The sequence below is a fragment of the Flavobacterium chungbukense genome (assembly GCF_020805785.1).
Lineage (GTDB): Bacteria > Bacteroidota > Bacteroidia > Flavobacteriales > Flavobacteriaceae > Flavobacterium > Flavobacterium chungbukense.
This window is the reverse complement of the sequence record NZ_JAJGZV010000003.1, coordinates 1-57,671: the sequence shown is the minus strand read 5'-3', so window position 1 is coordinate 57,671 and position 57,671 is coordinate 1. Positions and strand designations below refer to the sequence as shown.

The 57,671-nt window shown below is 32.4% G+C and carries 50 protein-coding genes and 1 tRNA gene (1 of these 51 running past the window's edge); 26 read left to right on the top strand and 25 right to left on the bottom strand.

The genetic code is table 11. The features are described from left to right. Window positions 1–437 carry the beginning of a LacI family DNA-binding transcriptional regulator gene (locus LL966_RS10510; protein WP_229353014.1) on the bottom strand. The gene continues 595 nt to the left of window position 1, outside the view, so only the first 437 of its 1,032 coding nucleotides appear in the window; the start codon lies at window positions 435–437; its stop codon lies off the left edge, out of view. 235 nt (window positions 438–672) lie between these two features. Between LL966_RS10510 and LL966_RS10505 the strand changes: the two genes are divergently transcribed. The 4 genes from LL966_RS10505 to LL966_RS10490 all read left to right on the top strand — a co-directional run bounded on the left by LL966_RS10505 (window position 673) and on the right by LL966_RS10490 (window position 9,379). After that, window positions 673–3,654 (top strand): SusC/RagA family TonB-linked outer membrane protein, encoded by a 2,982-nt coding sequence (locus LL966_RS10505; protein ID WP_229353013.1) that lies wholly within the window; start codon window positions 673–675, stop codon window positions 3,652–3,654. Between the two features lie 35 nt (window positions 3,655–3,689). Continuing rightward, a complete protein-coding gene (locus LL966_RS10500) occupies window positions 3,690–5,294 on the top strand; it encodes a RagB/SusD family nutrient uptake outer membrane protein (RefSeq protein WP_229353012.1) in 1,605 nt (534 codons plus the stop codon). Window positions 5,295–5,313: 19 nt separating this feature from the next. Further along, the gene (locus LL966_RS10495; protein WP_229353011.1) at window positions 5,314–6,417 is read left to right on the top strand and encodes a SusE domain-containing protein; all 1,104 of its coding nucleotides are present in this window, start codon (window positions 5,314–5,316) and stop codon (window positions 6,415–6,417) included. Window positions 6,418–6,502: 85 nt separating this feature from the next. Then, a complete protein-coding gene (locus tag LL966_RS10490; protein ID WP_229353010.1) occupies window positions 6,503–9,379 on the top strand; it encodes an alpha-amylase family glycosyl hydrolase in 2,877 nt (958 codons plus the stop codon). Between the two features lie 103 nt (window positions 9,380–9,482). Here LL966_RS10490 and LL966_RS10485 read toward each other — a convergent pair whose 3' ends face one another. The 4 genes from LL966_RS10485 to LL966_RS10470 form a co-directional block, all read right to left on the bottom strand. Beyond that, window positions 9,483–9,710, bottom strand: a complete 228-nt coding sequence (locus LL966_RS10485) for a DUF6814 family protein (protein WP_229353008.1) — start codon at window positions 9,708–9,710, stop codon at window positions 9,483–9,485. Window positions 9,711–9,721: 11 nt separating this feature from the next. Beyond that, complete coding sequence (locus LL966_RS10480; protein ID WP_229353006.1) at window positions 9,722–11,215, bottom strand: MFS transporter; 1,494 nt, start codon at window positions 11,213–11,215, stop codon at window positions 9,722–9,724. 319 nt (window positions 11,216–11,534) lie between these two features. After that, window positions 11,535–11,822 carry a GIY-YIG nuclease family protein gene (locus LL966_RS10475; protein ID WP_229353004.1) on the bottom strand — a complete coding sequence of 96 codons (288 nt, stop codon included), beginning with the start codon at window positions 11,820–11,822 and terminating at the stop codon, window positions 11,535–11,537. A gap of 50 nt (window positions 11,823–11,872) precedes the next feature. Beyond that, window positions 11,873–11,945 (bottom strand) — tRNA-Phe (locus LL966_RS10470). A 103-nt stretch (window positions 11,946–12,048) separates the two neighbouring features. On the opposite strand from LL966_RS10470, the gene LL966_RS10465 reads away from it, so the two are divergent. From LL966_RS10465 to LL966_RS10435, 7 genes are all read left to right on the top strand, one after another. Then, window positions 12,049–12,783 carry a type III pantothenate kinase gene (locus LL966_RS10465; RefSeq protein ID WP_229353000.1) on the top strand — a complete coding sequence of 245 codons (735 nt, stop codon included), beginning with the start codon at window positions 12,049–12,051 and terminating at the stop codon, window positions 12,781–12,783. Next, window positions 12,776–14,005 carry a hypothetical protein gene (locus LL966_RS10460; RefSeq protein ID WP_229352999.1) on the top strand — a complete coding sequence of 410 codons (1,230 nt, stop codon included), beginning with the start codon at window positions 12,776–12,778 and terminating at the stop codon, window positions 14,003–14,005. The genes LL966_RS10465 and LL966_RS10460 overlap by 8 nt, the downstream gene beginning before the upstream one ends. A 50-nt stretch (window positions 14,006–14,055) precedes the next feature. Further along, complete coding sequence (gene lptC, locus LL966_RS10455) at window positions 14,056–14,616, top strand: LPS export ABC transporter periplasmic protein LptC (protein ID WP_229352997.1); 561 nt, start codon at window positions 14,056–14,058, stop codon at window positions 14,614–14,616. Window positions 14,617–14,619: 3 nt separating this feature from the next. Continuing rightward, a complete protein-coding gene (locus LL966_RS10450) occupies window positions 14,620–14,802 on the top strand; it encodes a hypothetical protein (protein ID WP_229352995.1) in 183 nt (60 codons plus the stop codon). A gap of 2 nt (window positions 14,803–14,804) precedes the next feature. Further along, window positions 14,805–16,061 (top strand): hemolysin family protein, encoded by a 1,257-nt coding sequence (locus tag LL966_RS10445; protein WP_229352994.1) that lies wholly within the window; start codon window positions 14,805–14,807, stop codon window positions 16,059–16,061. 107 nt (window positions 16,062–16,168) lie between these two features. Continuing rightward, window positions 16,169–18,268 (top strand): peptidylprolyl isomerase, encoded by a 2,100-nt coding sequence (locus LL966_RS10440; protein ID WP_229352992.1) that lies wholly within the window; start codon window positions 16,169–16,171, stop codon window positions 18,266–18,268. A 269-nt stretch (window positions 18,269–18,537) separates the two neighbouring features. Further along, on the top strand, window positions 18,538–18,981 hold the full coding sequence (locus LL966_RS10435; protein ID WP_229352991.1) for a hypothetical protein: 444 nt from the start codon (window positions 18,538–18,540) through the stop codon (window positions 18,979–18,981). Between the two features lie 5 nt (window positions 18,982–18,986). Here the strand turns inward: LL966_RS10435 and LL966_RS10430 are convergent, their stop codons facing one another. Next, window positions 18,987–19,898, bottom strand: coding sequence for a GYDIA family GHMP kinase (locus LL966_RS10430; protein WP_229352989.1), 912 nt, complete (start codon window positions 19,896–19,898; stop codon window positions 18,987–18,989). A 107-nt stretch (window positions 19,899–20,005) separates the two neighbouring features. Then, on the bottom strand, window positions 20,006–21,322 hold the full coding sequence (locus tag LL966_RS10425) for a hydroxymethylglutaryl-CoA reductase, degradative (RefSeq protein ID WP_229352987.1): 1,317 nt from the start codon (window positions 21,320–21,322) through the stop codon (window positions 20,006–20,008). 182 nt (window positions 21,323–21,504) lie between these two features. Here LL966_RS10425 and LL966_RS10420 point away from each other — a divergent pair, with 182 nt between their 5' ends. The 6 genes from LL966_RS10420 (at window position 21,505) to LL966_RS10395 (ending at window position 28,773) form a co-directional block, all read left to right on the top strand. Then, window positions 21,505–23,676 (top strand): S9 family peptidase, encoded by a 2,172-nt coding sequence (locus tag LL966_RS10420; RefSeq protein WP_229352985.1) that lies wholly within the window; start codon window positions 21,505–21,507, stop codon window positions 23,674–23,676. Window positions 23,677–23,713: 37 nt separating this feature from the next. Then, on the top strand, window positions 23,714–25,390 hold the full coding sequence (locus LL966_RS10415; protein WP_229352983.1) for a peptide MFS transporter: 1,677 nt from the start codon (window positions 23,714–23,716) through the stop codon (window positions 25,388–25,390). A 1-nt stretch (window position 25,391) separates the two neighbouring features. Next, on the top strand, window positions 25,392–26,876 hold the full coding sequence (locus LL966_RS10410; RefSeq protein ID WP_229352982.1) for a peptide MFS transporter: 1,485 nt from the start codon (window positions 25,392–25,394) through the stop codon (window positions 26,874–26,876). A gap of 46 nt (window positions 26,877–26,922) precedes the next feature. Next, window positions 26,923–27,390: a thioredoxin family protein gene (locus LL966_RS10405; RefSeq protein ID WP_229352980.1), complete on the top strand. Its 468-nt coding sequence runs from the start codon at window positions 26,923–26,925 to the stop codon at window positions 27,388–27,390. 211 nt (window positions 27,391–27,601) lie between these two features. Next, window positions 27,602–28,054: a thioredoxin family protein gene (locus LL966_RS10400; RefSeq protein ID WP_229352978.1), complete on the top strand. Its 453-nt coding sequence runs from the start codon at window positions 27,602–27,604 to the stop codon at window positions 28,052–28,054. Window positions 28,055–28,323: 269 nt separating this feature from the next. Next, on the top strand, window positions 28,324–28,773 hold the full coding sequence (locus LL966_RS10395) for a thioredoxin family protein (protein WP_229352977.1): 450 nt from the start codon (window positions 28,324–28,326) through the stop codon (window positions 28,771–28,773). A 5-nt stretch (window positions 28,774–28,778) separates the two neighbouring features. Here the strand turns inward: LL966_RS10395 and LL966_RS10390 are convergent, their stop codons facing one another. The 5 genes from LL966_RS10390 to surE form a co-directional block, all read right to left on the bottom strand. Next, window positions 28,779–30,812 (bottom strand): ComEC/Rec2 family competence protein, encoded by a 2,034-nt coding sequence (locus LL966_RS10390; protein ID WP_229352975.1) that lies wholly within the window; start codon window positions 30,810–30,812, stop codon window positions 28,779–28,781. 50 nt (window positions 30,813–30,862) lie between these two features. Further along, window positions 30,863–31,348, bottom strand: coding sequence for a C40 family peptidase (locus LL966_RS10385; RefSeq protein WP_229352974.1), 486 nt, complete (start codon window positions 31,346–31,348; stop codon window positions 30,863–30,865). A 16-nt stretch (window positions 31,349–31,364) separates the two neighbouring features. Beyond that, entirely contained in the window at window positions 31,365–32,480 is a 1,116-nt protein-coding gene (gene lpxB / locus LL966_RS10380; protein WP_229352973.1) for a lipid-A-disaccharide synthase, read from the bottom strand. A gap of 66 nt (window positions 32,481–32,546) precedes the next feature. Then, window positions 32,547–32,816: a hypothetical protein gene (locus tag LL966_RS10375; RefSeq protein ID WP_229352972.1), complete on the bottom strand. Its 270-nt coding sequence runs from the start codon at window positions 32,814–32,816 to the stop codon at window positions 32,547–32,549. Beyond that, a complete protein-coding gene (gene surE, locus LL966_RS10370; RefSeq protein ID WP_229352971.1) occupies window positions 32,809–33,588 on the bottom strand; it encodes a 5'/3'-nucleotidase SurE in 780 nt (259 codons plus the stop codon). The genes LL966_RS10375 and surE overlap by 8 nt, the downstream gene beginning before the upstream one ends. A 213-nt stretch (window positions 33,589–33,801) precedes the next feature. On the opposite strand from surE, the gene LL966_RS10365 reads away from it, so the two are divergent. Further along, window positions 33,802–35,985 (top strand): carboxy terminal-processing peptidase, encoded by a 2,184-nt coding sequence (locus LL966_RS10365; protein ID WP_229352970.1) that lies wholly within the window; start codon window positions 33,802–33,804, stop codon window positions 35,983–35,985. Window positions 35,986–36,075: 90 nt separating this feature from the next. Continuing rightward, a complete protein-coding gene (locus tag LL966_RS10360) occupies window positions 36,076–36,861 on the top strand; it encodes a DNA/RNA non-specific endonuclease (protein ID WP_229352969.1) in 786 nt (261 codons plus the stop codon). Here LL966_RS10360 and rpe read toward each other — a convergent pair. The 7 genes from rpe to LL966_RS10325 all read right to left on the bottom strand — a co-directional run bounded on the left by rpe (window position 36,838) and on the right by LL966_RS10325 (window position 46,534). Then, window positions 36,838–37,500 carry a ribulose-phosphate 3-epimerase gene (gene rpe, locus LL966_RS10355; RefSeq protein WP_229352968.1) on the bottom strand — a complete coding sequence of 221 codons (663 nt, stop codon included), beginning with the start codon at window positions 37,498–37,500 and terminating at the stop codon, window positions 36,838–36,840. The genes LL966_RS10360 and rpe overlap by 24 nt on opposite strands. A 412-nt stretch (window positions 37,501–37,912) precedes the next feature. Then, window positions 37,913–38,776: a sigma-70 family RNA polymerase sigma factor gene (locus tag LL966_RS10350; protein WP_007804760.1), complete on the bottom strand. Its 864-nt coding sequence runs from the start codon at window positions 38,774–38,776 to the stop codon at window positions 37,913–37,915. Window positions 38,777–38,919: 143 nt separating this feature from the next. Next, complete coding sequence (locus tag LL966_RS10345; RefSeq protein WP_229352964.1) at window positions 38,920–40,668, bottom strand: hypothetical protein; 1,749 nt, start codon at window positions 40,666–40,668, stop codon at window positions 38,920–38,922. Further along, entirely contained in the window at window positions 40,656–41,864 is a 1,209-nt protein-coding gene (locus LL966_RS10340) for a DUF4249 domain-containing protein (protein WP_229352962.1), read from the bottom strand. Before LL966_RS10340 ends, LL966_RS10345 begins: the two co-directional genes overlap by 13 nt. Window positions 41,865–41,867: 3 nt before the next feature. Beyond that, window positions 41,868–44,645 (bottom strand): TonB-dependent receptor, encoded by a 2,778-nt coding sequence (locus LL966_RS10335; RefSeq protein WP_229352960.1) that lies wholly within the window; start codon window positions 44,643–44,645, stop codon window positions 41,868–41,870. Between the two features lie 5 nt (window positions 44,646–44,650). Beyond that, a complete protein-coding gene (locus LL966_RS10330; RefSeq protein ID WP_229352958.1) occupies window positions 44,651–45,397 on the bottom strand; it encodes a hypothetical protein in 747 nt (248 codons plus the stop codon). Window positions 45,398–45,571: 174 nt separating this feature from the next. Next, window positions 45,572–46,534 carry a helix-turn-helix domain-containing protein gene (locus LL966_RS10325; RefSeq protein WP_229352956.1) on the bottom strand — a complete coding sequence of 321 codons (963 nt, stop codon included), beginning with the start codon at window positions 46,532–46,534 and terminating at the stop codon, window positions 45,572–45,574. 103 nt (window positions 46,535–46,637) lie between these two features. On the opposite strand from LL966_RS10325, the gene LL966_RS10320 reads away from it, so the two are divergent. Next, a complete protein-coding gene (locus LL966_RS10320; RefSeq protein WP_229352955.1) occupies window positions 46,638–47,723 on the top strand; it encodes a fatty acid desaturase family protein in 1,086 nt (361 codons plus the stop codon). Between the two features lie 73 nt (window positions 47,724–47,796). Here LL966_RS10320 and LL966_RS10315 read toward each other — a convergent pair whose 3' ends face one another. The 5 genes from LL966_RS10315 to LL966_RS10295 all read right to left on the bottom strand — a co-directional run bounded on the left by LL966_RS10315 (window position 47,797) and on the right by LL966_RS10295 (window position 52,704). Further along, on the bottom strand, window positions 47,797–49,932 hold the full coding sequence (locus tag LL966_RS10315; RefSeq protein WP_229352953.1) for a polyribonucleotide nucleotidyltransferase: 2,136 nt from the start codon (window positions 49,930–49,932) through the stop codon (window positions 47,797–47,799). Window positions 49,933–50,099: 167 nt separating this feature from the next. Continuing rightward, complete coding sequence (rpsO, locus tag LL966_RS10310) at window positions 50,100–50,366, bottom strand: 30S ribosomal protein S15 (RefSeq protein ID WP_007804772.1); 267 nt, start codon at window positions 50,364–50,366, stop codon at window positions 50,100–50,102. Window positions 50,367–50,531: 165 nt separating this feature from the next. Next, window positions 50,532–51,467, bottom strand: a complete 936-nt coding sequence (locus LL966_RS10305; protein ID WP_229352952.1) for an energy transducer TonB — start codon at window positions 51,465–51,467, stop codon at window positions 50,532–50,534. A 51-nt stretch (window positions 51,468–51,518) separates the two neighbouring features. Continuing rightward, entirely contained in the window at window positions 51,519–52,214 is a 696-nt protein-coding gene (locus LL966_RS10300; protein WP_229352950.1) for a toxin-antitoxin system YwqK family antitoxin, read from the bottom strand. 34 nt (window positions 52,215–52,248) lie between these two features. Then, window positions 52,249–52,704 (bottom strand): GAF domain-containing protein, encoded by a 456-nt coding sequence (locus LL966_RS10295; RefSeq protein ID WP_229352949.1) that lies wholly within the window; start codon window positions 52,702–52,704, stop codon window positions 52,249–52,251. Window positions 52,705–52,774: 70 nt separating this feature from the next. Between LL966_RS10295 and xrtF the strand changes: the two genes are divergently transcribed. The 6 genes from xrtF to LL966_RS10265 all read left to right on the top strand — a co-directional run bounded on the left by xrtF (window position 52,775) and on the right by LL966_RS10265 (window position 57,517). After that, window positions 52,775–53,311: an exosortase family protein XrtF gene (gene xrtF, locus LL966_RS10290; protein ID WP_229352947.1), complete on the top strand. Its 537-nt coding sequence runs from the start codon at window positions 52,775–52,777 to the stop codon at window positions 53,309–53,311. After that, window positions 53,301–53,747 (top strand): exosortase F system-associated membrane protein, encoded by a 447-nt coding sequence (locus LL966_RS10285; RefSeq protein ID WP_262909467.1) that lies wholly within the window; start codon window positions 53,301–53,303, stop codon window positions 53,745–53,747. The genes xrtF and LL966_RS10285 overlap by 11 nt, the downstream gene beginning before the upstream one ends. Before the next feature lie 47 nt (window positions 53,748–53,794). Next, window positions 53,795–54,193, top strand: coding sequence for an HYC_CC_PP family protein (locus LL966_RS10280; RefSeq protein ID WP_229352946.1), 399 nt, complete (start codon window positions 53,795–53,797; stop codon window positions 54,191–54,193). Between the two features lie 119 nt (window positions 54,194–54,312). Continuing rightward, the gene (locus LL966_RS10275; protein ID WP_229352945.1) at window positions 54,313–56,319 is read left to right on the top strand and encodes a TonB-dependent receptor plug domain-containing protein; all 2,007 of its coding nucleotides are present in this window, start codon (window positions 54,313–54,315) and stop codon (window positions 56,317–56,319) included. A gap of 43 nt (window positions 56,320–56,362) precedes the next feature. Beyond that, the gene (locus tag LL966_RS10270) at window positions 56,363–56,704 is read left to right on the top strand and encodes a heavy-metal-associated domain-containing protein (protein WP_229352943.1); all 342 of its coding nucleotides are present in this window, start codon (window positions 56,363–56,365) and stop codon (window positions 56,702–56,704) included. Between the two features lie 132 nt (window positions 56,705–56,836). Then, entirely contained in the window at window positions 56,837–57,517 is a 681-nt protein-coding gene (locus tag LL966_RS10265) for a DedA family protein (protein ID WP_229352941.1), read from the top strand. Window positions 57,518–57,582: 65 nt separating this feature from the next. Here the strand turns inward: LL966_RS10265 and LL966_RS22870 are convergent, their stop codons facing one another. Further along, a complete protein-coding gene (locus LL966_RS22870) occupies window positions 57,583–57,669 on the bottom strand; it encodes an IS3 family transposase (RefSeq protein ID WP_394799461.1) in 87 nt (28 codons plus the stop codon). Window positions 57,670–57,671 lie beyond the last annotated feature (2 nt).

The following is a 57,671-nucleotide window of genomic DNA, read 5'->3' as shown; positions in this document are numbered from 1 at the left end:
CCTTGATTGATAACTTCTGTAATGTGGTGAAAGTCACCTTTATACTGGGTTTCTTTAGAAAGAGACATGATAAAACCATCGATACTTCCGTTGGCCAGCATTTCCATATTCAGGACTTCTTTGTCAAAAGAATCATCCGATACGCAGATGACAACACTATAGCCATATTCATTTGCAACCTGCTCAATTCCGTTGATTACAGTTGAGAAAAAATAGTGTACAATTTCGGGGATAATGATACCAATACTTTTGGTTTTTCGGTTTTTTAAACTAAGCGCAATATTGTTTGGTTTATAGTTGTAAAACTTTGCAAAAGCCTGCACTTTTAATCGTGTTTCTTCTCCAATTTCAAGACTGTTTCTAAGTGATTTTGAGACAGTTGAAATAGAGACATCAAGCTCCTTTGCAATCTGTTTTAGGGTTATTTTACGTTTCATGGCGTGAATTGAAAAAAATCTAATTAATAATAAAGGTATCTGAAATTTTTATAATTGACAATTTTAACGCTAAAAGATTACAAAAAATAGAAAGTTTTCAACACTACCACGTTTTCGTAACTCAATAAAAATTGTCGTTCGTCGAGCATGTTAATAAATTCATAATTTTGAAATTCGAAGTAAAATTAAAAACTTAACTAACGTTCACAAACTCAAACTAATTTAAACAAAAAGTATGAAAACAATTTACAAAAAGTTGTTATTTTTATTCCTTCTGCTTCCGTTTACTGTGTTAGCTCAAAACACATTAAGTGGAACAGTAACTGATCTTGCCACAGGTCAGCCAATACCAGGAGTAAATGTAAATGTACAAGGTGCCCCAGGAGGTACATCTACTGATTTTGATGGTAAATTTCAATTGCCTAATCTAAAAAATGGAGACAAAATTTTGGTTTCATTTATTGGATACAAAACATCGACTATAGTATTCAATGGTCAAAAAAGCCTAACTGTATCTTTAGAAGAAGATACTAATCAATTGAAAGAAGTAGTTGTTCAGGTAGGTTATGGTACTGTTAAGAAAAAAGATGCAACTGGTTCGGTTTCTCAAATTTCTGCAAAAGAATTTAATAAAGGTATTAACGTAACTCCAGAAAGTTTAATTGGAGGACGTATTGCTGGTGTAAATGTTGTAGGTGGAGGAGCTCCAGGAGCAAAAGCAGATATTAGAATTCGTGGAGGATCTTCATTAAGTGCATCAAATGATCCATTGATTATTTTAGACGGACTTCCGTTGAGTAATGCTGTTCCAAGCGGTGCTACAAGTATTTTGTCTACTATTGATCCTAATGATATTGAGTCTTTTACAGTTCTTAAAGATGCTTCTGCGGCGGCAATTTATGGTTCTCGTGCAGCAAATGGTGTAATTGTAATTACGACTAAAAAAGGAACTAAAGGTGGTGTAAAAGTTAATTTCAGTTCTCAAGTTGGTGTTAACACTATTGCTAATACAGTTGATGTTTTAAGCGCAGATCAATTCCGAACTTTCGTAAATGAAAAAGGAACGGATGCTCAAAAAGCATTGATGGGTACTGCTAATACAAACTGGCAGAATGAAATTTTCAATACAGCTCTTACAACTAACAATAATATCTCTGTAAGCGGTGCTTTATTTAATAAATTACCAGTACGTTTATCTGTTGGAAATGTTAATAATCCTGGAATCTTAAGAAACACTTCTTTTGAAAGAACTACGACATCGATATCGTTAAATCCAGTTTTATTTGACAATCACTTAAAAATTGATATTAGCGGAAACTTGTCTTTTAGTAAAAATCAATTTCAAGATGAAGATGCTGTTATCGGATCAGCAATCAGTTTTGATCCTACACAGTCACCTTATCAAGCAGGTTCTCGTTACGGAGGTTATTTCGAATGGTTAGAGCCAAACGGAAATATCGCATTATTGCCTGCTAAAAATCCTGTAGCAAGATTAAATCAAGAAGATAAAAGATCTAAATCTACTAGAAAATGGGGTAATATTAGCTTAGACTACAAATTTCACTTCTTTGAAGATTTAAGAATCGTAGCTGAAGCTGGTATCGACAGATTTGACAGCAGCGGATACAACAGACAAAGTACTGAAAGTATTTTAGGATTTCAGCCAGTTCCTTTTTCTTCAGCAGGTTATGTAAACTTAGGAAACTATGATACTTATACTGATGATCTTCAAAATAAAAATTTAAATACCTATTTCGTTTATACTAAAAATTTAGGAAAACTGAAATTAGATGCTACTGCTGGTTATAACTATCAGTTGTTCCAGAAAGAAAAATACCAATCAGGAGCACTTACACAACCCGTTGAAACTAGAAATGAAGATGTTATCACTGATCCAGACATTAACTTACAATCGTACTTTGGTCGTTTGAACTTAGGTTGGGACAGTAAATATTTATTGACTTTAAACTATAGAAGAGACGGAACATCTCGTTTTTCTGAAGAAAACAGATGGGGTAACTTTATGGGAGGTGCTTTTGCATGGAATATTGCTGAAGAATCTTTCTTAAAAGATAACGAAACACTTTCTACTTTAAAATTAAGAGTTGGTTATGGTACAACTGGACAGCAGGATATTTCTGCTCAGTACGATTATTTGAGAAGGGTAACACTTGGAACTGTAAGTACTCAGTATGTATTTAATGGTGTTGTTTATAGAACTGCTAGACCAGAAGGTTACAACCAAAATATTAAATGGGAAGAGTTGGCAGAGATGAACGTTGGGGTTGATTTCGGATTCTTACAAGATAGAATTACAGGTTCTGTTAATTACTTTGATAAAAAATCAACAGATTTATTGGCAGACGTATTAGTACCGGATGGTGCTAACTTAAGAAACCAAGGATTTAATAATATTGGTAACTTGAGAACAAAAGGTCTTGAGTTCAGTTTACAATCTGATGTTGTTAAAAATGATAACTTAACTTGGAATGTTGCTGTTAATGCTACTTACTTAGATCAGAAAATTGAAAGCTTAGGACAAACTGTTGAAGGTTTTCAAGGTTATGAAGTGGGTGATAATATTAAAGGAGGAAATGGAAATAAAGTGTTGATTAATACTGTTGGATTCGCTCCAAATTCATTCTTCGTTTATGAGCAATTATACGATGCTAACAAAAAACCAATCGCTGGTGCTTACGTAGACAGAAATGGAGATGGTAAAATCGATGCGAATGATCGTTACAGATACAAAAAACCAACAGCAGATTATACTTTTGGACTTTTCTCTACTTTAAACTACAAAAAGTTTGATTTTACAATGAACTGGAGAGCAAGTTTAGGAAATTACATTTTTGATAACGTAAATTCTAACATGGGTTATTCTGATGCTGCTTTAAGAAGACAAACAGATTTATCTAACGTAAGTTCAGATTATTTAAATACTGGATTTACTTTCGAAGATAATGGAACACAGCGTTATTTATCTAACTATTATGTAAAAGATGCTTCTTTTATCAAATTAGACAACGTAACTCTTGGGTATACTTTAGATAAGTCTTTACTAAAAGATGTTTCTTTAAGATTCTCAGCAGGTGTTCAAAACGTTTTTGTACTTACAAAATATGATGGATTAGATCCGGAGAAATTCAACGGAATTGATGGTAACGTTTATCCTAGAGCAAGAACTTACTTGTTTGGAGTAAATGCAAGTTTCTAATAGTACATTGAAAAACAAATTTTAAAACATACAAAATGAAAATATCATTTAAATATATATCTTATTTTTTCCTATTTATTTTAGGAATTAGTATGACGTTTACCTCGTGTACTGACGATCTAAACGTGACACCAAAAGATGACGATGAATTTTTATCGGAAACTTTTTTCCAAGATCCAGCGTCTTACAAACAAGTTTTGGCCAAATTATATGCTGGTCTTTATGTTGGAGGTAATGATGGTGATGGGCAAGCAGATATTGCTGGTCTAAGCGGAGATTTTAGCAGTTACTTGCGTTTGCTTTTTGTAACTCAAGAATTACCTACAGATGAGGCAGTTATTGCTTGGGCAGATGGTACTTTACCAACATTAAATAGTCAAACTTGGTCTCCTGTAAATGAGTTTTTATACGGAACTTATTCTAGAGCATTTTATCATATTAGTTTGGCAAATGAGTTTTTAAGACAAACTACAGATGAGAAATTGACAGCAAGAGGTGTTGATGCAAGTCTAAAAACTGAAATCGCAACTTTTAGAGCAGAAGCACGTTTCTTAAGAGCTTTCTCTTATACGAATTTGATGGACTTGTTTGGTAATGTGCCAATTACAACAGAAGCTGATCCAGTAGGTTTCTTTTATCCAGTACAAAAATCAAGAGCAGAAGTTTTTGCTTTTGTAGAGTCTGAATTAAAAGATCTAGATAGCAGTCTTCCAAATGCAAGAGCAAATGAATATGGTAGAGTTGATAAAGTGGCAGCTAAGTTTTTGCTAGCACAAATTTATTTAAACTCTAAAGTATATACAGGTACAGAGAGATTTAATGAAACAGCGACTTTATGTTCTGAGATTATTAACTCTGGATATACATTTGCAAATGTTCCTTATCGTTATTTATTTTCTGCGGATAATGATAAAAATGGAGCGCAAACTGAATTTATTTTCCCAATTGTAAGTGATGGTGTTGCTATTAGAGCGACAGGTGGAGGAATGAGTTTTATTCTACATGCTGGTATTGGTGGAAGTATGGATGCTGCATCAAGAGGTATGGATGGTGGATGGCAGGGAATTAGAACTCGTAAAGAGTTTGTAGCACTTTTCCCTGACGCAACAGCTACTGGCGACAAAAGAGGAACATTCTATACAGACGGACAAGCTTTAGATATTACTAATGTATCAACATTTACAGATGGTTATGCTGTAACAAAATATATTAATAAAAAAGCAGACGGATCGGCAGCACAAAGAACTGATATTCCAGATACAGATTTTCCAATGTTTAGAGTTTCTGATGCTTACTTAATGTATGCTGAAGCAACGTTAAGAGGAGCATCAACAGGAAATGTGGGTACTGCACTAGGTTATGTAAATCAAATTAGAACAAGAGCTGGTGCACAAAATATTTCTACGGCACAAATGACACTTGATTTTATTTTAGATGAAAGAGGAAGAGAGTTATTTTGGGAATGCCACAGAAGAACAGATTTGATTCGTTTTGGAAAATTCTCAGGAGGATCTAAAATCTGGCAATGGAAAGGCGGAGTAATGAATGGTGCTTCTACAGAATCTTACAGAGATTTAATGCCAATTCCGTCTAAAACAATTCAGGCAAATCCAACTTTGAAACAAAATCCAGGATACTAACACCTAATAGAACTGTAAAATGAAAAATATATATAAAGTTTTAATCGCATTTATTGGTGTATTAGCGGTGTCATGTAATGCAGATGCTGTTGATGAAAGACCAATTCTTGATGCAGTTTCAACACCTGAAATTACTGCACCAACTACAGGACAAAACTATGTTTTAGATGTTGAAAAAGCAGCACAGGAAGTTGCTAAATTTAAATGGTCAGCTGCTGAGTATTCTACTACAGTTGCAGTTAAATACACTTTGTTAATTGATAAAAAAGGAGGTGATTTTAAAAATGCAAAAACACTTCAAACCACTACTAATAGTATTACAGAGGTTTCTGTATTAGCTAGAGAACTAAATCAGGTTGCGATTGATCTTGGCGGTACTCCAGAAGTTGCAGCGCAGTATGATGTTAAAATTACAGCTAATGTTTCAGGAGGAGTTGTTCAAGTTTCAAAAGGATTAATCTCGATTACTGTAACTCCATACGTTGGGAAAGTTCCTTACGATTTTGTAGAATGGTACTTAGTTGGAGATGCAACAGTTGCTGGTTGGGATAATAACAAAGGAAACCAGATATTATTCAGAAGTGCAACAAATTCTGATGAATATACCTTTACAGGATTCTTTAAGAAAGGGGCTTTTAAAACTATTCAAAATTTAGGAAGCTGGATACCAATGTTTGGTTACGGTTCAGAAACTGCTATGGCTTATAGAGGAACAGATGCTGATGCAGATCCACCAACATTTAACATTCCTGCAGATGGTTACTATAAATTTACGATGGATGTTGAAAAAAAGACTTACACATTGGCTCCGTACGCAGCTGGTGCTACAGCTCCAACGTATTCTACAGTAGGTATTATTGGTAGCGCAACTTCAAAAGGTTGGGATGCTTCAACACCAATGGTAAAATCTACTTTCAATGCACACGTTTGGACTTTGGGAGTAACATCTTTAAACGATGGAGAAATAAAATTCAGAGCAAATGATGCGTGGGATGTTTCATGGGGAGGAAAAACTCCTTTCTCAGGTGTTAGTACTGGTGACAACACTCCTGTGTCGAAATCAAAATATCTTATTTATTTCAATGATTTAGACGGAAGTTACTTAATGATTCCTAATCAATAAAAAACTTCAGTTAATAACTGAAAAAGGGCTATCTCGTGATAGCCCTTTTTTAATCAATCTAACTATTTAGCTAACCACTATTATTATGAAAAGAATTTTACTATTAACATTTTTATTGTTGTCGTTGATTGCTTCTGCCCAAGTGCAGACTGTCACGTACTCCATAAATCCGGCAACATTTGAAGACACTACACCAATAATGATTACAATAAATGGTAGTAGTGTTAATGAAACTTCATGGGGAATTAGCACAACTCATGCTTTATATCTTTGGTCATGGTCTTATGATGTAAACGATACCAATCAGGCAGATAGTCCTTCAAACGGATCTTGGACTGCATCAAACGAGGCAGCGAGATTTACGTATAATGCAGGAACAGATACATATACCAAAACTATTACGCCTTCTGTTTATTTTAATAGAAATGGAATAGGAGGAATTGGTTTTCTTGTTAAAACTAAAGATGGAACTGGCGATAAAAAATCACAAGATATTGTTGTCGAAGTAGGTTCTTTTCAAGCTTCTTTAACTTCGCCAGCAGAAAATAGTACTTCAATTATTGCCTCGGGTGCTAGTTTAAATATCACTGCGACAAATACAAACGGAGTGGCGAGTTATACTTTAAAAGCAAATGGAACCATAATCAATACCAATGCAAGTACTTCAAGTTATGCTTACAATCATACCAATATCACTGGAAATCAAAGTTATGAACTGACAATTACACAGGGAACTACTTCAATTGTGAAGAAGTTTTCAGTTGTGGTAAATCCGAATACCGTTTCTCAAGCTATGCCGGCTGGTTTAATAGATGGAATTAATTATAATACGGCAGACGCTACAAAAGCAACTTTGGTTTTAGATGCTCCGCTAAAAGATTTTGTTTACGTTGCAGGAAGTTTCAACAATTGGCAGCCAACATCGGCTTATGCCATGAAAAAAGATCCAACTTCAGGTAAATTTTGGTTAGAACTTACAGGATTAGTTTCAGGTGTAAATAATACATATCAATATTGGGTGGTAGATACAACACCATTGGCAAATTCGCCTTCAATGGTAAAAACAGCAGATCCTTATTCTACTTTGGTTTTATCGCCTTATGATGATAGTGGAATTCCTAGTTTAAAATATCCAAATATGCCAGCTTATCCAACTGGACAAAATTTTGAAGTTACGGTTTTAAAAACAGGAGAAACACCATACAATTGGCAGGTAACTAATTTTACTAAACCTGAAAAAGAAAAATTGGTAGTTTATGAAGTTTTGGTTCGTGATTTTGATGCGTCTAAAAGTTATCAAAGTTTGATTGATAGAATTGATTATTTTAAAAACCTTAAAATTAATGCGATCGAATTAATGCCTGTTATGGAATTTGAAGGCAATGAAAGCTGGGGTTATAATACCTCATTTCATATGGCTTTAGATAAATTCTACGGAACTTCAGATAAGCTAAAAGAGTTTATCGATTTATGCCATCAAAATGGAATAGCAGTTATTTTGGATGTGGCTTTAAACCATGCTTTTGGAAGAAATCCGATGGTAAGAATGTGGATGAACGATCCTGATGGTGATGGTTTTGGATCGCCAACGGCCGAAAATCCCTATTTTAATACAGTTGCAAAACACAGTTATAATGTAGGAGAAGATTTTAATCATCAGTCCGCAAAAACACAATATTATGTAGAACGTGTTGTTAAACAATGGATTCGGGAATATAAAATTGACGGTTTTCGCTGGGATTTGACTAAAGGATTTACACAAAATTGTACAGCGTCTGATAATTCATGTACAGATTCCTATCAGCAGGACAGAGTCGATATTCTGAAAAAATATGCAGATTATTCATGGAGTTTAGACCCAACACATTATACCATTTTTGAACACTTAGGTTCTGATGCCGAAGAAAAGCAATGGGCAGATTATAAAATTACAGAAACTCCAAGCAAAGGAATTATGATGTGGGGTAAAATGACCAATCAATATAATCAATTGTCTATGGGATATGCTGATGAAAGTAATATTTCGAGAATGACAAGTGCAAGCCGCGGTTTCGTAGCAAATAGATTAGTGGGATACGCTGAAAGTCATGACGAAGAACGTTTGATGTATAAAAATGTACAATACGGAGCTGTAAATGGTACTTATAATGTAAAAACATTAAATACAGCCTTATCTAGAATGTCGGCAATTGGCGCAGTTTCTTTATTGGTTCCGGGACCAAAAATGATCTGGCATTTTGGCGAATTAGGATGGGAAAGTTCGATTTTTACCTGTAATGACAATACAGTCAATACAGATTCAGATGCAATAGGTGGAGATTGTAAGTTAGATACTAAACCGCAACCGCAATGGGTAAATAATTGGCTGGGAAATTCAAATCGTAATAAGATTTACAACGATTGGGTAAAAATGATTACGCTAAAAACTGCAGAACCTGTGTTTTTAGGAACTGCTACAATGACAAATGCGAATTCTTTAAATGTAAATATTAAAATAACAAACGCGTCTTTAACTTCCACGCAATTAAAAGATGTCGTAATTCTTGCCAATTTTGATACTTCAGCACAAAATATAGCAACAGGTTTTCCATATTCAGGAACTTGGTATAATTTAATGGATAATACAACTATAAACGTTACAGATTTAAATGCTCCTATAAATCTGCCTCCAGGAGAATATAGAATATTTGGAAATAAAACCGCAAATCTTGCTATAGGCGAATTTGAAAAAGGAAGTTCCGTTAATTTATATCCAAATCCGGTTGCAGATTATTTTACATTAAATACAGCTTTTACAAAAGTTCAAATTTATTCTGTTTCTGGACAATTAGTTAAAAGCTTTGTTTCTAATGGAGATGCTGATTTTCAATTTAGCGTAAGCGAATTACAAACAGGAATATACATCGTAAAAGCTTCTGATGAAAATAATAAAACTCAGGTAATGAAGTTTATTAAAAGATAAACTAGAAATAGGTTAAAAATTAGGTTAGGTTAGTAATGAAAAAGGGCTGTCTGGAAACGGACAGCCTTTTTTTGGTTTTTAGGTTTGGGGTATTTTTTTTTGTTTATTTCTTTTTATCGCTGTATTCTCCAATTAGAGAATAATACCCAAATGTTCCCAATCCCATAGTGATTAGCGGAGTTAGTATAAAAAGGATAATGGCTCCAAATACTAAATCATCTTGCTGATCTGAAAGAAGTTTTGGCAAACCAAATTCAAACACACAGAAATAAGCAGCTGCCGCTGCTAAAGCAATCCATAAAGCCCCTAAAACTTGTTTGATCCCATTCATTTTTTTAAATTTTAAAGGTGATTAATTTTGTTTTTGTTGTCAATATATATCATTCCGATTACAAAACAGATTCCTGCAATTACTATAGGATACCATAATCCGTCAAGATAAAAATCAGTTTTTCCGTTTGCTTTGGCATGAGTTACAAAATAGGTGGAAATTGCAGGAAGCAATCCGCCAAAAATTCCGTTTCCAACATGATATGGAAGCGACATCGAAGTATATCTAATTTTAGTTGGAAACATTTCGACTAAAAACGCGGCAATTGGACCATATACCATAGTTACAAAGAGTACTTGAATAAAAACTAAGAAAATTAAAGTCCATTTATCACTTGAATTTATTGTTACAGAAATGCTGCTTTGCACTTCTTTTTTATTCATGTACGATTTTTTTTCAAACGCAGATGTGCCATCTGTATATTTTTTTTCGATAGTTACAATTGAGCTCCCATTATCTTTGTTTTCAGTAGTTTGTTTTTGAGATGCTGCAATTTCGGTTTTCCTGCTAATATTTGTTGTTTCGTACATTGCCTTATAAATCGGTCTGTACGATAATATAGCGATTAACATTCCGAACATCATAATATATTTACGCCCAATTTTATCGCTCAGCCATCCGAAAAAAATAAAAAATGGCGTTCCAATTAAAAGAGCAATTCCCAGTAATTCATCGACTTGCGAAGAATCAACATTCATTACTGTTTTCATGAAACTCATTGCATAAAATTGTCCAGTGTACCAAACAACGCCTTGTCCCATTGTGGCTCCAAATAGAGCTAATAAAACAAACTTTAAATTATATCTGTTTCCGAAACTCTCTTTTAAAGGGTTAGCACTTGTTGTTCCTTCTTTTTTAGCTTTTGCAAAAACTGGAGACTCGTCCATGTTTTTACGAATGAGATAAGACACGCCGACCATTACAACAGAAACCCAGAAAGGAACACGCCATCCCCATAAATCAAAATCTTCTGCAGAAAGCATATTTTTGGTTGCCAGAATGACCATTAAAGAAATAAATAAACCAACAGTGGCAGTAGTCTGAATCCAAGAAGTCCAATATCCTTTTTCACCTGCTGGAGCATGTTCAGCAACATAAGTGGCTGCTCCGCCATATTCGCCTCCTAAAGCAAGTCCTTGTAATAATCTCAAAATTAAAACTAGTAAAGGAGCTAGAAAACCTATAGTTTCATAACTCGGAATACAGCCAATTAAAAAAGTAGAACCGCCCATTAATAATAAGGTAGCCATAAAAGTATATTTACGGCCAATAATATCGCCAAGCCTTCCAAAAAATAAAGCTCCAAAAGGACGAACTACAAATCCAGCAGCAAAAGTGGCTAAAGTAGATAAGAATGCAGCAGTCGGATTGTCGCTTGGAAAGAATTTGGTTGAAATAACAACAGCAAGGCTGCCAAAAATATAAAAGTCGTACCATTCAATCATGGTGCCCATAGAAGAGGCTGAAATTACTTTCCAAATGCCTTTAGTCGAAGTTTCGCTCATAAAACTGCTTTGAGATCTTATTAATAAATGAAAGTTAAAATTATAGTTTTACGAATATAGAAGATATTTTTTTATTCAGTTAATACTTTTTTAACAAAAACTATTTATTTCTTGACTTTTTAGTTTAACCTTAAGAGAACAAAGAAAAAAACGCAAAGGTTCGCAAAGTTTAATTTAAAAACTTTGTGAACCTTTGCGTAGATCTTAGTGCACTTTGCGGTTAAAAATTAGAAAGCTATAAAAAACAAAAAACCCGAATATTTCTATTCGGGTTTTGTGGTACCTCCAGTCCCGAGGCTTCGGGAGAACCAGAGACACATTACAACTTTCTTTTAGATAAAATATCTTCTAAAATAGATGGGTTCGCTATTACTTTGTTATTAAAGATTTTGCTTTTCATTCTTTTTATAAAATTTTCCAGATATAGTGCATCATCTTTGGTGTTGCAACTAAAAGTGAGAACGACTTCCCAGTCATCAGCAATTTTGGTAAAAGAATTTGAATAAAAATGGTTTTGATGTTTAAAAATTCTTTCATGGATATTTTTAGTTTCTCCAATATAGAATTTTTGAGAAGAATTTGAATAAAGAATATATAAGTAATGCATTTTAAAAATGTTAAAAAACAAAAAACCCGAATATTTCTATTCGGGTTTTGTGGTACCTCCAGGGATCGAACCAGGGACACATGGATTTTCAGTCCATTGCTCTACCATCTGAGCTAAGGTACCGTGCTTGTTTGTTGCGGGTGCAAATATATAATCATTTTTGGTTTGAGCAAAACATTTTTTAGAAAAAATCTATTCGTATCTTCGCAAAAGCAAAAAAGTAAATATGATTTTAACAGTTGATATCGGAAACACCAGAATTAAAGCAGCTGTATTTGAGGGGAATAATGCGCTTGAAAATTTTATTTTTGACAAAAACGAGCTCGAAAAAAAAATCGAAAAAATTTTAAAAAAGTTTCCAAATTGCTCTGATTTGGTCGTAGCATCTGTAGGAAGTATAGAAAAACAATCTTTTTTGACTTTCGAAAATCGGCTGAAAGTCCACTTTTTTACACACGAAGACGTATTTCCATTTCAGAATAAATATGCAACTCCTAAAACTTTAGGAATCGACCGAATGATTTTGGCAGGAGGAGCAACCTTGCAATTTCCAAAACAAAACAGGCTTGTTATAGATGCTGGAACTTGTATAACCTACGATTTTATCGACGAAAACGACAATTATTTAGGAGGAGCAATCTCTCCAGGTCTTCGTTTGCGATATGAATCTCTCCATAATTTCACGGCAAGACTGCCTTTATTGACTTTAGAAGCACCCGATAATTATGTCGGGAACTCAACACCACAGGCGATCCATTCTGGTGTTGTCAATGGTTTCGTCTATGAGATTGACGGTTTTATCGATGAATATCGCAAGGAGTTTTCAAATTTTATCATAATTTTAACGGGAGGCGATGCAGAATTTTTGGCTAAACGATTAAAAAATACCATATTTGCCAATTCAAATTTCCTTCTAGAAAGTTTGAACCAAACATATCAATATAAAATCGACAATGATTAAAAAAGTAATAATAAGCGCTTGTTTGCTTATATCGTTCGTTTCATTCGCTCAACAAGGTACTGCTTCGCCATATTCTTTTTTCGGAATTGGTGATGTAAGATTCAAGGGAACTCTTGAAAACAGATCTATGGCAGGTGTTGCGGTCGAGCAAGATTCGATTCACTTAAATATAGAAAATCCTGCAAGTTATGCTAGTTTATTGCAAACTACTTTTACGGTTGGAGGAACTTTTGCTACTTCTAATTTAAAAACAAGTACTCAGTCTGAAAAAGCACAACGAACTACTTTTGATTATCTAGCTCTAGGAATTCCGATGGGGAAATTTGGAGCTTCTTTTGGTTTGATACCAGTATCGTCGGTTGGATATAAAATTTTGAATGATAATTCGGCAACAGAAGGAGCAATCAGCTCACAACTTGATGGAAAAGGTGGCGTAAATAAAGTTTATTTTGGTTTAGCGTACAAAATTACGCGTAACTGGAACATTGGGGCTGATGCACAATATAACTTTGGAAAAATTACAACAACAACTGTAGAAGGTATTACAGGTGTTGATAATAGTACTGCAGAAGTAAATACAGCAGAATTGTCTGGAGTAAATTTTAGCATCGGAACGATGTATCAGAAAAAAATATACAAGAAAATGAGCCTGTTTTCTAGTTTAAGTTACAAATTTGGAGGCGATTTAAATTCTGATAATAGAAGGGTAATTTCTGTACAAGGAGATCCTGATCCTTTTGTTTATCCAGTAGTTCCGAAAACATTAAAAATCCCGAGTAAATTGAGTATTGGTTTAGGAGTTGGTGAGGCAAGAAAATGGCTTATTGGAGCAAATATGGCTTTCCAAGATAAAGGAGACTTAGAAAATATCTACAACGCATCTGAAAGTGTGAAGTATGAAAGTTATTCTAAGTATGCACTTGGAGGTTATTATCTTCCTAATTATAACTCGTTTACTAGTTATATGAGCAGAATTACTTATAGAGCTGGTATAAAATATGAAAAAATTGGTCTTATAGTTAATAACGAATCTATTAAAGATATCGGAATGACTTTAGGAGCTGGGATTCCAATTCCTGGATCTTTTTCAAATGTGAATTTTGGAATTGAATTCGGTAAACGCGGTACTGTTTCTTCTAATTTAGTGCAAGAGAACTATGTGAATTTTAGTTTAAGCTTCTCTTTCAACGACAGATGGTTTGTTAAGAGTAAATTCCAATAAGATACTCTTTTAACTTTTCTAAGCTCATTACAATTTACTACATTTGGCAAATGAATTTACCAAAGAGATATAGTCTGATAGTGGTCACGGTTATTGCTGTGACACTGTTTTTTGGGTGCGAAAGTAATTTTAAAGAAGTTCAAAAAATTAACTTCTCAGAGTTTGTTCCCGCAACCGATGCAGACAATGCCAATATTAAATACACAGATTCTGGGCGCATTACGGGTATTTTAATGGCTCGTAAAATGCTAGATTATTCTAACCTTGATTTCCCATTTACAGAATTTCCAAAAGGAATCGATGTAACTTTGTATGATAAAAAGCAAAAACGTACTTTTATAAAAGCAAATTATGCAATTTCATATAAAAGCACTCAAATTATAGATCTCATTGGAAAAGTAGTAATTACTTCAGAAGCGGGACAGGTTTTAGAAACGGAACAGCTGTATTTCGATCAGAAAAACGAATGGTTTTATACCGAAAGAAAATTTAAACTTACTGATACAAAAGGAGTTTCTTTTGGTCAGGGAATAGATTTTAGTAAAGATTTTAAAGTGATTAATTCACAGCGTGTAAACGGTGAATTTGAATCATCAGAAGAAAAAATATAAATTATGGGTTATTTAAAATATACACAATACGTTTACATCCTTTTTGCACTTTTCTTTATTTATGATGGTGTAATAAAATTAAACTCAGGTGACGAGGGTTATCCGTTAAGCTTTGTAATTGCAGGAATGGCTATATTTATGTTTTTCTTTAGAAGAAGATTCCTGAATCGTAATAAAAAACAATAAAAATGGAAATTAGTATTATAATAATATGTTTAATACTAGCAGCCTTTTTTTCTGGAATGGAAATCGCTTTTATTTCCTCCAACAAAATTTATCTTGAAATAGAAAAAAAACAGGATGATTTCCTGTCACGTATCTTAACTAAGCTTACCGAAAATCCATCAAAGTTTATTGCTGCAATGCTCATTGGCAATAATGTAGCTTTGGTTATTTATGGTTTCTTTATGGGTGATCTGATTCTGAATTGGATGACTCAATTTGGGTTAGTTTTTTCGGATTGGTGGAATATCCTAATTCAGACTTTACTTGCAGCATTTATAGTTTTGGTAACTTCAGAGTTTTTTCCAAAAGTATTCTTTCAGATTTATGCCAATTCATTAATTAAGATTCTGGCGCTTCCAGCTTATTTGTTTTATCGCTTGTTTTATTATATTTCTACTTTCTTCATTTGGATTGTGGATTTTGCATTGAGTAAATTTTTTAGGACAGAAGGAAATCAAATTCAGTTATTCAGTAGAATTGAACTTGGAAATTATATCACAGAACAAATGAGTACTGTTGAAGAAAATGAAGAAGTAGATTCTGAAATTCAGATTTTTCAAAATGCCCTAGAATTTTCTGCTGTAAAAGCGCGTGATATTATGACGCCTAGAACAGAAATTGTATATGTAGATCTTTTTGATTCGGTAGACGATTTGAAAAAAATGTTTATTGAAACCGGATATTCTAAGATAATCATAAGCCAAAATTCTTTAGATGATATTGTAGGTTATGTGCATTCTTTCGATTTGTTCAAAAAGCCAGCAACAATCAAATCAGTTTTGATGACAGTAGAATTTGTTCCCGAAACAATATTGATTAAAGATGTTTTAGATCTGCTGATTAAAAAACGAAAAAACGTTGCTGTAGTGTTAGATGAATATGGAGGTACTTCTGGAATTATGACTCTAGAAGATATTGTCGAAGAGCTTTTTGGGGAAATTGAAGATGAACACGATTTAGAGGAAGAATTGGTAGAAGAAGAAATAGGCGAAGGTAAATATTTGTTTTCTACACGATTGGATGTGGAGTATTTGAACGAAACATACAAATTGATGATTCCTGAAGAAGACTCTTACGGAACTTTAGGAGGTTTTATTGTCAATCATACCAAAGAAATTCCGCAAAAAGGAGATAAAATTGTAATAGATAAGTATCATTTTTTTATAAAAGAGGCCTCAAATAAGAAAATAGAACTCGTCAAATTAACAATTAAAGAGTGATTTTTTAAATTAATGAAAAAAAATGTTGAAAATAAAACGCTAGTTGTATTGTTATTAACTAGATAATTGTATTTTCGCAAACTGAATATAAAATTAACGATAATAAAATGGCAGTTTTAGCAAAAATTAGACAGCGTTCCGCTTTATTGATAGGGGTTATTGCACTTGCATTATTTGCATTTATAATACAAGACTTAATCGGTAAAGGAACATTTAGTCAAAGTTCAAAAGATGTAGGAAGCATCGATGGAAAAGATATTTCATTTGAAGACTTTAGAATTAAAGTTAGTAATCTTGAAAAAAGTGGGCAAGGTATTACTTCCACTGAAGCTGCAAACAGAGTTTGGGATCAAGAAGTTTCAATCGCTTTATTGTCATCACAATTTGAGAAATTAGGATTGAGAGTAGGTGAGAAACACTTATTAGAAGTTTTAAAATCAGATCCGAATATTGGTAAAAACCCAATGTTCTTAAACGCAGCGGGAATTTTTGACGTAGTTAAATTTAAAGATTACTTCAAAGCAAATCCAGAAGCAGCACAATTTATCTCTGAAAAAGAAAAAGATGCAGAATTGAATGCTAAATTTCAAATCTATAACACTTTAATTAAATCTGGACTTTACACAACTGCTAGTGAAGGAAAATTAAAGTACGAAATGGAAGCAAACAAAGTAAGTTTTGCTTTCGCTGCAGCTCCATATTCTTCTATTAAAGATAGTGAAGTAAAAATTTCTGATTCAGAAATTGTAGACTACATGAAGAAAAACGAGAAAAAATTTAAAGCAGATGCAACTCGTGAAATTCAATACGTTTTAGTTGAAGATAAACCTTCTAAAGAAGATGAAGCTGAAATTAAAGGTAAATTAACTGCATTATTATCTGGAAGTGTTGTTTACAATGCAAAAACAGGTAAAAATGATACATTGCCTGGATTTAAAAATGCTGCAAACGTTGCTGAATTTGTAAATGCAAATTCTGATGTTCCTTACGATTCAACTTATGTTCCTAAAAATGCTTTACCTGCAGTTGACGCTGACAAATTGTTCAGTTTGCCTGCTGGAGCAATCTACGGACCATACGTTTACGGAAAATATTATGCTATCTCTAAATCTTTAGGTTTTAAAGCTGGAGTTAATGCAAAAGCAAGTCATATCTTAATTGGTTACGAAGGATCTCAAACTCCAAACCAAAAAGAAAAAAGAACTAAAGAAGAAGCTAAAGCTAAAGCTGAAGAAATTTTAGCTCAAGTACAAGCTAATCCAGATAGTTTTATGATGTTGGCTTTTACAAGTTCTGATGATTCATCTGCACAGCAAGGTGGTGATTTAGGATATTTTGGTCCAAACCAAATGGTAAAACCATTTAATGATTTTGTATTCAGCAACGGAATTGGTAAAGTTGGTTTAGTAGAAACTCCTTTTGGATTTCACGTAATCAAAATTACAGATAAACAAGACGGAATTCGATTAGCTACAATTGCTCAAAAAATCGAGCCTTCTGAAGCTACTTCTGATAAAGTATTTACATTAGCAACTAAATTTGAAATGGATGCTGCAAGCAAAGATTTTAATGCTGCTGCAAAAGAATTAGGTTTAAAAGTTGCTGCGCCAGTAGATGCTAAAGCTATGGATGAAGCGTTTGGACCATTAGGAAATCAACGTAACATCGTAAGATGGGCATTTGATAAAGAAACTAGTACTGGTGATGTTAAACGTTTTGAAATTGCAAATATTGGACACGTAATTGCACAGTATAAAGGAGAAAACAAATCAGGTTTAGTATCTGTTACAATGGCAAGACCTTATGTTGAGCCAATCTTGAAAAACAAGAAAAAAGCAGAATTATTAAAAGCTAAAATGACAGGTTCTAATCTTGAAGCTATCGCTAAAGCTGCTGGAGTTGCTGTTCAGCAAGCTGCAGATGTGACTTTAGATAATCCAGTTTTACCTGGAGGAGTTGGGCAAGAGCCAAAAGTTGTTGGAAACGCATTCGCTTTAACAGCAAATAAAGTTTCTGCTCCAATTGAAGGAAATACTGGAGTTTATGTTGTGAAAAACATTAAAACAGTAAAAGCGCCTGCAATTGCTAATCACGCTGCTTATGTTGAGAAAGTAAAAGCTCAAAGCGCTAATGATGCAACTAGAGTATTGCCAGCGTTGAAAAACAATGCTAAAATTGAAGATAACAGATTACAATTCAATTACTAAAAATTAGTAATTCATCTTATAAAACCCGAAACTTTCATTGAAAGTTTCGGGTTTCTTTTTTTGTGTAAAATGCACAATTTCAATTTGTAATATTTTTTAGTTAATTTTTTGATACTCTGTAAGTAAAATTGATATTTAATCTAAAAAATTTGTGATATTCAAATTATTACAGTTAATTTGTTCGATTTTATCGTTTAACGGGATTTTTCAGTGTAAAATAATCGACGAAATACATCAATAACAAATTGCTTTAATAATCAGATATTTGAATGTTTACTACTTTTAATTTTTTTAGAAAAAAGCCAAGAGTATATACCAAAATAGAAAGTCATATTTATGGTATTATTACGGAGCTTTTAAAAGTGAGCAGCACCGACATCAATGTGGATGAATTGGGTGGAAAATATTATTTGAGCAACGAGGAACAGCATTTTAAAGTAACAATTTTGAGCAATGATTATGTGATCAGATTAACGAATACACATGATTCTGTCGCAGAAAAATACGATAAGGTTTTTGTTGAAGATGTTTTGAAAGCTGTAAAAGAAGAAAAACATCGAAGAATGGAATTGGTTTATGATTCTATTACAAACAGCATTGAGAAAATGGCCGAACGTTTGCACAATCGACTTATAGAGTCAAATGAACAAGATCAGACGGTAAGACGTTTAGATGTAAAGCCAGTGAAAAAAAAGAGAGTTAATAACTTCTAATTTTCTTAATTTAAAATCATTTCGTCGTAGCTTAAAATTGTTTCATAACCTTTTTTTGCGAAATACTCTTTTGGATTTTCATTAGAAACTATCATTACAAAATCTCCTCCCCACGCACCGAGACTTTTTATAACACCATTAAAATCTGGAAAAACAGCTTCTTTAATAGTTTGCATTTCTAGAATATTACTCAAATGAATTTCGTGTCTTTGAACTGCAGAAGCAAATTCTTTTAGTGTTTTTGCATTTAGAATAGCATGAGTAATTTTATCGTTTTGGATAACGCTTTGTGCCAAATGATTGTTTTTGTGATTGTTGTAAGCGTATATAGCTGATTTGCTGTTTTGTTTTTTATTTAGATAAACAAAATAAATATGCTCCTTAAAATCAGGATTAAATTCAACTTGTTCTACAAAATTATCTTTGACACGATACAAAACTGGAGTATCATTTTGTGCGCAAGCAATATCATAACCGCTTCCGCCAAAACTATTATTTAATAATGTAAAAGCATTTACATCTGTCCATTGTGCAATATTATTGATCAATGTTGAAGAAGTTCCCAATCCCCAATTTCTTGGAAAAGTCAAATGGGTGCTAACTTTATAGCCGTTTGAATTGTCAATAAATTTAGGGTTTAAAACATAAGCTTCATGCAGAATATTTATAAGTGTCGACTTTACGGCATCAATGTGCGAATCAGAACCCTTTATTACTTCATCAAAAGAAAAGGTTTCTTCAAACCATAAATGTTTGTCAGAATCATAACTTTTCCATTCAATTTCTTTGTTTTCAAGATCTTCAATTACTAAATCTTGACCAAATTTTGTTGGTAATGCGAAAGCTTCTGCGCCGTCTAAAACCAAATATTCTCCTGCAATAAAAAGTTTTCCGTTACTGTAAAAGGTGTTTTTCATGCTTTAATTTTTTTAAAACTCCAATCCCGAAGCCTCGGGATAAATCCCAAATTCCAACTAAGATTGTGATTTGGTACTTTATTTAATGCTATAATTTTTTCGGAATTTTATTTATTTCTTAGATTCTCAATAAATTCTACCACAGCACTATGAGAAACGGCTGTTTTTTTGAAGTGAGTCTTAATTAATTGACGTTCTTCATCAGTGGCCTCAAATTGATTGATGATGTTGTTTAGATGCATTTTCATGTGACCTTCCTGAATTCCGGTTGTAGTGAGTGATCGCAGAGCAGCAAAATTCTGAGCTAAACCTGCAACGGCAACAATTTCCATTAATTCTTGAGCCGATGGTTTTTCTAAAATCTCTAAACATAATTTTACCAAAGGATGCAAAGAAGTTAGTCCGCCAACAGTTCCTAGTGCAAGCGGAATTTCAAGCCAAAAAGTAAAAATTCCATCTTCGATTTTGGCGTGAGATAAACTCGCATATTGTCCATTTTTGGCTGCATAAGCATGAACTCCGGCTTCCACGGCTCTAAAATCGTTTCCTGTAGCCAAGATTACCGCGTCAACCCCGTTCATGATTCCTTTATTGTGTGTTACGGCTCTAAAAGGTTCAACTTCGGCAATTTGTACCGCTTGTAAAAAACGTTCAGCAAATGCTGCTGGATTAGGAATATGTTTTTCGGCTAATTCTTCGATAGGGCAAGAAACTTCTGCTCTCACCAAGCAATTCGGAACGTAATTCGATAAAATACTCATTACAACTTCCAGAGTTTCTCCGTTCTCGCATAAATCAGAATTTTGAGCTTCTTCTTTTAAAGTAGAGGCAAACTGCTCTAAACAAGAATTGATGAAGTTCGCGCCCATGCTATCTTTGGTTTCAAAAGTGGCATGAAGCTGATAATAGTTCTCCAATAAACTTCTTTTGTCCTTTAATTTAATATCCAAAATCCCGCCGCCACGCTGTTGCATGTTTTTGGTAATATTCTGGGTTTCAGAAAAGAATTTAGGTTTTATTTCGTCGAAAAAAGTTTTTAGTTTTTCTGCATCTCCATTATAATTGAAATGAACCTGACCAATTTTTTCTGTATTAATGATGGTGGTTTTAAAACCGCCACGAGTAGACCAATATTTTGCTGCTTTTGAAGCTGCTGCAACTACAGAACTTTCTTCAATTGCCATCGGAATGGTTTTGTATTTTCCGTTGATTAAAAAGTTTGGAGCGACTCCAAGTGGGATATAGAGGTTTGTAATGGTGTTTTCGATAAATTCGTCATGCAATTGCTGAAGCTTTTCGTCTGAATTCCAGTAATTTCTTATAATATTTTTAGCCTCTTCAGGGTTTGAAAAATATTCATTTGCAATCCAGTTGATTTTTTCTTTTTTGGATAATTTAGAAAATCCGGCAACAGCGTTGTTCATTCTCAGTATATTAAATAATAATGTTGCGGCAAATATACCATTTTAAGAGATTTGTTTAAAATCTATTTTAAAAACTGTAATAGCGCAATCGTTATTTTTTTTAACATTTAACACTTAAAATGTGTATTATGTTTATTTTTTTCACTAAAATTGGGCTCTTTTTTATATTTAAATTAATTGTAATGAATACAAGTAAAATTACTGTAATACTTCTATTTCTAGTTGCAACCGTTTTTGGTCAACAAAAAATCACTATCGAAAATATTTACGGCGGCGCTTTCCGAGCAAAAGGAATGGATGAGCTGCAATCTCTTAAAAATACCGACCAATATACGGTGCTAAATATTGATAGAGCGAGCAGAAGTATGCAGATTGATTTATATGATTTTGCAACTCTAAAAAAAGTGTCGAATTTAATTGATACTAAAAATCATGCAGCATTATCGGAAGGTATTGATAGTTATACTTTTGATGCTTCAGAAAAGAAGATTTTAATTGCTTGTAATACCAATCAGATTTTCCGTCACTCTTTTACAGCAGATTATTACTTATATGATATCGCTTCTAAATCTCTAACGAAGCTTTTCGATTTTCAAGTTCAAGAACCAACTTTTTCTCCAGACGGATCTAAAATCGCTTACGCAAAAGAAAACAATTTATATGTATATGATGTAGCTTCAAAAAAATCTGTTGCAATTACAACTGACGGTAAAAAGAATGCCGTAATTAATGGTATTACGGACTGGGTTTACGAAGAAGAATTTGCATTTGTTCGCGCTTTTGATTGGAGTAAGGACAGTAAAAAAGTGGCTTACATTCGTTTTGACGAAAGCCAAGTTCCTGAGTTTTCAATGTCAATGTTTCACAAAGATTTGTATCCAACAATTGAGACTTTTAAATATCCAAAAGCAGGAGAAAAAAATTCAGAAGTTTCATTACATATATATGATGTAGCGGCTGCAGCAACTAAAAAAGTAGATTTAGGAAGATATAATGACTTCTATATTGCTAGATTGCAATGGACTAACGATGCAAATGTACTTTCTGCACAAGTGTTAAATCGTCATCAAGACAATTTAGATTTATTGTTTGTTGATGGAAACACAGCAACTGCAAAAGTAGTTTTAAATGAAAAAGATAAAGCTTACGTAGATGTAACAGATAATTTAACGTTCTTAAAAGACAACAGTTTTATTTGGACAAGCGAGAAAGACGGTTTCAATCATATTTATTTATATGATAAAACAGGGAAATTAAAAAATCAAGTTACAAAAGGAAACTGGGAAGTAACTTCATACTACGGTTTTGACGAAAAAACAAAAACTATTTTCTACCAATCTACAGAAAATGGTTCAATCAACAGAGATCTTTACAGAATCTCCTTAGACGGAAAAAATAAATTACGTTTATCAAAAAAAACAGGAACAAGCGCAGCAACTTTCAGCCCGAACTTCCAATATTTTATTACTACTTTTTCAAGTAATTTAGTGCCTACGACTTATACTTTAAATGAGTCAAAAACAGGAAAAGAAATTCAAGTTATCGAAAACAATCAAGCTCTTGCTGATAAATTAAAATCATATAACTTACCTTCAAAAGAATTTATTGTTTTAAAAACAGCAAAAGGAAACGAATTAAACGCTTGGATTTTAAAACCAAAAGATTTTGATCCTTCAAAAAAATATCCAGTTTTCATGTACCAATATTCTGGTCCAGGATCTCAGCAAGTAAACAACGATTGGAATAATACAGACGATTATTGGTTCTTGTCACTTACAGAGCAAGGTTACATCGTAGCTTGTGTTGATGGAAGAGGAACAGGTTTTAAAGGAGCAGATTTCAAAAAAGTTACTCAAAAAGAATTAGGGAAATATGAAGTAGAAGATCAAATCGATGCAGCAAAAGTAATCGGTTCTTACTCTTATGTTGATCCTTCAAGAATTGGAATTTTCGGATGGAGTTATGGAGGATTTATGGCTTCAAACTGTATTTTTCAAGGAAACGATGTTTTTAAAATGGCAATTGCAGTTGCTCCAGTAACAAACTGGCGTTTTTATGATAGCGTTTACACAGAGCGTTATATGCAGACGCCACAAGAAAATGCAAGCGGATACGATCAAAATTCGCCAATTAATCACGTAGATAAATTAAAAGGTAAGTTTTTATTAATTCATGGTTCTGGAGATGATAACGTTCACGTTCAGAATTCAATGCAGATGATGGAGGCTTTAATTCAAGCAAATAAACAATTTGATTCTCAAATTTATCCAGATAAAAATCACGGTATTTATGGCGGAGCTACTAGAATCCAGCTATACAATAAAATGACTAATTTTATCAAAGAAAATCTATAATCTAAATCTTTTAAACTTAATTAAATAAGCGAATAATATGGGAGAAACTCAAGTAAAAACTGCGCATCCAAAAGGACTTTGGGTATTGTTTGGAACGGAGATGTGGGAGCGGTTCAATTTTTATGGAATGCGAGCTTTATTGACTTTATTTCTTGTAAATTCATTATTAATGAAAGAAGAAGAAGCGTCATTAATTTATGGAGGTTTCTTAGGACTTTGTTATTTAACGCCAATGTTGGGAGGTTTTGTGGCAGACCGTTATTTAGGTAATAGAAATTGTATTTTATTAGGCGGATTGTTAATGGCAACTGGGCAAATGCTTTTGTTCACAAGCGGAAGTGTTTTTGAATCTAATTTAGATTTAGCTAAAATTATCATGTATTCTGCTTTGGGCGTAATTGTTTTTGGTAACGGATTCTTTAAACCAAACATTTCTAGTATGGTTGGAAGTTTATATCCAAAACAAGAAAAAACAAAATTAGATAGTGCTTTCACTATTTTTTATATGGGAATTAATATAGGGGCTTTTTTAGGTCAGTCTATTTGTCCTTTGTTAGGAGATGTTAAAGATGCAGGAGGTATTAGAGATATTCATGCTTTTAGATGGGGATTCATGGCGGCTTCTGTAGCTATGTTATTAGGAACACTACTTTTTTATTTTTTAAAGAACAAATATGTAGTTTCTCCGGAAGGAAGACCATTAGGAGGATTGCCATCAAAAAATGTAGCAGAAGATTTTGAAGAAGGAGAGGCACAGACAGCTAATTTTTCTAGTAAATCTCTAACAATTGCAGGAATTGCATTTATAGCTTTAGGTTTCTTTTTTCATTATGTTGTGGGGCAGAATTTAATTTACACATTAATTTATTCTAGTGGTATAGCATTAGCGGGATTGATTATATCGGATACTTCATTAACGAAAATTGAAAGAGACAGAATCATTGTAATTTACATTGTTTCATTTTTTATTATCTTCTTCTGGGCAGCTTTCGAGCAGGCAGGTTCTTCGTTGACATTTATTGCAGACAACCAAACAGATAGAAATTTCTTTGGCTGGCAAATGCCTCCTTCGATGGTTCAAATCTTTAACGGATTATTTGTTGTTCTATTGGCAGTTCCATTTAGTATACTTTGGGATACTTTAAGAGCAAAAGGAAAAGAACCAATCTCTCCAGTGAAATTGGCTGTTGGTTTAGTGGTAATCTCGATAAGTTTCTTTATGATTGCAACTCAGGTTTCTTATATCGGAACTTCTGGATTGTTATTGGTAAAATGGCTTATCCTGTTATATTTCTTAAATACATGTGCTGAGTTATGTTTGTCGCCAATCGGATTATCATTGGTAGGTAAATTATCTCCAAAACGTTTTGCATCTTTACTATATGGTGTGTTTTTCTTGTCTAATGCTTCTGGTTATGCTCTAGGTGGAACTTTGGGTTCTATTTTGCCTGCAACTGGAGATAAATTTGCAAAAGCAAAAGAATTAGGAATAGATCTTCAAGCAGTTTTAGATAATAAAATAGTGCCAACTGCAGAGCAATTGGCTCTTTTAGAGCAGCACCAAATTAGTGCTCATAATCACTTTTTTGCAGGATTTGAAATCCATAATTTATATGAGTTCTTTATGGTATTTGTGGTGCTTACTGGTATTGCAGCAATTATATTATTTGCGTTGACTCCATTCTTGAAAAAAATGATGCATGGTGTTAGATAAAATGGAGAAGACAATTACTTTAGAAGAAATTCAAAATTTTGAGGGCAAGTATCCAAAGCAATTATGGTATTTGTTTTTAGTTGAAATGTGGGAACGTTTTTGTTTCTACGGAATGAGAGGGGTTTTAGCAGTTTTCATGGTAGACCAATTAGGTCTGGTTGAAGGGAAAGCGAATCTTCAATATGGAGCTGTGCAGGCTTTTGTTTATGCTTTTACCTTTATTGGTGGAATTTTTGCCGATAAAGTTTTAGGATTTAAAAAATCGCTTCTTTTTGGAGGAATCGTTATGATTTTGGGTAATTTGCTAATTGCCGCAAATCCGCATGATTTCTTTTATTATGGAATAACGCTTTCTATTATTGGAACTGGTTTCTTTAAGCCAAATGTTTCTTCGATGGTTGGAGAGCTATATCATGAAAATGATGGTCGCCGTGACGCAGGTTACGGATTATTTTATGCCGGAATTAATATTGGAGGAATGCTTGGTGGTGCAATACCTATTTATTTAGGAAAAAATTATTCATGGAGCCTTTGTTTTCTTTCGGCGGCAATTGTTATGATAATTGGTGTTGTAACTTTTCTTTTAACGAAAAAACATTTAGCGCCTATTGGAAATTCTCCATTAGAAAATCATGCTCCTAAAAAACGAAATCTTTACGAGATAGCGGTTTATGTAGGTTCTTTTGCGGTAATTCCATTAGTTTACATGATGGTTATAAATTCTGATTTTACAGAGTATTTTATGTATACGATCGGAGTTTTGGCATTGGTATATTTTTTATATGAATTGATATTGATAAAAGAAAGAAAGCAGCGACTTAAGTTTTTGGCTGCCTTTATCTTTATTTTTGCCTATTTTATGTTTATGGCAATTTCTGAGCAATCAGGAGGTTCATTGTCATTATTTGCGAAAGATAATTTAACGAATAAACTGTTGTTCTTTAACATTGATCCAAATGTGGTTAATAATAGTATAAACTCACTTTACGTTATTGTTTTTAGTCCATTATTAGGCTTCTTGTGGATTTATATGTCTAAGCGAAAAATAGAGCCTAATACCGTTATTAAATTTGGTCTATCATTTATTTTACTGGCAGCAGGTTTCTTTATCTTTTATGCCGCTAGATATTTTGTAAACCAAGACGGATTGAGTTCTCTAGATGTATTTGCTTTAGGATATCTTTTGTATACGTTAGGTGAATTGTGTATTGGACCAATCGGAATGTCTGTAATAACAAAGTTGTCTCCAAAAAGATTATTTGGAATGATGATGGGATTATGGTTTCTTTCAAGCGCATTCGGTCAATTTGCTGCGGGTAAATTAGGAGCTGAAATGTCTGATGCAAATACTGGAACTACATTAATGTCTAAACTTATGGCCTACACAAGTGGATATTATCAATTAGCGGTTTATGCATTAGTTGCAGGAATTGCATTCATTGTTTTAACTCCGTTAATTAGAAGGTTAATGCAAGAAGTTAAATAATTATATTGTAATTAGTTTTTGCATAAATTTGTCAAAATTTCTCATTATGAAAAAAATAATACTTGTGACTTTCATTTTGCTTGGTGCTTTAAATCTTCAGGCACAAGAGTTAAAGTGGTATACAGATGTTAGAGAGGCAATTACGGTAAGTAATAAAGAACAAAAACCGATGTTAATGTTTTTTACAGGAAGTGATTGGTGCGGTTGGTGTATTCGCTTGCAAAATGAGGTTTTAAAGACGGAAGAATTTAAAAAGTGGGCAGCTACAAATGTGATTTTGGTAGAGTTAGATTATCCAAGAGCCGTTCCTCAAACGCCAGAACTTAAGAATCAGAATCTGGAATTGCAGCAAGCTTTTGCAATTCAAGGTTTTCCAACAATTTTTTTCACTAGCGCAGAATCTAAAGATGGAAAAGTTAATTTTAAAGGTCTTGGTAAAACAGGATATGTTGCTGGAGGTCCTTCTGCCTGGTTAACCGTTGCAGACGGAATTGTTCATCCTAAGAAATCATAAAATAAAATAATAAATTGTAAAAAGTCCTTTACTGTTGTAAAGGACTTTTTTTGTTTTGTAAGAAAAAAATTTCTTTTGCTCATTTGTATTGTGATTTTTGTATTTTATTGTTATTAAAAAAACATATAATGTATTTTTTGTGCTAATAAAAATTGGAAAATTAAAATATAATGTTAATTTCGTTTCGCTAATCTAACCAAAACCAATTTATATGACCAAAAAACTACTTATCCTACTGTTTTTTTTGGGTTCATTTTTTATGCAAGCGCAAAATCTAGCCTGGCGAACTAGTATGACAGACGCAATTGCAATTAGTAATGAGCAAAAAAAACCAATGTTGATTTTATTCACTGCCTCAGGTGTACCAGACAATCTTCAAAACGAAATTTTTAAAACTCCTGATTTTGCCGTCTGGTCACGCGATAATGTGATCTTAGTAAAATTAGATTTATCAGACATGAACGCTTCTGAGAGTGATCGTGAGCAAAATGTAAAATTAAAAAATGCATTTGGTGTAGAAGATCTGCCAGAAGTATGCTTTGCCATGGCATCAGTAAGAAAAAACAAAACAACATTCAGTGCCCTAGGGAAAATAGCTTACAAGCCTGGTGGGGCAAAAGCTTGGATTGCAGAATCGAATACGATTTTACACCCGCCTGAATAAAGATTTCATTTTAACTTTTATTTTAATTTTTTTTTTTGATACCTCTTTGTCCCCCGACGGAGAGGTATTTTTTTTGTCTAAAAAAAAATCAAAGGCAGAGAATTTGATTTTTTATGGTATTGTTTTTTAAAAAATTATTAAAATAAGATTCGTTTATTATCAATGTGATTTTAATTATTAAATCAGCATTTTTTGTTCGTTAAATAATTAGTTTAATTTGGTTTTTATATTATTTTCGTCATATTAACTTAACCAAAACCAATTTTATTATGCTCCAAAAACTACTTATTTTAGTGCTCTTTTTGAGCTCTTTTTTTGTGCGTTCTCAAGGTTTAGTTTGGAGAACCGATATTAATGATGCTGTTGCAGTAAGCTCAGAGCAAAGAAAACCATTGCTGATTTTTTTTACAGGTCAAGGTGTGGGACAGAAATTTCAAAATGAAATTTTTGCTACACGAGACTTTGAAGATTGGTCACGTAGAAATGTTATTTTAGTAAAACTCGATCTTTCTGATCCAACAGTTTCTGAAAACATAAAAGAACAAACTCTACGATTGAAAAATGCTTTTGGAGTTGAACAAATTCCTCAAGTTTGTCTGACCGAAGTTTATTTAAGAAAAGGAAAGACAAGCTTTAATAAGCTAGGTTTAATTTCGGATAATCAAGCGGGTATCAAATCTTGGATATCTGAATGCAATTCGATATTAAATAAGGAATAACCTAATTACAATTTATAGTATCCCTTTTCTTTCGTTGAATGAAAAGGGATATTTTTTTTCAAACAACTTTCTTTCCAGTATTTCTGAATAGAATTGGAGTTTGATCCGTCTGCTATTATCATTTTTGGCTGTATTTGGGTTAATAATCGGTCTAGATTTATCTTTGGGGTTTGAGTAAGAATTAAAAGATCTGGCGATAAATTGGGAGGGTAAATGCCCGAACTGTCAATTAAGAGTATTTTCTTGTTTTTAAAATACATTAGGTTTTTTAGGGGGTCAATTTTACTTAAAGAAGCCGAATTTCCTACTAGATAAGAATTCATAATTCTATCATTCGAATCATTTTTATAACTAGTATCTCTTTTATAAAACACTACAGTATTTCCTATACGGGTGGAAATTAATGAATTGTCTTTTTTGTTATAAACGATAAGTTCTTTTTCCTTCTCAATCTCAATTTTTGACAGAATAAAAGAGAGTTGTACTAAAATAACTGAACTCATAACGAATATTGTTTTAGTAAAATTTGGTTTTTTTAGCCATATAATGGAGCCAATTATTAAAAGATAAAATGTTAGTAAATAATACGAGTTAAAACTAATATTTTGAATAACAAATGAATCTACAGAAGCCACTGCATGTATCATAAGATTTAAAAGATAAATGCTTTTTTCAAAAATCACTATTATCCATAATGGCGGATTTGTAAAAATGGCAATAATCATTACGATAATTCCTGCAATCATTATAAAAGACAAAACAGGAAGAATTATGATATTGGTAACAAAAAATAAGCCCGGAAATTGATGAAAATAGTAAAGGCATAAAGGTAATGTGCCTATCTGAGCGGCAAATGAAACAGTTAAAGCCTCCCATATATAATTTGTCAATTTGTTTTTTGGTGTGTAAATGTTTTTTAGAAGCGGCTGTAACCAAAGAATGAAAAACAGCGCCAAATAGCTTAACTGAAATCCGACATCGAATAAAAAATAAGGTTCAAATAAAAGTATAATGAGAATTGAAACGAGTAACGTATGATAGATGTTTCCATTTCTTCGCAAGTGGTTTCCGATTGCAATGAAAGAAAACATAACAACCGATCTTAAAACTGAAGGTGATAAACCTGAAATGATGGCAAATCCTGATAAAGAGATTAAAATGGAAATCAGTTTTAAAAATGATCCTTTACTTGTATTTGGAATTGGTTTTAAAATAAAAGTAATAAAAAGCATTATAAAACCTACGTGTAAGCCAGAAACTGATAAAATGTGTGTTGCTCCAGAATATTGATAATCTTGAATAATATCCTGTGAAATTTCTTGCTGCTGGCCTAATATTAGTGCCAGAGCGACATTCATTTCTGATTTATTGAATTTTGATCTTTCAAGATTAGAAAGTATTCTTGAATGTAGTTTGGCGCAATAATACCAAATGTCTTTTTGAATCTGTTTATTGATAAATATTTCTTTTTTCTGGCAATAGATTTGAGCATAAATCTGTTTGTTGGCCAAATATTTACTGTAATCAAATTGATTCGGATTTTTATTGGATTGAGTGCGTTGTAAAATAGTTTGAATTTTAATGCTATTGCCAATTATCAGATTATTTTTAGCGCTATCTTTTTGAATATTGATGATAATTTTGCCTGAATAATTTTCCCCAGAAATAGATTTTATCAAACCTATGTAGCGATCGCTATAATCGTTCCCCTTTAGTTTTTCTCTGAGAAGTAAAGTTATCTGTTGCTTTTTCTCAAATGCTGGTTTGCAATGTGCATAATTGGTTTTTTGAAGACTTTCTGTATGGGTCAATAACGTTAGCGAGCCAATAAAAAAAGCAAGAAAATGGGCTGAAAATCCAAATGAGAAATCATTTCTGCGGTATTTTAAATTCCACAAATAAGAAAAACAAAATAGAGCAAATGATAGTGAAATCATTGCTAATGCAGCTGTAATTGAAAAATTAAGATAATAAGAGGAAATCAATCCAAATATAAAGGCAATTGTAATTTTTACTAACGGAAAATCTAATACTTTCATGGCTTAAAAGTATTAAATAATTTGTAAGAAAAATAATAAAAAAAATGATTTTACGGAAGTATTCGATTTACTTGTTCAAAGGCATTTTTATAATACGCTTCTTTAGTTGAAGAAATAATAACTCCTTTAGAAGTAGAAGAATGAACAAATTTTATTTCATCAGAATTCGCTTCTGTAATAAGTCCGACGTGATTGATTTGTCTGCTTTTATTGGTTTTAAAGAAAATTAAATCGCCTTTTCTGGCATCATTTAGCGGAATCACTTTTCCAATTTTTGCCTGCTCATAAGATGCCCTTGGCAGTGTTATATTTTCACTTTGAAAAGTAGTATAAACTAATCCTGAGCAATCAAAACCACTTCTTGTAGTTCCTCCAGCTTTATAACGAACACCAATATTGTCTGTTGCTTTTTCAATTAGAGTATTCACTAAAGCTCTATTTTCTTTTTTTGATTCGCTTTTAGTTGCTACCCCAGAAGTCGATTTACAAGAAGTAAAAGCAACGGCTAAAAACAGGAAAATGATGATTCTTTTCAAAACGTAAGTTTTAAGTTTATTTTTTTAAATCGGCTACAATCAATTCTGCAGTCTTTTTACTTGCTCCAACACCGCCTAATTTTGCTTCTAAAATATCATAATTCTGAAGTACTTTATGACGATATTGAGGCTCTAATAATTTCTGAAGTTCTTCTTTGATTCGTTTTTTATTGCATTCTCCTTGAATCAATTCTGTCACCACTTCTTGATCCATAATTAAATTGACAAGAGAAATATATTTTAGGGTAATAATACGTTTTGCAATTTGATACGAAACTTCGCTTCCTTTATAGCAAACTACTTCAGGAACTTTAAAAAGTGCCGTTTCAAGAGTTGCAGTTCCAGAAGTTACCAAAGCAGCTGTCGATGAACGAAGCAGATCGTAGGTTTTATTAGAAACAAATGCAATATTTTTATTTTTTAGAAACTGCTGATAAAACTCATATTCCTGACTTGGAGCGCCAGCAATCACAAATTCATAATCCTGAAAATCATCTACAACGCTTAGCATGACGCTTAGCATTTTGGTAATTTCCTGTTTACGGCTTCCTGGTAAAACGGCAATAATTGGTTTTTTGCCTAAATTGTTTTCTTTTCTAAATAAAGCTTCATCAAAAGCAGGCTGATTCTGAATGGCATCAATTAATGGATGTCCGACAAAATCTACTGGAAAATGGTGTTTGTCTTCGTAAAAGCTTTTTTCGAAAGGAAGAATAACAAACATCTTATCGACATCCTGTTTGATTGCATTAATACGATTCTCTTTCCATGCCCAAATTTGTGGAGAAATATAATAGTGTGTTTTGTATCCTAATTCTTTAGCCCATTTAGCAATTCGCATATTAAAACCTGGATAATCAATAAAAATGATTACATCTGGCTGAAATTCAGAAATGTCTTTTTTGCAGATTTTGATATTGTTTAAAATAGTTTTCAAATTAAAAACAACTTCAATAAATCCCATAAAAGCCAATTCACGATAGTGTTTAACTAAAGTTCCGCCCACTTTTTGCATTAAATCGCCGCCCCAAAATCTAATTTCTGCTTCAGGATCTTCAACGTATAATGCTTTCATTAAGTTCGAACCGTGCAAATCTCCAGAAGCTTCTCCTGCAATTATGTAATATTTCATGTTGGTTTTTTTGAATGTGCTAAAGTTGTAATTCCGTATTAATGGGAACTTAGCAAAGATAAGATTTTAAACAATTAATGTAGAAATTGCTAGTACAATCACCGCTAAAATTACGCCTCGAGCCATAAATTCTTTGTTTCTTTTTAATAAAATGGCAAAAACGGCAAGATCTAAAAGTGTTCCTAAAGTGATTATTTTTCCAAGATATCCCTGTTCTTTTATAATTTGAAGTCCAGAGGAAACATCAAAAGTGGTAAAAAAAGTAATGAATAAATAACTTCCTAAAAGTGCTGTAAAAATTCCGATTATAAAACCGATTGCTATTTCTTTAATCATTTAATTTCCAAGTATTAAGTTGTTGAATGGAGTGGTGTGCAGTTAAGTCAAATTGAACGGGAACTACCGAAACATAGCCGTTTTCTAAAGCCCATTCGTCGGTATCTTCACCTTTATCCTCGTTGATAAATTTTCCGGCAAGCCAATAATAGTCTTTTCCAAAAGGAGTTTGTCTTTTGTCAAATTTCTGCGCGTAGTATGCTTTCGCTTGACGGCAAACTTTAATGCCTTTTATTTCGGATTCTTTTAATTTTGGAAAATTCACATTTAAAACTACTCCTGGAGGCAATTTATTAGCCAAGGTTTCTAAAGTAATTTTCTTTACAAAAGATTTAATTTGTTCAAAATCGGCATTCCAGTCAAAATCTAATAGAGAGAAACCAATCGATTGAATGCCTTCAATTCCTGCTTCGACGGCAGCGCTCATTGTTCCCGAATAAATTACATTTATAGAAGAATTGGAGCCGTGATTAATACCAGAAACACACAAATCGGGTTTGCGTTTTAAGATTTCATTTACGGCCAATTTTACGCAATCTACAGGAGTTCCCGAGCAGCTGTATTCTGCAATTGGATCGCTTTCTTTTGAGATTTTATCTAAAAACAAGGTGTTGTTTATTGTAATCGCATGACCCATTGCGCTTTGAGGTTTGTCAGGAGCGACGACGATTACTTCGCCGATTGTTTCCATGACACTAATTAGTGCTCTAATTCCAGGAGCTAAAATACCGTCGTCATTAGTAACAAGTATTAGAGGTTTTTCGGCTTTCATTTTATGAATATTATGTGTAATTTTAACAATTGTAAGATTTTAAAAACAAATGTAGTGACAGATTCTTCGAGATAAGTCACAAATAATGTAAAATTTGTCAACTAAGTTAAAGAACTTTTTTGCGAATTAAACATTTTTATATCTTTAACAAAAAATTATCGTGACGTTAGCTATCGTGGCATAGTTTTTAACGTAACTTAGATTAAAAAATTGATGAATGCTATTATAAAGTTTATGAAAAGAAATTATAAGATAATTATAGCCGTGTTGTGCTTGTCGCTGACATTATTCGCTTTTAAGATGAATGCCGATAGGACAATTGATCCGGATCCGAACAGAGATAAAACACTTTTAGAATTATTAGCATTTGTTATTGAAAAAGGACATTATAGTCCAGCAGAAATAAATGACGAATTTTCAAAAGGTATTTTTAAAGATTATATTGATGCGTTAGATCCGTCAAAAAGATTCTTTCTTCAATCTGATATTGATGAATTTAAGCAGTACGAATTAATGCTTGATGATCAATTTTTGAATAAGGATATCACTTTCTTCAATCTTACTTACACTAGATTGATGAAACGTATGGAAGAAAGTAAAAAACGTTATAAAACGATTTTGGCTCAGCCTTTCAATTATAATGTTGACGAAACTTTTAATGCTGATTACGAGAATATTCCGTATGCGAAAAACTTAACGGAAATCAATGAAAGATGGAGAAAACAAATTAAATTATCTACACTTTCTTCATTGGTGACAAAACAAAAAATTGAAGAGGAAAAGAAGAAAAAAGATCCTGAATACAAGGAAAAAACTTTTGACGCTTTAGAAAAAGAAACACGCGAAAGTTCTTTAAAATCTTTAGATGATAACTTTAGTGTTATTAAGGATTTAAATAGAGAATATTGGTTTTCTGTGTATTTGAATTCAATTATGGCTCGTTTTGATCCGCATACAAGCTATTTTGCTCCTGAAGAAAAAGATCGTTTTGATGTAAACATCAGCGGTAAATTGGAAGGAATTGGAGCTCGTTTGACTAAGAAAAATGATTTCACTCAAATCGATGAATTGATTTCTGGAGGTCCAGCTTGGAAAGGAAAACAACTAGAAGCTGGAGATTTAATCTTGAAAGTAGCTCAAGGAAATGAGGAACCAGTTGATGTTGTTGGAATGCGTTTGGATGATGTTGTAAAGAAAATTAAAGGTCATAAAGGAACTGAGGTTAAACTGACAGTTAAAAAAGTAGATGGTTCTATCAAAGTAATTTCGATCATTCGTGATGTTGTAGAAATTGAGGAAACGTATGCGAAATCTAGTATAGTTGAGAAAAACGGTTTAAAATATGGGGTAATTTATCTTCCGAAATTCTATATCGATTTTGAAAACAAAGACGGACGTGATGCTGGAAAAGATATCGCGCTTGAAGTAGAAAGATTGAAAAAAGAAAACATTAACGGAATTGTTTTAGATGTTCGTGATGATGGAGGTGGATCTCTTTCTACAGTAGTTGACATTGCTGGTTTATTTATTGAAGAAGGACCAATTGTACAGGTAAAATCTGCTGGTAAAAAGAAAGAAGTTTTATATGATAAAGATAAAAAAATCGAATGGGATGGTCCGTTGGTAATTATGGTAAACAGTTTCTCTGCTTCGGCATCTGAGATTTTGGCAGCTGCAATTCAGGATTACAAACGTGGAGTAATTATCGGAAGTAAACAAACTTACGGAAAAGGAACTGTACAAAATGTACTAGATTTAAATCAATTCGTGCGTAATGCGAATTATGGAGATCTTGGAGCTTTGAAAATTACAGGGCAGAAATTTTACAGAATTAATGGAGGTTCAACTCAGTTAGAAGGTGTTCATAGTGATGTGGTGATGCCAGATCGTTATGCTTACCTAAAAATGGGAGAAAGAGATATTGATAATGCAATGCCTTGGGATAAAATTGACCCAGCAGATTACACTACTTGGACTTCTAGTGAAAACTTCAATAAAGCAATTTTAAACAGTAAAAATAGAATTGCTCAAAATGCTCAATTCAAATTAATTGATGATAATGCTAAATGGATCGATGTTAAAAACAAAGAAAATACATATAGCTTAAATATTAATAGTTTTAAAGCAACTCAGGAACAAGTTGAAAATGAAGGTAAAAAATACAAACCAATTTTAGATTACAAAAATAATCTGGTTTTCAAATCGCTTCCTTACGAAGAAGCGGAAACAAATAGCGATGCTTCTTTAAAAGAAAAAAGAGATGCTTGGCATCAAGCTTTGGCTAAAGATGTTTATGTAGAAGAAGCCTTAAATGTTTTGGATGATTTGCAAACAAAAGGATTGGTAAAAAATAACGTTTCTCCTAAAATGAAAAAGGATAAATTAGTGAAGTCTTAAGTTCAAAAGAATTTAATTTGTTTAAAAACGCTCTATAAATTTTAATTTATGGAGCGTTTTTTTTAAGTTTAACTTCTTAAAAGTGCTATTATGAAAAGTTATATCGGTCTAATGTTGTTGGGTTTTGTTCTGTTGTCTTGTAAAAAGGAAAAAGAAGAAATCGATGAAAATATAACTAGAGAAGAAGTTGTTTCGTTTAAGGGAAATAATAGTGCTAAGGATTCTATGTATACAGTTGCTTACCTGCCGACTTCGACAACAAAACAGGTTGTAAAGCATCATTATTATACGCTTTCTTACAATGAAAAATTTGAACAGGCTGAATGGGTTGCATACGAACTGAAAAAAGAATATTTAAAAAATAATGATTTTAAAAGACCTTATTTCATAGAAGACCCAAAAGTAACTACAGGTTCTGCTGATTGGAGAAATTATAAAAAATCTGGTTATGATAAAGGACATCTTTGTCCTGCCGGTGATATGGAATTTAGCAAGGAGGCTTATAACGATACTTTTTATACCTCAAATATTTCTCCGCAGAAAAAAGAATTTAATGCTGGAATTTGGAATAGAATAGAGCAAAAGACTCGTTATTGGGCAGAAAAATACAATGATATTTATGTGGTAACGGGTGGAATTGCCACAGATTCAGATAAAAAAATAGGAACAGAGAAAGTCGCTGTTCCTAAATATTTCTATAAAATTATTTTAGCTAAATCGGGTAAAGAACACAAGGCAATTGCTTTTTTAGTTCCAAACGAAAAAAGTGACCAATCAATTTATGATTTCGTTGTTCCCATCGAAACTTTAGAAAAAATGACAGGAATTGATTTTTTTCCGAATCTTAAAAACTTAAAAAGTAGTAAGGACTTTTAATTCTTCAATTGTTGCTGTTGGGTTTTGAGCTTTAAAGACAAAGCTTCCTGCGACTAAAATATCGGCGCCGGCTTCTACTAATTGTTTGGCGTTTTTACTGGTAACACCACCGTCAATTTCGATTAGTGTTGAAGCATTTTTACGCGTAATCAATGCTTTTAATTTTTTTACTTTATCATAAGTGTTTTCGATAAACGATTGCCCTCCAAATCCTGGATTCACACTCATGATGCAAACTACGTCAATATCATTTATGACATCTTCTAAGAGGTCGATATTGGTATGCGGGTTCATTGCTACTCCAGCTTTCATTCCTTCTGCTTTAATCGCCTGGAGCGTTCTGTGCAAATGCGTGCAAGCTTCATAGTGAACTGTTAATCCGTTTGCTCCTAAATCTGCAAAAGTTTTAATGTAACGATCAGGATCAATAATCATTAAATGTACATCGATATATTTGTTTGCGTGTTTAGAAATAGCTTCCAAAACTGGCATTCCAAAAGAGATATTCGGAACAAAAACTCCATCCATAATATCGATATGAAACCAATCAGCTTGGCTGTTATTAATCATTTCAATATCACGTTGTAAATTAGCAAAATCTGCTGCAAGAACTGAAGGAGCGATAAATGTATTTTTCATTATGTAGTTATGTGTTGTTTTTACAAAGATAATTTTTTTATGCTGTGTGCAGAAATTTAAACGCAAAGAGCGCTAAGATTTTACGCAAAGTTAGCTAAGTTTTTGTTTGAAATTAATTAAGAAAATGAAGTTCTCAAAGCTTTGTGTTTTCTGTGTGCTTTTAAAATTAACAACAAAAACTTAGCGAACTTTGGGTAGTCCTTTGTGTTCTTTGCGTTAAAAAAATTATGCGCAATATATTAAAAAAATTTTCGGCTAAAAATAAAAAACTCCGGTAATCAGCCGGAGTTTCAATCATCAATCAAAAAACGAACAGTCAATCAAACTGTTGTTTGCGGTAAAATTCCAAGTTTAAATTCCAAATCTCAATTAGATTGGAATTTGGTATCTTAAATATTGAAATTTAATATTGTTATCCTAAATAAGTTTTAAGGATTTTACTTCTAGAAGTGTGTTTCAATCTGCGGATTGCTTTTTCTTTAATCTGACGAACACGCTCACGAGTTAAGTCGAAAGTTTCTCCAATTTCTTCAAGAGTCATTGGGTGCTGATCGCCAAGACCAAAATACAAACGAACAACATCTGCCTCTCTTGGAGTTAATGTTTCTAAAGAACGCTCGATTTCAGTACGAAGAGATTCGTGAATTAATTCTCTATCTGGATTTGGAGATTCCCCAGAACGTAATACGTCATAAAGGTTAGAATCTTCTCCTTCAACAAGAGGAGCATCCATTGACAGGTGACGTCCAGAGTTTTTCATAGACTCTTTCACGTCATTTACAGTCATATCAAGTTCTTTTGCAATTTCTTCAGCAGAAGGCGGACGCTCATTAGATTGCTCTAATAACGCATACATTTTGTTGATTTTATTGATAGAACCAATTTTATTTAATGGTAAACGTACAATACGAGATTGTTCAGCTAAAGCTTGAAGAATCGATTGACGAATCCACCATACAGCGTAAGAAATGAATTTAAAACCACGAGTTTCATCAAAACGTTGAGCAGCCTTGATAAGACCTAAGTTTCCTTCATTAATTAAATCCGGAAGAGTTAATCCTTGATTTTGATATTGTTTAGCCACAGATACTACGAAACGTAGGTTGGCTTTTGTTAGTTTTTCTAAAGCTCTTTGATCACCAGCCTTTATTCTTTGTGCTAATTCTACCTCTTCATCAGCGGTAATTAGGTCAACTTTTCCAATTTCTTGTAGATATTTATCTAACGATGCAGTTTCACGATTCGTTACCTGCTTGGTGATTTTAAGTTGTCTCATGTTGTTGTCTCCCTATTTTTTTAAAGTGTACAAATGGTTATACGTAAAGAGTATCAAAAAAGTTACAATTAAATGAAAAAAAATAAAAAAAAAACTCCAATACATTCATGCACAGGAGTTTTTAGTGTTATTTATTTTTAATTTTAATTTGCAGAACTATCTTTTATTTCGATAAAATCTTTAATTGAAACAGGATTTCCTTTCTCAGTAAAACCTTCTAAGCTTATTTCGTATGTTCCAGAAAGATCTGAGGTGAAAAAAGTAATAGGTTTTCCATTGCTTAAATCTATTTCTGGGTTCCATAATAACTGACTTCTAAAATCTGGAATTCTTTCGTATTTAGTAGTGTCGGTATAATCTGTTTTATAATAAGACTTTTTTAGAGAAGGCCTTAGAAGCGCTGGTTTTAAGATGTAATTTTCTTTTTGTGGGCTGGTATAATTGCCATCTTCAGTGATAATGCTGATTATTCCATTAAAAACTTTTGGCCCCACATAATATCCTCCAGTTAAGACATTGATGCTGCGAACATTATTCATGTTGTAGGTAAAAAGTTCGTTTACATTTTGCAGCAGCAAACCATCAACAATAACTAATGCGGGTTCTGGTGACTGAAATTTTGTACTGTAATCTACAACATGTAAGCTATAATTACCGCCGTTTTGTTTGTAAGAAGCTGCGGTTGCGATTTCGATGATGGTTTCTTTTAAAGTAGGGAATCGAGTAAAGTCGTTAAGGTTGTATTCTTTAGCAATCGGAGAATAAAACGGGTCTATTTTCTCTGGTTTTACAAGGCTGTCTGTTTTATTTAAATAGTACGCATTTTCGATCTGACTTGCAATTGATCTTTCTAATAATGTTTCTTTAAATTCAATTGGTAATCTAAAACTAGGCTGAAAGGATAATTTACTATACTCTGGCTCGGTTGCTTTATCAAGTTCTATGGTAAAGCTTTCTTTTTGCTCTCCTAAAACCTGTAAAACAGTTTCGTTGCCGGTATAATTTTTATCTAAATTGAAAATGAAATGACCAACCTGATCTGTTTTTACCACTTTAAAGGCGAAAGATTTTCCTGTAATCGATAATGCTACATTGATATTTTGAATGCTTGTAGAATTGTCTTTTGGGATGATTTTACCAGAAATCGTTTCTCCACGAAGTTCAGGAAGAATTAGTTTTTCTTTTGTTTTTAAAGTCTCAATACTAGCTGTGTTTTTAGAAAATTCGCTAGCAGTCAACTGTTGTGCAAAAGTTAAATTATCTATTTTTCTAACAGAAAGAGAGTAGTTTCCTTTTTCAGCAGAAGACAGAGAAGCAATTTCTAAAACAACTTTTTCACGATTTGAAAAGTTTTTTTTGTTTAAGTTTATTTTGAAATTCTGGTCCAATAAATTTTCTTTATTGATAGGCGATGCTGTCAATACAACTGCTTTTTCTTCAGTAGTTTTTATTGAAGAATTTTTGTCCGCAGTGTTAGTTTCATTGACTTCATATGGATTTATGATTTTAATGTCAATTTGAAAAATTTTCGAAACAGACGAATTTAAAGTCCAAGCCGTATATCCTATAAGTTTGTAATTGCCTGTTTTTATTGTAGTAGGAATAAAGTAGTCTCCTGCAGCGGTACTGTTGTTTAGACGTAATTTGTTTTTAAAAATAACGTTGCTATTACTATCTACAAGTTCTGTGTAAGCTATTTTGCTAATTGCGCTTGGCGTTTTGTCTGTGCTTTTAAGGCAATAGATTTTATACAATAGAGTTTCGCCAGAAACAAATGTTGTTGCATTTGCATGGATAAATAAGGTTTCATTTAAAGAAACTTCTTGTTGGGCCGCGATTTGTTTGGTACTGATAAGCAATATCAATAATAAAATGTGTTTTAGTCTTTCCAAAATGAAGGTATTATATTAGACGCAAATGTTGTACAATCTCCGCATGCAGCCTCTACCATGGTGTAGGTTGCTGATCCTTCGCCGGCTATATAGGTAATGGCGTTGTTTTGTATGCCAGAAATTAATGCAGGTCCATCACAAGGAGGATTTGTATTAAGCTGAAAACAGTATCTAAATGAAATGTTTTCACACGGATTTAAATAAGCTGGGGTATTAGTCGGAGGAAATAAATCGGTGTAATTAAAAAAGATTCTTTGAGTCGATACGGATGTAACATCAAAATAACCTATAACTTTTTCATCAACATTGCTTGTACATCTAATATTACCAGAAAGTACTCCAGGCTGTTTTGGCGATAACACGCTTGAAGACGTAGCCATTTCTTTCATAATTTTATGAAAAGCATAAGCTTCTTGGTTTTCTACGTATTGTTTTACTAATATGCTATATCGCTGTGCCACAATGTAATCATCTTCTTTGATGAATCTAACTGGTAAATTGACGCGATCTTCTGTTAAATTGTTTGTAGAGGTGATAATGATGTCTGTTGATTTTTTTGTTGCATAACAGACTTTTTTGTTCGGATCATTATCTTCTTGTACCCTTATTCCTTGAGTACCTGTAACGATAGCTCTTTCAGAAGACCATTTTGGAGCTACAATTTTATAAGTTTCTTCATATTCATATCTATAATATTTTGAAGTTCTTGTTGGATCGTAACTGTTTACATTAATTTGAACGCCAAGTCCTTCCTTTTCTTTTGTAACAGCAGTTGGAACCACACTCGTGATTGGACTTACTGTTGTTAAAGTTTGATTAGATGATTCGTAAACTTTACCATCTTTAGTTCTCACTTCCAAATGATATTGTCTACCGGCAAGAGCTGCAAATTCTGTTTCAGAAACATATTTGTCAGACTGCTCCGCGAAAGAATATGTATTGTTTAGGTTGTCTTTTATTGTAACCGTTGCACCAGTTACAGTAGTTACTCCTTCATCTTCAAATCGAGCAGTTTTAGTAATCTTTATTTCTTGCTTTTTAAGTTCATTTGTTAGTGTAGCTTCAATAACGATTGCTTCCTCATAAGTGTTGGTTTGTAAATTATAAGTCTCTGTACAACTACTAATCAATAAGCTTAATAGAAGTAAAAGAATGATTTTACTCGAGTGTTTGATTTTTATAGCTTTTTGATACATTTTTTAAAATTTAAAATTATATGTTATACTTGGAACAGGAATTGAGAAAATAGATGTCTTGTACGCTTTTACCTGTCCGTTCTCTGTTGCAAAATAAATTGAATACGGATTGTTTCGGCCTAAGACATTATAAACAGAAATGTTCCAAAAACTATGCGCCAGTTTTTTAATTTTATGATTTCCTTCAATGTTAATTCCAATATCTAGACGAATGTAATCGGGAATTCGGTATTTGTTTCTGTCGCTATATAAAGTATATTCTGCATTTCCATATTGATAAGTCCCAATAGGATATGTAATTGGTCGTCCTGTTTGGTACATAAAGTTTGTAGACAAACTATAACGCTTAGTAAATTTATAATTTAAAACTGTGCTTAAATCATGTGGTTTATCAAAATTTGCAGGGAAAAAGTCACCATTATTAATTCTTTCAGAATCAAATTTACTATCCAGTTTAATAAAAGTTCTAGAATAGGTATATCCAATCCATCCGTTCAATCTTCCATATTGTTTTTTTAGTAAAAATTCAACACCGTAAGCTTTTCCATCTCCTTGCAATAATTGTGTTTCTATAGCTTCATTTAATAATAGATTTGCGCCAACTTTATAATCCATTATATTTTTAGATCTTTTATAATATCCTTCTAAGCTAAGTTCAATTTCATCGTCTAATATTGTTTTGTATAAACCTAGAGAATACTGTTTTCCACTCTGCGGTTTTACATTTGTATTCGATAATGTCCAGCTATCTGTAGGAGATTGAGTTGTATTGTTTGATAGTAGATGGATATATTGTCTTGTTTGATCAAAACTTGCTTTTACAGAAAAGTCTTTTGTGAAAAAATAACGAGCAGAAACTCGAGGCTCAATACCGCCGTAAGTTTTCATTACCTGATTATTTCCGTAGTGTTTTGTGTCAATAAGAGTTCCTTCATTTAAAGGAGCATCATCTTGATAAATATGTTCTGTTGCTTCTCCTAAAGCGGCATAAAAAGAATAACGTAATCCTAAATCTATTTCTAGTTTATCATTCAATTTAAAGTTATCTGCTATGAAAATAGCCGATTCTAGTCCTTTTTCTTTGTCAATATTAATTGGGGTTAATAATGATTCTGGATTTTTAGGATTTTGATAACCAGGACTTACATTATACAATTTACTTGACAGACCGTAGTTTATGCTATGTTTCTCATTATAAGCATAATTGAATTTCATCATCAATTGCGTTTCATTGATTTTGTATCCAAAATCAAAAGCATTTTCGTCATTGCTATCGTAGTCAATATTAAATTTGTATTCGCTATTAGAGAAGATTAAAGACGATTTATTTTTTTTGTTATACGTATGATCCCATTTTGCCGAAATAAGCCTGTTGCTGTATTTGTATAAAGAATCTGAACTAATTCTAAAACGATCTTTGCTGTAATATGCAGTGGCTTCAACAGCATTATTTTTGTTTATAGTGTTATTGTATTTTAAGAAAACATCATAAAATCCAGCTTCGCTATTTTTTAAATCTTCATCATCTAACGATTTCAAAATCCAATCAGAATAAGTTGCTCGTACTCCGGCAAGAATACTCGATTTGTTTTTTTCAATTGGCAATCCGACAGTAATATTAGTAGTTATTGGACCAATTGACCCTTCTCCAGAAACTTTTTCTGCATTACCATTTTTTGAACTAATATCAAAAACAGAAGACAAACGTCCTCCAAAATCGACAGGAATACTTCCTTTATAAATGTCTGCTTTTTTTGTAACATAAGGATTTATAGCCGAAAAGAATCCTAAGAAATGTTGTGGATTGTAAAGTACAGCATTGTTTAAAAGAATCAAGTTTTGATCTTCTTTACCACCTCGAACATTAAAACCTGCAGAACCTTCACCTGTAGTTTTGATTCCTGGAAAAGTAGTGGCAATTTTAAAAAGATCGCGTTCTCCTAATATTAGCGGAACATTTTTTACTGCTTCAATATCAATCGAAACTAAACCCGAAACAACAGTTTCTGTAACTCTCTTTCCTCTTTTTTTGATGACTACTTCATCTAGCAGATTAGTGTCTTCATGTATGTCAAGGTCAAGTGTTCCGTCGTTATAGACCATTACCGTTTGTACCTTCTTTTTGTAATTAAGCGATTTAATTTCTATCACATTAACTCCAAGAGGCATTTGGATGCTGTAATGACCTTCGTTGTCTGTAACAGTGCTGATGTTTTTGTTGCGTATTTTGATGTTAACATTAGCTTCAGGTTTATTGGTTGCTGCGTTTCTAATGTAGCCAGACAAGTTGCTTGTTTTTTTATCACTAATATCACTTTCTTTCCCAATAAATACAATGCTGTTATTTTTCTTAGTACTAACGCTGTTTAAAGAATCATACTGTTGATAAAACACAGGATTTTGCGCTCTTCTGCTGATCTGATTGGCAGGATCATTGGTTTCAGGGAAGTAATTTGCAGGTAATTTATCATGAATACTGCTATTGCTGGTTAAGATTACTTTCTTTTTTAGAATGTAAAAATTAAGATTTGTATTGGTGAAAATCTTGCCCAATATTTCTTCAATAGAAGCTTGATTATAACTAGCCGTGTATAGATTTTTGTTTGATTTTATCCACTCAGAATCAAAATAAAAGCGGTATGATGATGATTTTTCAATGGTTTGAATGACAGTCATCATGTCTGCATTTTTCAATTCAATGGATAGTTTTTCATCAGTATTTTGAGCAAAAAGAAGTTGATTAGAAATAAAGGCAAATAAAATAAGTAGAAATTTTCTCATATGGTTTATTTTTCTGTAAGTAATAGAGATGCATTGATGTGTTTAAGTAAATTGATCATAAATTGATCATAATCTGATTTTCTTATCTCTCTATTCATTGCATAAAAATCATTAATCTTTCTCTTTTGGTTTGGAAATATTTTTACAATTTCACTCTTGCTATTACTGGTATAAAAAGTGCCTTTATAAAAAATAAAATAAGTATTGTTTTCAATGAAATTGGAATATACTTTATTGTCTACTGTTTTATTTTCAAGCTTTTTAAAATGTTTGATATAAAAATTAAAATCCTCTCGAAGAGCAGTAACTTCATAATAACCAGTTGTCAGTTCTGGCAGTGGGGATAACTTTTTGTTTAAATTGACAAAGTTTCTGCCATTTAGGGTAAACGAGCTTGTCTTGTCCTGAATCAAAGAGATGGTAGAATATTTAGACTCTCCATGTGGAATCAGGATCAATTCATCTTTGTAGGTATTATATTTTAGATTGACATCATAATAGATTTGTCCGTCATAGACTACAGAACCCTTTCTGAAATCGTTCGAAACATAATACATGCTGTTGTTGTCAATTGTAGTATAAGTATCTTTGTACACGGGGCCGTTACTGATACCTAAATTTTCTATGCCAATGGTTTTGTCAAATAGATTGTAGATTGATTCTTCTTTATTATTTTGGCTGTATAAATTAGAAATGTTTAAGAATAATCCAAATACTAATATAAGGATGTTCTTTTTTTTGTGATTTTTCAAGGAATATTCTGTTTTTGGATTGATGATTCCAAATGTATTAAAAATATATTTTAAAAAACGGAGAGCAGGTGTTAAAATGTAATAAAAAGGTTATATAATAGAGTTTAAAAGCCTTGATTTTGCTTATAAGACAAGTAAAATACTACTAAATAATATTGGGTGCTGTTCTAGTTTTTAAAAAAATAAATCTACCTCAGAGTTTAATTTTTCCATGTAATAATCAATCTTCCTGAGAATGCGATTAAAGAAAAGATTTTGTTCTTTAATTCCAGATTGTCCCAAAGGTTTTGAATTTATGATTTGCTGTTTGAAAAACTGATGCACATTTTTGCAACTGTCTTTGTTATCGGTAATGAAATATCCTAAAAGAGTATAAGGAACAAACATGGTTAGTTTTTCTTCCGATTCGATAAGCATATTGTTATTTAATAGTATTAACTCATTATAATAAATGGCAAAATGGGTATTAGGAGTTTTGCACTTTTCCTGTATTACATTTATAATTCTCTTGAGATCATTGCATAAAGCTTGAGCAGATTTGAGATTGAGAAGACCAGCTTCATAAAAATATAAGATCTGCTGTAAACTACTGTTTATGGTGGTATCGTTCCATACTTCGTTCACAAAAGTGTTTTCATATATTTTTTTTAATTTTTGCATGTATTCTGTAAAAGATTCATCTACTACAAAATTTTCAAATTCTACTTTTTTCTGGTTGGAATTTAAAAGGTTAAGCCATACAAAAGCTTTGAATTTGGATAATATGGTACCGTCCATGAAATAAAACAAAGGAATGTCTTTGGCAGAATAAAAAAGTGTTGTTTTTTCACTTTTGGTTAGCGCTTCTATATTTTCTGCCGATGATTTGAAATACTGAAGCATATCTTTCAAATTTTCGATTTCGATTGTTTTTTCAACAATTACTTTTTCTTTATTCGAGAATAAATTATCCAGCGAAATATTAAAGTGGTTGGCTAGTTTGATTGTTTCGTCTATAGAAAACTTACTTTTTCCTGAGATTCTTCGATGTGAAGCATCATAGCTGATTTCCAAAACTCCTGCCATCTCATCAATAAGAGAAACTGATGGTGAAATTTTCTGTCTAATTGCTTTTAAAAATAACTCTTGTGATTTCATGTTTTTGCGATAATCACAAATATATAAAAATGCTTTATTAGTTTACGCAAATTTATATGCGATAAATGCAATAGGTTTGTCATGAAATTAAAAAAGAAAATTTATGAAAGCTAAATATTTTAATAAATCAGAAGACGAAAAACTTTTCTTTTCTGTTTTAAAAAAAAGAGTGCAGGAAAAACTTCAGAATAAAACTATTTCTTATGGAGATGCGCGGTTTTGGTTTAAAGGCTTGTTTTGGACATTAGTTTGTTATTTGTCTTATTCTTTGCTTTTTTTGGATTCCATCACTAAAATAGACTTTTGGGTTTTATATGTTATTTTTCAATTATCAGGCTTATTAATAGGATTTAGTTTTGGGCATGATGCTTCGCACAATACGGCATTCCAAAATAAAAAGGCAAATTCCGTTTTGCATTTTTTCAGTTTTCTTACTGTTGGAATTGATTCGATGCTTTGGGGATTAAGACATATTAGATCGCACCATTTATATGCAAATGTAGAAGGAAGTGATATAGATATAGATAAAAACCCTTTTTTGAGATTAAGCCCAACGCATCCTTGGAAACCGAAGCATAAATATCAGGCATATTACGCGCCATTTGTCTATATGTTTACTTTACTGCATTCTGTTTTTATGAGTGATTGGGTGTATTTATTTTCAGAAGACTACAACTGGATGAAAAGGGGTGTTCCTAAAGCGGCATTATATTTTAGATTTGTATTGTATAAAATATTTTATTTTTCTTTGGTACTGGTTCTTCCATTATTGTATTCTGATTTTTCATGGACATTTGTAGTTTTGAGTTATCTTACCGCCAGTGCATTTACATCCATGGTATTTATTATTATGCTTGTTGGGACCCATTTTTTTGATGGAGCAGATTATCCGCAGCCCGAGGGAGAGTTTTTAGAACACACTTGGGCGGTTCATCAGCTTTACACTAGCTGCGATTGGGATGCAGATAAAGGTTGGGCAAGATTTTTAAGTGGAGGTTCCAATTGTCATGCAGCCCATCATCTTTTTCCTAATATCTGTCATACAAATTATAGTGAAATAAATGAAATAATTAAAAAAACAACAAAAGAGTATAGGCAGCCTTATCATCATAAAACATTGTTTGAAATGATGTTTTCGCATTTTGTTCATTTGCATAAAATGGGAAATCCTGTAGTGAAGACAAAATAAAAACTTAAAAACCCCAATTCAATTAATGAATTGGGGTTTTCTATGAATAAACCTTTAGTAAACTAAGATCTGATTACTCTTTTTTCTCCTCACGTGGAGGTCTTGGAACAAGTGCTTTTTTAGACACTTTTTCTTTTTTAGTTTTAGGATCAACTCCTAAGTACTTCACTTGGAAAACATCTCCCATCTTAACTACATCAGCAACGTTTTCTGTACGTTCCCAAGCTAATTCAGATACGTGAAGCAATACTTCATTTCCTGGTGCAGCAGTATATTCTACGACAGCTCCAAAATCAAGCATTTTAATTACTTTAACTTCGTAAGCTTCTCCTAATACTGGTTTGAAAGTAATAGAAGCAATTTTTGCTAATACTGCTTCAATTCCAGCAGGATCTGTACCTAAGATTTCGATAACACCTTGCTCATCAACTTCATTAATAACGATAGTTGTTCCAGTAGCTTTTTGTAATTCTTGAATTACTTTTCCACCAGGTCCAATTAATGCTCCAATAAAGTTACCAGGAATAGTTCTAGTAATGATTTTTGGTGCATGTGCTTTTACTTCATTTCTTGGAGCAGCGATAGTCTCAGTTAATTTTCCTAAAATGTGTAAACGTCCATCACGAGCTTGAGCCAAAGCTTGCTCCATAATGTCATAACGTAAACCATCAATTTTGATGTCCATTTGACAAGCTGTAATACCGTCAGCAGTTCCAGTTACTTTAAAGTCCATATCTCCTAAGTGATCTTCATCACCTAAAATATCAGACAATACAGCAAATTTCTCTCCGTCAGTAATCAATCCCATAGCGATACCAGAAACTGGTTTCACCATTTGAACTCCAGCATCCATTAAGGCCATTGTTCCGGCACAAACTGTTGCCATAGAAGAAGAACCGTTAGATTCTAAAACTTCAGAAACAACACGAATTGTGTAAGGACAATCAGCAGGAATCATATTTTTTAACGCTCTTTGCGCTAAGTTACCGTGACCAACTTCTCTTCTTGAAGTTCCTCTTAATGGTTTTGCTTCACCAGTAGAGAAAGGAGGGAAGTTATAGTGTAAGTAGAATTTCTCTTCACCTTGTTCAGATGGAGAATCGATTTGGTTTGCTTCTCTAGAAGTTCCTAAAGTTACAGTTGCCAAAGCTTGAGTTTCTCCACGTGTAAATAAAGATGAACCGTGAACTCTTGGTAAATAATCAGTTTCACACCAGATTGGTCTGATATCTGTAGTTTTTCTACCATCTAAACGAACACCTAATTCTAAAACTACGTTACGAACAGCTTCTTTGTTTGTTTTGTAGAAATATTTAGAAACTAAATCACCGTCAGCAGCTAATTCTTCTTCAGTAAATAAAGCTTTTACTTCTTCTTTTACTTCAGCAAATGCAGCGCCTCTTTCGTGTTTAGCTGAACCAACTTTTGCAATAGCATAGATTTTATCGTATGCTGCAGCTTTTACTTTTGCATAAATTTCTTCATTTTCTCTTTCTCCTTCGTAAGTACGGATTTCTTTTTTACCAAAAGCTTCCTGTAAACGATATTGAGCCTGAATTTGAACTTTGATAGCCTCGTGAGCAAACTTAATAGCTTCAATCATTTCAGCTTCTGAAATTTCTTTCATCTCACCTTCAACCATGGCAACAGAATCCATAGAAGCACCAATCATCATATCGATGTCAGATTTTTCTAATTCTTCTCTGCTTGGGTTAATTACTAATTTTCCGTCGATACGTGCAACACGTACTTCAGAAATTAAGTTGTAAAATGGAATATCTGAAACAGCTAATGCTGCAGATGCTGCTAAACCAGCTAATGCATCTGGCATAACAGTTTCGTCATGAGACATTAATTGAATCATAACTTGTGTTTCAGCATGGTAATCGTCTGGGAAAAGTGGACGCAAAACACGGTCAACTAATCTCATTGTCAATACTTCGCTGTCGCTTGGACGTGCTTCTCTCTTAAAGAAACCTCCTGGGAAACGACCTGCTGCTGCAAATTTTTCGCGGTAATCTACCGTTAATGGTAAAAAGTCAACGCCTGGGTTTGATGTGCGAGCTGAAACTGCTGTTGCAAGAATCATTGTGTCGCCCATTCTTACTACTACAGAACCGTCAGCTTGTTTTGCTAGACGACCTGTCTCGATTGTGATGCTTCTGCCATCACCTAAATCGATTTTTTCTACAAATAATTGTGGAATCATAAATTTTTTCCTTATTGATTAAACAATGGGTTTTAGTTGTGTTGTAGTTGTTGTTATGTGTAGTTGTTGTTATCTAAAACCCAATGAAAAACCAAACTTTTTTTCTTGTATTATGCGTGCAATGTAAAAACAAAAAGAGGCACTTTCGCACCTCTTTTCTATATTGATTATTTTCTGATATTCAATACTTTGATAATCTCACGATATCTGTTGATCTCTTTCTTTTTCAAGTAATCAAGTAACGCTCTTCTTTTACCTACTAATAGTACAAGAGAACGCTCAGTGTTGTAATCGTGACGATTTTTTTTCAAGTGTTCAGTTAAGTGAGAAATTCTGTAAGTGAACAATGCAATTTGACCTTCTGCGCTTCCAGTGTTTGTTGCACCACCGTGTTGTGCGAAAATCTCTTCTTTCTTTTCTTTAGTTAAATACATTCCAATATTATTTAATGATTTTTATGTATGTCAATACAGCTTTTGTAAGACGGGTGCAAAATTAGATTAAAAAAACAAAAAAATCAAACAAAAATAAAAGAATCTTAAAAGAGAGTGCCGATTTTTATTTTTTGAGTAATTTACCGTCTTCTGGGTTTACTAATTTTATATTGTCAACGGTATCGAATATTGTACGCGAACAGGAACACCTCTTTGTTTTCCAGGAATCCAGTTTTCATAGCTGGTAATAACTCTTATAGCTTCTTCATCTAGACCATATCCTAGTGATTTGAGTATTTTAGGTTCTGTTATTTTGCCGTCTTTTTCAATTATAAATTGAATTATTAGTTTTCCTGATATTTTATTTGTTACCGCTTCTTTTGGCACCACAAAGTTTTTTCCAATAAATTGGTAGAAATCGTTTACTCCTTTTTTGGGTAGTGGTCTTGATTCTAGTTGGGTATATTCTCTTACTAGACCTTCAGCGTTTTTGCTTTTTCCGGAGATGAACTTTCCTTCCTTATAAATATCTATATATTGATATTTCGAATCTTTAAAAAGGCCTTTCCATTCTCCATCTTTAAATCCATTCTTTATATTTCCCTGAGCCAAAGAATTTTCTCCTTCATCTTCATACCATCCATTCCCTTTTTCAACGGTATGTTCGTTTTTAGAATTCCAAAAATCATAAATTTTTACATCTGAGTCAATTCCTGATCCAGAATCAACGTATTCTCCTTTTAATTTAGGATTGCCATTTTCATACCATTCTGAGAAATCGCCATTTAATCTTGCTTTAATGTAATTTTCAGTTTTTTTCTTTTTACCATTTTCATAATAGTAAACATATTGACCATCTTTAGATAAACCATCTTTTGTTTTGGAATTTCCTTCCATTTTTAAAGTACCCGATTTATAATAATCTTTAACTTGATAAGAATCTTTCTCTTTGCTAAAATCTTTTATAATTCTGTAAAAGACATAATTTTCTTTTGAAGCATCTTTTCCAATAGAATCAAAATAGATGATTTTGTCTGATGCATTTTGCGAAAAAAGAAATGCTGGAAATAATATTAGCAGTAAATAAAGCGTTTTTCTCATTGGTTTTTTTGTAGTAAAAATAGTGTTTTGTAAAATACTGTATCAATAAATTTATTTTGAATTAAGATTTTTTTTACCAGTTTGTTTCTCTATTAAAGAAGAATAAGAAGTCTTTATATTGTTTGCATCGATGCTAAACCCCGAAATTAATACACCTTTATCATAATTATCGGTAAACGAAATATTTTTAGAAGAATCATTTCCTTGCCAAACCCCTTGTTTTAACCCGTTTTTTATTTCGCCTTTTTGAGTTACAGATCCAACGGTTTCTTCAAATTCTCCGTTTCCATCAGTTACAGTCTGATTTTTATCAGCGTCCCAGCAATTCAGAATTAAGGTTTGAGATTTTTTTGTTTTAGAATCCCACAAATTCTGTTTCTCTGATTTCTTATTTTGATTCGTATACCAATTAATTTCTTTTCCAATTTTTCGGTCTTCCGAATAGTTTATAACCGATTCTTTAGCGCCATTTTTGAAATAATAAATAAACTCTCCATCTTTTTTCAAAATATCACGATTTAAGGTAGATCCGGTCATTTTCTTTCTTCCGTTTTTGTAATAATCTGTTACGACATAACGGACACTTTTTTGAGAGTAATTGGTAATGACTCTTGTGTAAGTATAATTTTCTGGCGCGCATTCTTGATATAACGAGTCTAAAAAGATTTTTTTAGAAACCATGCTGATTTGCGCAGAAAGTTGAACTGAAATAATCAGAAGCAAAAAGAGTAGGCTGTTTCCTTTCATTCAGTTCTATTTTTTATTATTAAAGATAATTTTTCTAAAATAATTTAGCAACCTCTTGATTTACAAATTCTAAAAATCTTTCGTCAGCTTCTGTAAAAGGATCGATAACATGGCTGTCAATATCAATTTGACCAATATTAATTCCATTTACAAAAAGAGGTACCACAATTTCTGATTTTACGGTCAAACTGCAGGCGATGTAATTGTCTTGCGCTTTAACATCTGGCACTACAAAATTAGCATTGCTTTCAGCTACTTGCCCGCAAATTCCCTTTCCAAAAGGAATAACGGTATGATCTGTTTCTGCTCCAACATACGGACCAAGATGTAATGTCTTAGCGTCGTGATTAGCGAAATAAAAACCAACCCAGTTGTAATAATCCACATTTTCGTTTAGAAGTTGGCAAACTGCTAATAGCTTTTCGTCTCTATTTTTTTGATTGTCAGCAATAATACTGCTTATTTTTGGTTGTAATTCTTGAAATGTCATAATATAAAATTTTATACAAAAGTATTTAAAGCTAAACTCAAAAAATATATAAATTTGAAAAAAAAATCTCTTGAAAAAATATTTCCTTCAATTTAAGCCTTTCTTGATTTTTGTAAGCGTCTTTTTTCTGACTTATATTGTCTTGACGATTCTATATAAATTCTATTTAAATGGTTATGAAGTCAATGATATTGACGATATTTCATTGTTTGTTGGCCAAAACGCTGAATCATTATTAAAGATTTTTGATTATAATATCATCATTCAAAAAAGTTCTCAAAATCCGTGGCTAGAAATTATTTTTAATAATTTATTTCTAGCAAGAATAATTGAAGGATGCAATGCTGTAAGTGTTATGATTCTGTTTGTTTCTTTTATTGCGGCTTTTTCCGGAAAATTAAAAAACACCCTTTTATTTATAGTATTTGGAATTGTGTCTATTTATATTTTAAATGTATTTCGAATTGCTTTGTTGGTAGTTCTTTTATATAATTTTCCAGAAAGCAACAAATTAGTTCATGACATTGTTTTCCCATTAATTATTTATGGGTATGTTTTTCTTTTATGGATTTTTTGGATCAATAGATTTTCAAAATATGCTAAATAAATTACTCGAAAATAAATTTAAACTGATTGCAGCAGTACTTATTGTGCTTGGTTTGGCATTGGTAAGAATGTTTGAATTGAAGTTGTTTTATGATCCATTTATAAATTATTTTCAGAATGACTTTAAGAATTTGCCCTATCCTCAAGTTGATAAGTTAAAACTTTTCTATAGTCTGTTTTTCAGATATATAATTAACTCGGCTTTGTCATTAAGTTTGATTTATGTCTTGTTCAAAAACCGAGATATTTTAAAGTTTAGTATAATAATGTACAGCTTGTTTTTAATAGTGCTATTAACGGCATTTTTTATTGTTTTAGACTTTTTTCCAACCGCAAGCTGGCTTCTTTTTTACGTGCGACGATTTATAATTCAGCCTATTTTAGTTCTGCTATTTATTCCTGGATTTTATTATCAATTTCAAAATTCCAAAAAATAACATTTGTTTAAGTTTTTTTATAAATCCTTTTTGAATAATTTTGCGGTATGAATATTAAAAAGTGTACAGGTCTATTTTTAGCTATCCTTTTATTGGTTTCCAATATTGGGTTTGCTCTTGATGTGCACTATTGCGGAGGAAAAATTGCTTCTATATCTTTAAATACAGTTGCAAAACCTGTAGTTGAAAAAAAATGTTGCGGTTCTAAAGAAAAAAAGAACTCTTGCTGTAAAGACAAACACGTTCAGATTGAGAAAAAATCGGATAACGCAACACTTAAGTTTTTCTTCTTTCAATTTGATTTTCCTGCCGTACTGCAAGAATACAAACCTTTAACTTTTTTAGCGCTTTCTAATTTTAAAAAGAAAGAAGTTCTTTCGTATTATTCTGATGCGAATGCGCCCCCCTTATTCAAATTATACCATCAGTATATTTTTTATTCCTGATTTTAATGTTAAGATGCTATGCAAGTCTTAGTAAAGACTTTGTATTTACATTTTGATTGTTTTTCTTTTTGAATAACCATCAAGAATGTAGTTCTATTTCAACATTAAAATCATTTTTTATGCAAAAAAAAATAATGCTTTTTGCGGCGTTTTTGCTTTCTGTTTCTATGTTTTCACAAGAAGATTTAGAGGAAGTAAAAATCAATAAAAAGCAAAAAGGGATTAAAAAATCCTTTACAGTAACAGCCAATACATCTCTAATTACAAGCAAAGAACTACTAAAAGCCGCTTGTTGTAATTTAGCCGAAAGTTTTGAAACCAATCCGTCAATCGATGTCAATTTTTCTGATGCCTTAACGGGTACGAAACAAATCAAAATGCTTGGTTTGACAAGTCCTTATTTGATGATAACAGAAGAAAATATTCCTTCGGTTCGAGGAGCTTCTCAAGCTTACGGTTTATCATTTACACCTGGAACTTGGATAGAAAGTGTTCAGATTACAAAAGGAGCAGGAAGCGTAATCAATGGCTACGAAAGTATTTCTGGTCAGATTAATACCGAGCTTTTAAAACCTTTGAGCGATATTCCGTTTTTTCTGAATGCTTACGGTTCAACCGATTCTCGATTTGAATTAAATACTCATTTCAATAAAAAGTTGTCAGACAAATGGGCGACAAGTTTATTTGTTCACGGAAATACACGTGTAGCAAAAAATGATATGAACAATGATGGATTTCTAGATAATCCATTAGGAAAACAAATCAATGTTTTAAACCGTTACCAATATTACAATCCGGAAAGCGGTTTGGTGAGTTTTATCAATTTCAGATATATGAATGATAAAAAGCAAACAGGAGAACTTGATTTTGATAAAGATCGTGATCGCGGAACAACAAATTATTGGGGTTCAGAAATTAATACAGAACGTTTTGATGTTTCGACTAAAATTGGATATGTATTCAAAGATATGCCCTATCAGAGTATTGGTTTTCAAAATGCTTTTAATAGTCATAAACAAGATTCTTATTTTGGTTTAAATCAATACGATATCAAACAGAACAGCTTTTATTCTAATTTGATTTTCAATTCGATTATAAGCAACACAATGCATAAGTTTACAACTGGATTGAATTTTAGTTATGATCAGTATCAAGAATTTGTAAACTTAACAGATGTAAGCAGAATAGATAATTCGGTTGGAGCTTTCTTTGAATATACCTACGATAATACTGATAATTTTAGTTTGATTTTAGGAGGAAGAGTAGATAATCATAACCGATTAGGATTTTTTGTTACTCCGAGATTGCACATGAGATACAATCCTTGGAAAAATGGTGTTGTTCGTTTTTCAGCAGGAAGAGGAAAACGTTCTGCTAATATTTTTGCTGAAAACCAGCAGCTTTTTGCTAGTTCAAGAACGTTTTCAGTTTTAGATTCTAATGGAAAAGTTTACGGACTAAATCCAGAAATTGCTTGGAATTATGGTGTAAGTTTTTCGCAGAAATTCAAAATTTTTGGTAAAAATGCCGATGCAGGTTTTGATTTGTATCGTACAGATTTTCAAAATCAGGCAGTTGTAGATTTGATGCAAAGTCCGCAGCAAGTTTTGTTTTATGATTTAGAAGGGAGTTCGTTTGCAAATAGCTTGCAAGTTGAGTTTAATTATGAGTTAATTCATAATTTAAATTTAAGAACGGCGTATAAATATTATGATATTCAAACCGATTATTTAAGAGGTTCGTTTCAGCGCCCTTTGCAGGCAAAACATCGTTTTTTGGGTAATTTAGAGTATGAAACAACTTTAAATAACGACAAACAATGGAGGTTTGATTTTACTTATAATTGGTCAGGAAAACAACAATTGCCTTATACGGCTTCAAATCCAGCGGAAGATCAATTTCCTGATTTTTCTCCAGCGTATGCAGTGGTAAATGCGCAGGTAACACGTGTTTTTTCTTCTGTTTTTGAGGTTTATATCGGAGGGGAAAATATTGGAAATTACAAACAAGAAAAAGCAATTTTAGGGGCAGATAATCCTTTTGGACCCAATTTTGATGCATCTGTTGCATATGCGCCAATTTTTGGACAAATGTATTATGCAGGATTGCGTTTTAAAATTAAATAACAATTTCAAAAATCAATTTCAATAACAATAAAAATAAATAAGTATGAAAAAATTAGTTTTAATAGTAATCATAGCTCTTTTTGGATTTTCAGCGCAGGCTCAAACTAAAAAGAACAAAAATTTAAAATATACTACAGAAGTAAACGGAAACTGCGAGCAATGCAAAAAACGAATTGAAAAAGCGGCTTATGGAGTTCCAGGTGTTAAAACAGCAAGTTGGGATATTAGTTCTCACCAGCTTTCTGTTATTTTAAACGAAGAGAAAACTACTCCTTCAGATTTAAACAAAGCAATTGCTAAAGTTGGTCACGATACTAAAGAGGTGAAAGCAACAGATGCAGATTACGATAATCTTCACAGCTGTTGCAAGTATGTAAGAGAATAATTATTCTTAAAGCCCAAGCATTCGTTTGGGCTTTTTTTAATAGTTAATTTATGTTTAAAATACCGTATTTTATTGCGGTTACAGTAAATTATTGTTACTTTCACAAACTATAAAAATAACCAACGTCGTTTTATGAATAAATTTGATTGGACCCAGTTAATAAACCCTGAATTTTATATTACTTTAAGTGTTGGAGGTTTTCAGATTGGGTTATTTATTGTGCTGTTTATAGTGTTTGCTGAAACAGGACTTTTTGCAGGTTTTTTTCTGCCTGGAGACAGTTTGCTTTTTTTGGCAGGTATTTACAGTCGTGATTTAATTGAGAATGTTTTATTTATTCCGAATGATTTTTTAAATGTCCTTTTGCTTGCAACTTCTGTAGCTATAATGGGAGTTTTAGGAAATATGACGGGTTATTGGTTTGGAGCTAAAAGCGGTTATTATCTATTTAAAAAAGAGGATTCATTTTGGTTCAAGAAAAAATACCTTCTTCAATCTAAAGACTTTTTCGAAAAATACGGAGGAAAAGCAATTATCTACGCGAGATTCCTTCCAATTTTTAGAACATTTGCTCCAATCGTTGCAGGAATTGTTTCAATGGACAAAAAGAAGTTTATGTTTTACAATATATTGAGTTCTTTCCTTTGGTCATTTATATTAATTTTTGCGGGACATTATTTATATGGTGTTTTCTTAAAACAAGGAATAGATTTGAAAAAACATATTGAATACATTATTGTAATTATCGTTATCATCTCAACTTTCCCAGTATTAGTAAAGCTGTTAAAAAAGAGACCAAACGAGCAGATATAAAAAAGATAACAAATAAAAAAATCCGAAGTTTTAGACTGCACCCAAAAGTTTGGACGAATTTATAATTAAATTTGATAATAATGAGCTCGATATTTTATCGGGCTCATTCCTTTTAAATTAAGTTTTATTCTTTCATTATTATAGTATTCTATAT

Bases quoted from the DNA above. Each gene is read 5' to 3' on its own strand.
- LL966_RS10505 (WP_229353013.1), top strand. From the start codon at position 673: ATGAAAACAATTTACAAAAAGTTGTTATTTTTATTCCTTCTGCTTCCG.
- LL966_RS10500 (WP_229353012.1), top strand. From the start codon at position 3,690: ATGAAAATATCATTTAAATATATATCTTATTTTTTCCTATTTATTTTA.
- LL966_RS10495 (WP_229353011.1), top strand. From the start codon at position 5,314: ATGAAAAATATATATAAAGTTTTAATCGCATTTATTGGTGTATTAGCG.
- LL966_RS10490 (WP_229353010.1), top strand. From the start codon at position 6,503: ATGAAAAGAATTTTACTATTAACATTTTTATTGTTGTCGTTGATTGCT.
- LL966_RS10485 (WP_229353008.1), bottom strand. From the start codon at position 9,710: ATGAATGGGATCAAACAAGTTTTAGGGGCTTTATGGATTGCTTTAGCA.
- LL966_RS10480 (WP_229353006.1), bottom strand. From the start codon at position 11,215: ATGAGCGAAACTTCGACTAAAGGCATTTGGAAAGTAATTTCAGCCTCT.
- LL966_RS10475 (WP_229353004.1), bottom strand. From the start codon at position 11,822: ATGCATTACTTATATATTCTTTATTCAAATTCTTCTCAAAAATTCTAT.
- LL966_RS10465 (WP_229353000.1), top strand. From the start codon at position 12,049: ATGATTTTAACAGTTGATATCGGAAACACCAGAATTAAAGCAGCTGTA.
- LL966_RS10460 (WP_229352999.1), top strand. From the start codon at position 12,776: ATGATTAAAAAAGTAATAATAAGCGCTTGTTTGCTTATATCGTTCGTT.
- lptC (WP_229352997.1), top strand. From the start codon at position 14,056: ATGAATTTACCAAAGAGATATAGTCTGATAGTGGTCACGGTTATTGCT.
- LL966_RS10450 (WP_229352995.1), top strand. From the start codon at position 14,620: ATGGGTTATTTAAAATATACACAATACGTTTACATCCTTTTTGCACTT.
- LL966_RS10445 (WP_229352994.1), top strand. From the start codon at position 14,805: ATGGAAATTAGTATTATAATAATATGTTTAATACTAGCAGCCTTTTTT.
- LL966_RS10440 (WP_229352992.1), top strand. From the start codon at position 16,169: ATGGCAGTTTTAGCAAAAATTAGACAGCGTTCCGCTTTATTGATAGGG.
- LL966_RS10435 (WP_229352991.1), top strand. From the start codon at position 18,538: ATGTTTACTACTTTTAATTTTTTTAGAAAAAAGCCAAGAGTATATACC.
- LL966_RS10430 (WP_229352989.1), bottom strand. From the start codon at position 19,898: ATGAAAAACACCTTTTACAGTAACGGAAAACTTTTTATTGCAGGAGAA.
- LL966_RS10425 (WP_229352987.1), bottom strand. From the start codon at position 21,322: ATGAACAACGCTGTTGCCGGATTTTCTAAATTATCCAAAAAAGAAAAA.
- LL966_RS10420 (WP_229352985.1), top strand. From the start codon at position 21,505: ATGAATACAAGTAAAATTACTGTAATACTTCTATTTCTAGTTGCAACC.
- LL966_RS10415 (WP_229352983.1), top strand. From the start codon at position 23,714: ATGGGAGAAACTCAAGTAAAAACTGCGCATCCAAAAGGACTTTGGGTA.
- LL966_RS10410 (WP_229352982.1), top strand. From the start codon at position 25,392: ATGGAGAAGACAATTACTTTAGAAGAAATTCAAAATTTTGAGGGCAAG.
- LL966_RS10405 (WP_229352980.1), top strand. From the start codon at position 26,923: ATGAAAAAAATAATACTTGTGACTTTCATTTTGCTTGGTGCTTTAAAT.
- LL966_RS10400 (WP_229352978.1), top strand. From the start codon at position 27,602: ATGACCAAAAAACTACTTATCCTACTGTTTTTTTTGGGTTCATTTTTT.
- LL966_RS10395 (WP_229352977.1), top strand. From the start codon at position 28,324: ATGCTCCAAAAACTACTTATTTTAGTGCTCTTTTTGAGCTCTTTTTTT.
- LL966_RS10390 (WP_229352975.1), bottom strand. From the start codon at position 30,812: ATGAAAGTATTAGATTTTCCGTTAGTAAAAATTACAATTGCCTTTATA.
- lpxB (WP_229352973.1), bottom strand. From the start codon at position 32,480: ATGAAATATTACATAATTGCAGGAGAAGCTTCTGGAGATTTGCACGGT.
- LL966_RS10375 (WP_229352972.1), bottom strand. From the start codon at position 32,816: ATGATTAAAGAAATAGCAATCGGTTTTATAATCGGAATTTTTACAGCA.
- surE (WP_229352971.1), bottom strand. From the start codon at position 33,588: ATGAAAGCCGAAAAACCTCTAATACTTGTTACTAATGACGACGGTATT.
- LL966_RS10365 (WP_229352970.1), top strand. From the start codon at position 33,802: ATGAATGCTATTATAAAGTTTATGAAAAGAAATTATAAGATAATTATA.
- LL966_RS10360 (WP_229352969.1), top strand. From the start codon at position 36,076: ATGAAAAGTTATATCGGTCTAATGTTGTTGGGTTTTGTTCTGTTGTCT.
- rpe (WP_229352968.1), bottom strand. From the start codon at position 37,500: ATGAAAAATACATTTATCGCTCCTTCAGTTCTTGCAGCAGATTTTGCT.
- LL966_RS10350 (WP_007804760.1), bottom strand. From the start codon at position 38,776: ATGAGACAACTTAAAATCACCAAGCAGGTAACGAATCGTGAAACTGCA.
- LL966_RS10340 (WP_229352962.1), bottom strand. From the start codon at position 41,864: ATGTATCAAAAAGCTATAAAAATCAAACACTCGAGTAAAATCATTCTT.
- LL966_RS10335 (WP_229352960.1), bottom strand. From the start codon at position 44,645: ATGAGAAAATTTCTACTTATTTTATTTGCCTTTATTTCTAATCAACTT.
- LL966_RS10325 (WP_229352956.1), bottom strand. From the start codon at position 46,534: ATGAAATCACAAGAGTTATTTTTAAAAGCAATTAGACAGAAAATTTCA.
- LL966_RS10320 (WP_229352955.1), top strand. From the start codon at position 46,638: ATGAAAGCTAAATATTTTAATAAATCAGAAGACGAAAAACTTTTCTTT.
- LL966_RS10315 (WP_229352953.1), bottom strand. From the start codon at position 49,932: ATGATTCCACAATTATTTGTAGAAAAAATCGATTTAGGTGATGGCAGA.
- rpsO (WP_007804772.1), bottom strand. From the start codon at position 50,366: ATGTATTTAACTAAAGAAAAGAAAGAAGAGATTTTCGCACAACACGGT.
- LL966_RS10305 (WP_229352952.1), bottom strand. From the start codon at position 51,467: ATGAGAAAAACGCTTTATTTACTGCTAATATTATTTCCAGCATTTCTT.
- LL966_RS10300 (WP_229352950.1), bottom strand. From the start codon at position 52,214: ATGAAAGGAAACAGCCTACTCTTTTTGCTTCTGATTATTTCAGTTCAA.
- LL966_RS10295 (WP_229352949.1), bottom strand. From the start codon at position 52,704: ATGACATTTCAAGAATTACAACCAAAAATAAGCAGTATTATTGCTGAC.
- LL966_RS10285 (WP_262909467.1), top strand. From the start codon at position 53,301: ATGCTAAATAAATTACTCGAAAATAAATTTAAACTGATTGCAGCAGTA.
- LL966_RS10280 (WP_229352946.1), top strand. From the start codon at position 53,795: ATGAATATTAAAAAGTGTACAGGTCTATTTTTAGCTATCCTTTTATTG.
- LL966_RS10275 (WP_229352945.1), top strand. From the start codon at position 54,313: ATGCAAAAAAAAATAATGCTTTTTGCGGCGTTTTTGCTTTCTGTTTCT.
- LL966_RS10270 (WP_229352943.1), top strand. From the start codon at position 56,363: ATGAAAAAATTAGTTTTAATAGTAATCATAGCTCTTTTTGGATTTTCA.
- LL966_RS10265 (WP_229352941.1), top strand. From the start codon at position 56,837: ATGAATAAATTTGATTGGACCCAGTTAATAAACCCTGAATTTTATATT.